Source organism: Methylobacterium sp. C1 (assembly GCF_001854385.1).
GTDB lineage: Bacteria > Pseudomonadota > Alphaproteobacteria > Rhizobiales > Beijerinckiaceae > Methylobacterium > Methylobacterium radiotolerans.
In genome coordinates this window covers 1,785,460-1,841,831 of sequence record NZ_CP017640.1, presented here as the reverse complement: position 1 = coordinate 1,841,831, position 56,372 = coordinate 1,785,460, and the positions used below count along the sequence as shown (strand labels likewise).

The 56,372-nt window shown below is 69.2% G+C and carries 51 protein-coding genes and 1 pseudogene (2 of these 52 only partly in view); 19 read left to right on the top strand and 33 right to left on the bottom strand.

What is annotated here, in order from left to right:
• Positions 1-683 carry the 5' portion of an efflux RND transporter periplasmic adaptor subunit gene (locus BKE41_RS08590; RefSeq protein WP_245295930.1) on the bottom strand. The gene continues 565 nt to the left of window position 1, outside the view, so 683 of the gene's 1,248 nt are visible here — the first part of the coding sequence; it begins with the start codon at positions 681-683; its stop codon lies off the left edge, out of view.
• Between the two features lie 518 nt (positions 684-1,201).
• Here BKE41_RS08590 and BKE41_RS08585 point away from each other — a divergent pair.
• The gene (locus BKE41_RS08585; RefSeq protein WP_070999124.1) at positions 1,202-1,621 is read left to right on the top strand and encodes a TerB family tellurite resistance protein; all 420 of its coding nucleotides are present in this window, start codon (positions 1,202-1,204) and stop codon (positions 1,619-1,621) included.
• A 390-nt stretch (positions 1,622-2,011) separates the two neighbouring features.
• Here BKE41_RS08585 and BKE41_RS08580 read toward each other — a convergent pair whose 3' ends face one another.
• Positions 2,012-2,752: a carbonic anhydrase gene (locus BKE41_RS08580; protein ID WP_070999123.1), complete on the bottom strand. Its 741-nt coding sequence runs from the start codon at positions 2,750-2,752 to the stop codon at positions 2,012-2,014.
• A 1,097-nt stretch (positions 2,753-3,849) separates the two neighbouring features.
• Between BKE41_RS08580 and BKE41_RS08575 the strand changes: the two genes are divergently transcribed.
• On the top strand, positions 3,850-5,187 hold the full coding sequence (locus tag BKE41_RS08575) for a DUF2157 domain-containing protein (RefSeq protein ID WP_070999121.1): 1,338 nt from the start codon (positions 3,850-3,852) through the stop codon (positions 5,185-5,187).
• Entirely contained in the window at positions 5,184-5,843 is a 660-nt protein-coding gene (locus tag BKE41_RS08570; RefSeq protein WP_070999119.1) for a GDYXXLXY domain-containing protein, read from the top strand. Before BKE41_RS08575 ends, BKE41_RS08570 begins: the two co-directional genes overlap by 4 nt.
• 718 nt (positions 5,844-6,561) lie before the next feature.
• Here the strand turns inward: BKE41_RS08570 and BKE41_RS08565 are convergent.
• From BKE41_RS08565 to BKE41_RS30220, 3 genes are all read right to left on the bottom strand, one after another.
• Positions 6,562-7,089, bottom strand: coding sequence for an AAA family ATPase (locus BKE41_RS08565; RefSeq protein ID WP_083374329.1), 528 nt, complete (start codon positions 7,087-7,089; stop codon positions 6,562-6,564).
• 216 nt (positions 7,090-7,305) lie between these two features.
• Complete coding sequence (locus BKE41_RS08560; RefSeq protein ID WP_070999117.1) at positions 7,306-7,857, bottom strand: PAS domain-containing protein; 552 nt, start codon at positions 7,855-7,857, stop codon at positions 7,306-7,308.
• 566 nt (positions 7,858-8,423) lie between these two features.
• Positions 8,424-8,615: a hypothetical protein gene (locus BKE41_RS30220; protein ID WP_245295929.1), complete on the bottom strand. Its 192-nt coding sequence runs from the start codon at positions 8,613-8,615 to the stop codon at positions 8,424-8,426.
• Positions 8,616-8,942: 327 nt separating this feature from the next.
• On the opposite strand from BKE41_RS30220, the gene BKE41_RS08555 reads away from it, so the two are divergent.
• Positions 8,943-9,209, top strand: coding sequence for a hypothetical protein (locus BKE41_RS08555; RefSeq protein WP_070999115.1), 267 nt, complete (start codon positions 8,943-8,945; stop codon positions 9,207-9,209).
• Between the two features lie 212 nt (positions 9,210-9,421).
• On the opposite strand, the gene BKE41_RS08550 is transcribed toward BKE41_RS08555, so the two are convergent.
• The 3 genes and pseudogenes from BKE41_RS08550 to BKE41_RS08545 form a co-directional block, all read right to left on the bottom strand.
• On the bottom strand, positions 9,422-9,721 hold the full coding sequence (locus BKE41_RS08550) for a hypothetical protein (protein ID WP_070999113.1): 300 nt from the start codon (positions 9,719-9,721) through the stop codon (positions 9,422-9,424).
• Between the two features lie 247 nt (positions 9,722-9,968).
• Positions 9,969-10,233 (bottom strand): annotated as a pseudogene (locus BKE41_RS32040) (hypothetical protein); the annotation flags it as partial.
• 154 nt (positions 10,234-10,387) lie between these two features.
• The gene (locus BKE41_RS08545; RefSeq protein WP_070999111.1) at positions 10,388-10,570 is read right to left on the bottom strand and encodes a hypothetical protein; all 183 of its coding nucleotides are present in this window, start codon (positions 10,568-10,570) and stop codon (positions 10,388-10,390) included.
• 153 nt (positions 10,571-10,723) lie between these two features.
• Here BKE41_RS08545 and BKE41_RS08540 point away from each other — a divergent pair, with 153 nt between their 5' ends.
• Positions 10,724-11,431, top strand: a complete 708-nt coding sequence (locus BKE41_RS08540; protein ID WP_312892386.1) for a thermonuclease family protein — start codon at positions 10,724-10,726, stop codon at positions 11,429-11,431.
• A gap of 302 nt (positions 11,432-11,733) precedes the next feature.
• Here BKE41_RS08540 and BKE41_RS30210 read toward each other — a convergent pair whose 3' ends face one another.
• On the bottom strand, positions 11,734-12,342 hold the full coding sequence (locus tag BKE41_RS30210) for a thermonuclease family protein (RefSeq protein ID WP_312892385.1): 609 nt from the start codon (positions 12,340-12,342) through the stop codon (positions 11,734-11,736).
• Between the two features lie 492 nt (positions 12,343-12,834).
• Between BKE41_RS30210 and BKE41_RS08530 the strand changes: the two genes are divergently transcribed.
• From BKE41_RS08530 to BKE41_RS30200, 3 genes are all read left to right on the top strand, one after another.
• Entirely contained in the window at positions 12,835-13,149 is a 315-nt protein-coding gene (locus tag BKE41_RS08530; protein ID WP_127991229.1) for a hypothetical protein, read from the top strand.
• A 373-nt stretch (positions 13,150-13,522) separates the two neighbouring features.
• Positions 13,523-13,762, top strand: coding sequence for a 3',5'-cyclic-nucleotide phosphodiesterase (locus BKE41_RS30205; RefSeq protein ID WP_083374326.1), 240 nt, complete (start codon positions 13,523-13,525; stop codon positions 13,760-13,762).
• A gap of 127 nt (positions 13,763-13,889) precedes the next feature.
• Positions 13,890-14,141 carry a 3',5'-cyclic-nucleotide phosphodiesterase gene (locus BKE41_RS30200; RefSeq protein WP_083374325.1) on the top strand — a complete coding sequence of 84 codons (252 nt, stop codon included), beginning with the start codon at positions 13,890-13,892 and terminating at the stop codon, positions 14,139-14,141.
• A gap of 762 nt (positions 14,142-14,903) precedes the next feature.
• Here BKE41_RS30200 and BKE41_RS08525 read toward each other — a convergent pair.
• On the bottom strand, positions 14,904-15,371 hold the full coding sequence (locus tag BKE41_RS08525) for a MucR family transcriptional regulator (RefSeq protein ID WP_070999105.1): 468 nt from the start codon (positions 15,369-15,371) through the stop codon (positions 14,904-14,906).
• A gap of 161 nt (positions 15,372-15,532) precedes the next feature.
• Positions 15,533-16,141 (bottom strand): PAS domain-containing protein, encoded by a 609-nt coding sequence (locus tag BKE41_RS30195; protein WP_083374324.1) that lies wholly within the window; start codon positions 16,139-16,141, stop codon positions 15,533-15,535.
• 620 nt (positions 16,142-16,761) lie between these two features.
• Here BKE41_RS30195 and BKE41_RS08520 point away from each other — a divergent pair.
• Entirely contained in the window at positions 16,762-17,010 is a 249-nt protein-coding gene (locus BKE41_RS08520) for a hypothetical protein (RefSeq protein ID WP_070999103.1), read from the top strand.
• Between the two features lie 27 nt (positions 17,011-17,037).
• Here the strand turns inward: BKE41_RS08520 and BKE41_RS08515 are convergent, their stop codons facing one another.
• Entirely contained in the window at positions 17,038-17,427 is a 390-nt protein-coding gene (locus BKE41_RS08515) for a heme utilization protein (protein WP_070999102.1), read from the bottom strand.
• A gap of 629 nt (positions 17,428-18,056) precedes the next feature.
• Positions 18,057-18,236, bottom strand: coding sequence for a hypothetical protein (locus tag BKE41_RS08510; RefSeq protein WP_127991230.1), 180 nt, complete (start codon positions 18,234-18,236; stop codon positions 18,057-18,059).
• A gap of 158 nt (positions 18,237-18,394) precedes the next feature.
• Between BKE41_RS08510 and BKE41_RS31135 the strand changes: the two genes are divergently transcribed.
• The 3 genes from BKE41_RS31135 (at position 18,395) to BKE41_RS32585 (ending at position 19,542) form a co-directional block, all read left to right on the top strand.
• The gene (locus BKE41_RS31135; RefSeq protein WP_127991231.1) at positions 18,395-18,727 is read left to right on the top strand and encodes a hypothetical protein; all 333 of its coding nucleotides are present in this window, start codon (positions 18,395-18,397) and stop codon (positions 18,725-18,727) included.
• A 122-nt stretch (positions 18,728-18,849) separates the two neighbouring features.
• Positions 18,850-19,080 carry a hypothetical protein gene (locus BKE41_RS08505; RefSeq protein ID WP_070999099.1) on the top strand — a complete coding sequence of 77 codons (231 nt, stop codon included), beginning with the start codon at positions 18,850-18,852 and terminating at the stop codon, positions 19,078-19,080.
• A gap of 213 nt (positions 19,081-19,293) precedes the next feature.
• Positions 19,294-19,542 (top strand): hypothetical protein, encoded by a 249-nt coding sequence (locus BKE41_RS32585; protein WP_312892383.1) that lies wholly within the window; start codon positions 19,294-19,296, stop codon positions 19,540-19,542.
• A gap of 56 nt (positions 19,543-19,598) precedes the next feature.
• Here the strand turns inward: BKE41_RS32585 and BKE41_RS08495 are convergent, their stop codons facing one another.
• Positions 19,599-19,838: a hypothetical protein gene (locus BKE41_RS08495; RefSeq protein ID WP_070999098.1), complete on the bottom strand. Its 240-nt coding sequence runs from the start codon at positions 19,836-19,838 to the stop codon at positions 19,599-19,601.
• A gap of 951 nt (positions 19,839-20,789) precedes the next feature.
• Here BKE41_RS08495 and BKE41_RS08490 point away from each other — a divergent pair.
• Entirely contained in the window at positions 20,790-20,978 is a 189-nt protein-coding gene (locus BKE41_RS08490) for a hypothetical protein (RefSeq protein WP_070999092.1), read from the top strand.
• Between the two features lie 784 nt (positions 20,979-21,762).
• Entirely contained in the window at positions 21,763-22,479 is a 717-nt protein-coding gene (locus BKE41_RS08485; protein WP_070999091.1) for a recombinase family protein, read from the top strand.
• Positions 22,480-22,481: 2 nt separating this feature from the next.
• Here BKE41_RS08485 and BKE41_RS30805 read toward each other — a convergent pair whose 3' ends face one another.
• From BKE41_RS30805 to BKE41_RS08465, 4 genes are all read right to left on the bottom strand, one after another.
• Positions 22,482-23,108 (bottom strand): HGGxSTG domain-containing protein, encoded by a 627-nt coding sequence (locus tag BKE41_RS30805; protein ID WP_107645297.1) that lies wholly within the window; start codon positions 23,106-23,108, stop codon positions 22,482-22,484.
• Positions 23,109-23,382: 274 nt separating this feature from the next.
• On the bottom strand, positions 23,383-26,208 hold the full coding sequence (locus BKE41_RS08475; protein ID WP_159392740.1) for an AAA family ATPase: 2,826 nt from the start codon (positions 26,206-26,208) through the stop codon (positions 23,383-23,385).
• A 400-nt stretch (positions 26,209-26,608) separates the two neighbouring features.
• Entirely contained in the window at positions 26,609-26,956 is a 348-nt protein-coding gene (locus BKE41_RS31130; RefSeq protein ID WP_127991233.1) for a hypothetical protein, read from the bottom strand.
• Entirely contained in the window at positions 26,953-28,107 is a 1,155-nt protein-coding gene (locus BKE41_RS08465; protein ID WP_245295928.1) for a tyrosine-type recombinase/integrase, read from the bottom strand. Before BKE41_RS08465 ends, BKE41_RS31130 begins: the two co-directional genes overlap by 4 nt.
• Before the next feature lie 585 nt (positions 28,108-28,692).
• On the opposite strand from BKE41_RS08465, the gene BKE41_RS08460 reads away from it, so the two are divergent.
• A complete protein-coding gene (locus BKE41_RS08460; RefSeq protein ID WP_070999083.1) occupies positions 28,693-30,147 on the top strand; it encodes an FAD-binding oxidoreductase in 1,455 nt (484 codons plus the stop codon).
• A gap of 205 nt (positions 30,148-30,352) precedes the next feature.
• Complete coding sequence (locus tag BKE41_RS32580; RefSeq protein ID WP_348628364.1) at positions 30,353-31,744, top strand: hypothetical protein; 1,392 nt, start codon at positions 30,353-30,355, stop codon at positions 31,742-31,744.
• A gap of 542 nt (positions 31,745-32,286) precedes the next feature.
• On the opposite strand, the gene BKE41_RS31125 is transcribed toward BKE41_RS32580, so the two are convergent.
• From BKE41_RS31125 to BKE41_RS08405, 10 genes are all read right to left on the bottom strand, one after another.
• Positions 32,287-32,430 (bottom strand): hypothetical protein, encoded by a 144-nt coding sequence (locus BKE41_RS31125; RefSeq protein WP_159392739.1) that lies wholly within the window; start codon positions 32,428-32,430, stop codon positions 32,287-32,289.
• Between the two features lie 596 nt (positions 32,431-33,026).
• A complete protein-coding gene (locus tag BKE41_RS31585) occupies positions 33,027-33,275 on the bottom strand; it encodes a hypothetical protein (protein ID WP_199825835.1) in 249 nt (82 codons plus the stop codon).
• Positions 33,276-38,180: 4,905 nt separating this feature from the next.
• Positions 38,181-38,411 carry a hypothetical protein gene (locus tag BKE41_RS31120; protein ID WP_070999079.1) on the bottom strand — a complete coding sequence of 77 codons (231 nt, stop codon included), beginning with the start codon at positions 38,409-38,411 and terminating at the stop codon, positions 38,181-38,183.
• Between the two features lie 2,184 nt (positions 38,412-40,595).
• Entirely contained in the window at positions 40,596-41,948 is a 1,353-nt protein-coding gene (locus tag BKE41_RS08435) for a hypothetical protein (protein WP_070999077.1), read from the bottom strand.
• A 9-nt stretch (positions 41,949-41,957) separates the two neighbouring features.
• Positions 41,958-43,385: a peptidoglycan-binding protein gene (locus BKE41_RS30795; protein ID WP_070999076.1), complete on the bottom strand. Its 1,428-nt coding sequence runs from the start codon at positions 43,383-43,385 to the stop codon at positions 41,958-41,960.
• Complete coding sequence (locus tag BKE41_RS08425) at positions 43,382-44,743, bottom strand: hypothetical protein (protein WP_012318441.1); 1,362 nt, start codon at positions 44,741-44,743, stop codon at positions 43,382-43,384. Before BKE41_RS08425 ends, BKE41_RS30795 begins: the two co-directional genes overlap by 4 nt.
• A complete protein-coding gene (locus tag BKE41_RS08420) occupies positions 44,740-45,342 on the bottom strand; it encodes a hypothetical protein (protein WP_159392738.1) in 603 nt (200 codons plus the stop codon). The genes BKE41_RS08425 and BKE41_RS08420 overlap by 4 nt, the downstream gene beginning before the upstream one ends.
• Positions 45,343-45,346: 4 nt before the next feature.
• Positions 45,347-47,308, bottom strand: coding sequence for an AAA family ATPase (locus BKE41_RS08415; RefSeq protein ID WP_070999073.1), 1,962 nt, complete (start codon positions 47,306-47,308; stop codon positions 45,347-45,349).
• Positions 47,309-47,393: 85 nt separating this feature from the next.
• On the bottom strand, positions 47,394-48,494 hold the full coding sequence (locus BKE41_RS08410; protein WP_070999071.1) for an AAA family ATPase: 1,101 nt from the start codon (positions 48,492-48,494) through the stop codon (positions 47,394-47,396).
• A gap of 3 nt (positions 48,495-48,497) precedes the next feature.
• Complete coding sequence (locus BKE41_RS08405; protein ID WP_070999067.1) at positions 48,498-49,091, bottom strand: hypothetical protein; 594 nt, start codon at positions 49,089-49,091, stop codon at positions 48,498-48,500.
• A 273-nt stretch (positions 49,092-49,364) separates the two neighbouring features.
• On the opposite strand from BKE41_RS08405, the gene BKE41_RS08400 reads away from it, so the two are divergent.
• The 3 genes from BKE41_RS08400 to BKE41_RS08390 all read left to right on the top strand — a co-directional run bounded on the left by BKE41_RS08400 (position 49,365) and on the right by BKE41_RS08390 (position 53,016).
• Positions 49,365-49,997, top strand: coding sequence for a response regulator transcription factor (locus BKE41_RS08400; protein ID WP_012318436.1), 633 nt, complete (start codon positions 49,365-49,367; stop codon positions 49,995-49,997).
• 78 nt (positions 49,998-50,075) lie between these two features.
• Positions 50,076-50,933: a hypothetical protein gene (locus tag BKE41_RS08395; RefSeq protein ID WP_070999066.1), complete on the top strand. Its 858-nt coding sequence runs from the start codon at positions 50,076-50,078 to the stop codon at positions 50,931-50,933.
• Between the two features lie 436 nt (positions 50,934-51,369).
• Complete coding sequence (locus BKE41_RS08390; protein WP_053621581.1) at positions 51,370-53,016, top strand: hybrid sensor histidine kinase/response regulator; 1,647 nt, start codon at positions 51,370-51,372, stop codon at positions 53,014-53,016.
• Between the two features lie 17 nt (positions 53,017-53,033).
• Here the strand turns inward: BKE41_RS08390 and BKE41_RS08385 are convergent, their stop codons facing one another.
• The 5 genes from BKE41_RS08385 to urtC form a co-directional block, all read right to left on the bottom strand.
• Complete coding sequence (locus BKE41_RS08385) at positions 53,034-53,306, bottom strand: hypothetical protein (protein WP_070999064.1); 273 nt, start codon at positions 53,304-53,306, stop codon at positions 53,034-53,036.
• 97 nt (positions 53,307-53,403) lie between these two features.
• On the bottom strand, positions 53,404-53,610 hold the full coding sequence (locus BKE41_RS08380; RefSeq protein WP_024830534.1) for a hypothetical protein: 207 nt from the start codon (positions 53,608-53,610) through the stop codon (positions 53,404-53,406).
• Between the two features lie 292 nt (positions 53,611-53,902).
• Positions 53,903-54,598, bottom strand: coding sequence for an urea ABC transporter ATP-binding subunit UrtE (gene urtE / locus BKE41_RS08375; protein ID WP_012318431.1), 696 nt, complete (start codon positions 54,596-54,598; stop codon positions 53,903-53,905).
• 2 nt (positions 54,599-54,600) lie between these two features.
• Positions 54,601-55,398, bottom strand: coding sequence for an urea ABC transporter ATP-binding protein UrtD (urtD, locus tag BKE41_RS08370; RefSeq protein ID WP_070999062.1), 798 nt, complete (start codon positions 55,396-55,398; stop codon positions 54,601-54,603).
• Positions 55,395-56,372: the 3' portion of an urea ABC transporter permease subunit UrtC gene (gene urtC / locus BKE41_RS08365; RefSeq protein WP_012318429.1), read on the bottom strand. It continues 177 nt past the right edge of the window; 978 of the gene's 1,155 nt are visible here — the last part of the coding sequence; its start codon lies beyond the right edge, outside the window; the stop codon is at positions 55,395-55,397. The genes urtD and urtC overlap by 4 nt, the downstream gene beginning before the upstream one ends.

Below are 56,372 nucleotides of genomic sequence, written 5' to 3'. Positions count from 1 at the left end.
GTCTCGGGGTTGATCGCCCCGTTCTGAAGGCGCGCCATTTCGTCGTCGCGCAGGCCGAGGATGCGCAGACGGTTGCGCACGGCCTCCAAGCCGACCTCGGCGGTTTTGAAGTCGCTGCTCGCCGTGTTGAGGTCGTTCTGGACGCCCTGCAGTTCGCGCAGCGTGGTGACGCGGTTCTCGTAGAGATCGCGCTGGCGCTTCTCGGCGGCCTGCGCGAAGGTGAGTTGCGAGCGCGCCTTGTTTAGGACGTTCAGCGCCGCGAGGTAGTCGTTCTGTGCCTGGACCATCTCATTGGCCTGGATCGAGAACAGGTGCTGACCTTTCACAACCTGCTCGCCGGTGCGCGCGAAGATGGACACTACTCGACCGGGATAGGGCGAGAAGATCGGCGTCGACTGATACTCGTCGACCCCGATTTTTCCTTCCGTGACGATCTCCTCGAAGAATTGTCGCTGCTCGACGGCCTCGCTCGTCACTGCCGCGAGCTGGGCATCCGTCAGGGGGAAACCGGATTGGGCCGGGGACGTGAGAGTCGTCGAAGCCGCCGTTGCCGGCTGAGGGAAGAAACGCCATGCCGCGACGCCGCAAGCGGCACAGAACACCACGATGGCGATCTGAGCCGTGCAACTTAGTCCTTTGAGCGGATGGGCCGAGTCCCATGATGCCGTCATAACGAGATACACCCACCCGCGTTGATTCCGCGCCGAGACTCACCGGCTCTGGATTTTCCGCGAACTAAAGAGTTGAGCGTCACTAAAGTTCTCGAGAGGCAGAAAATAATCGCTCTTGGCACTCTTGTGACACATTGAAGACGGTGAATCGTGACTATTCGACGCTGTGACGCAAGATTTAGCTGGCTAACTCACTGCGACATGCGATTTTGCTTCAAGTTAAATTTTCCATCCAAAGGGTTGATGAGGTCTTGACCGAGAGACGGCCGCCGACCGCAGCGCTTTGCCGGCTGGTCATTCTTCGTGAGAGCAAGGCGCTTTGAGACCCCCGTGCGAAGGAGCTCTCTGCTTAGCGACTCATCGAGCGCTATCGCCAGGATAGGACACGTGCGCCGCGCAAGATTAATCCGGCAGGCAACAATAAAGTTGCGAGCCTTAATCAAGCCTTAGTGATAGACACTGGTAGTTTCGTACTTTATGAAGCTCCGCCGGTGATCAAAGGGCGCCGTGCCGCACGGAGAGACCTGATTATGTTCAACATGTTCAAGTCCCAATCGTCGCTCGACCTTTCGCCGCGCAACTGCCTGGCTGTCTCCCTGCTCTACTGCATGGCATCCGATGGCGAGATCGATCCGGAGGAGGTTGGTCACCTGATGTCCGTTCTCGGTCGCAACGCGACACGGCAGCAGTTGGACGCAGTCCTCAAGTATATGCGCTCGACCCCGCCGGACCAGTTCCTCGGCGAAGTGGCCCCCAAGCTGCGGCCGGAGCAGAAACTTTGCATCGTGCTGAACATGATCGACAGCGCCATGTCGGATGGCGAGGCCGAGCCGGGCGAGGAGCGGTTAATTCTGCAGTTCGCTCAGGCTTTCGGGCTGACGGAGAGCGAGCTGACGCCGCATTTCCGCACGCTGGTCGTCAAGAATGACCGCGCCGTTCTAGATCGCTGAACGCGCGGGCCGCTACCCCAACAATCAGATGGTTGGTAGCTTCGTCCGCATGGCCGCTTGGCGTCGGTCCACCGTTTCCGGATCGGGCCAGTTTATAGCCGGCCGAGTACGGCGCTCTCTTTGTGCCGCAGGCCAATCGCGCCACGGAAGACGGTCTGCTTGCCTTCCGGAATGCTATAGCCCCAATTTTCTATCTGCTGGGGCGCCGAACTCACTAAGCAGAGCTTATGCGGCCCACGTGGATGTGTTGTCGAGCTTTAGGGACGGGTGTCACGAAGCGGTGAAGTAGTTCATATCAATTCTACCTGGATCAAGTCGTATTTGCTCGGACGGTCCACCAGGCGCTACTGGCGACCGGTGGACCGTCCGTTCCTCACCGACCCACAGCCCTCAGATATCCTCCATCCATTCGATGTGTCCGTCGGACAGCCCATAACGCGCGCCGACGACTTTGACCTTTCCTTGGTTGAGGGCGCCGGTGATCACCAGGCTCTGGGTTGTCAGCCGCTTGGCGACACGGCGCGCGTTGCTCCGCACGGAGGCTTCCAGGAGGTCGCCTCCCTGGGCCTTGGCCTCCAGCACGGCCGGCACAATCGGTTGCACCATCTCCCCAATGACGCCTGGGAACGTTGCGTTCTTCTCTACGACGTCGACCGCCGCCGCGACGGCACCACAGGATTGATGCCCGAGCACGACGACGAGGGGCACGCCCAAGACGCCAACCGCATACTCAATGCTCCCGAGCGCCGCTGTGTCGACGGTGTTGCCGGCGTTCCGGACAATGAATAGCTCTCCGAGACCACGACCGAACAGGATCTCGGGCGAGACGCGGCTGTCCGAACAGCCCACCAGCACGCAGAACGGTGCCTGACCTCGGGCAAGCTCGAGACGACGCTCACGTCCGTTGGCTGCCAGTGAGGGCGCCTCGTTCCGGAAGTTCTCGTTGCCCTCCTTCATCATTTTGAGCGCATCTGTGGGCGAGAGGGAGGTCTTCGCCATCTGTGATGCAGCCTGAACGGCACCGCTCGGCAGCGCGGACGCTGCCAGGACGCCTGCGGCCCCTACCAGAAGGCGTCTGCGGCCGAGCTGGAGGCGGCCGGCATCGGCGTAGCATTCACAGAGCGTGGACATGGTGGCAGATCCCTCTAGGTTCCGAGAGGTCAGCCGCCCCGCGGTGGAACCAAGCGCGCATCGGACGACAAGCGATTTAATATTACACTGCCGGATTTCTTCAATCGGCATAGAATTACAAACAGTGAATTATCCAAATAGCATAACGGCTGCTAGGGGTGGAAATCTTCCGTTCTGCTTCTGAGCGATCGGCGCAACTAAGCAGACGCTGTCGCCCACTCGCTGACGCTTCCATGCAGATCCACCGTCACCTGAGAGGATTGCCGCCGGTTCATTCCCCGCCTTTCGCAGCAGGCGCGATCCAAAACAGGATGATGAGCACCGATTTGGACGGCGTGGGGATGGCCCTACGCGGAGGTGTGGCCCAGATCCTTATTCCAATCTATCGAAAGCGAGCCAACCACGCAGCGCTCCTTCATCAAAGTCCTGGCATGCTCGCCGCATGCGAAGGAGTTGATCCATGCGGACGTGGCTTGCGGTTGGTGTGGCGGTTCTATCGCTTGTGGGGAGCATCGACGCTGCCGAGGCTCGCGCTCGAATCCGTTTGCCCTTCGGACGCACGGTAGCGCCCCAGCGACCTTCGATGCTTCCCCCCACGGCCGCTCTGCAGGTTCAGGCCGGCTCCGTCAGCCGGATCGGCTACCGGCCTGCAATCGTCATCACGCCGGGCCAGGCTGCCGTCGCGGCCGCTGCAACGGCAGCGCCGATCGCGGCCGCATCTGATGTCGCTGCCAACGCTGAGCCGACGCCGAAGCTTCAACGGGTTACAGCGCCCCCGACGCCTCCTTCGCCGCGTATCCAAGAAGTCCGCGCGGTCGCTCCGCCCTGCGAGGCCGGCAAGCGTGTCGGCGGCATCGATCGCGAGGATGCCGGGTTCTGTCTGATCAACTAATCCTTTGCTTCATTCGGCGGCAAGTTCCCTGACGCGTCCGAGAGAGGATTAGTCTGTTTCCCCTCGGATTGGAGGCACTGGAGCAAACCGATATATTCACGCTGTGGTCAGCATCATCCGAGGTATGGGGCATCACCTTCGATTGAAATAGCTCCGCTTTAAGACTCAACCTGTCACGGTGCTTGGAACCGCTCGAAAGCTACCGATGCCGCTCTCCTACTCCGCACGCCTGCGACGTGATCTGCGTGATTGGCAGGAGCGCGGCCTGCTCCAGCCGGAGCAGGCGGAACGCATCGCCGCCCATGCCCTCGCCCCACGCGGTTCCAAGCATCTACAGGCGGCGCTGAGCCTGTGCATCCTCCTGCTGATGGCTCCCTCGATCATCGCGTTCGTGGCGGCGAACTGGTCCGGGCTCTCGCCTGCGTCCCGGCTGGTCGTTCTGTTGCTCATCAACGCCGCGGCCGTGTTGGGCACCTACATCGCCGCGGCTCGCCAAGCCCGCGAGCGACCGGGGTGGGCTGGCAGGTTCGTCGATGGGCTCGCGACGCTGTCCCTGGCCATCGCGGCAGCTACCCTAGCCTTCGTCGGACAGACCTTTCACGTCGCTGCGGATCCCCGCGGCTTCGCCTGCACCGTCGCCGTCCTCGGATTGGCGACGGCGCTCGTCGCGCGCTCGGGCGGCGCGGCCGTCGTCGCCTGCCTCGCCCTCATCGCGGCCGATGTGGGCTTTGGCGGGCTCGACCTCGCGACGCTGCGCGGGGATACCGCCTCTGGTGCCGGGCTCTGGTTTTGGGTCGTCGGTCCGGCGCTGTTCCTCGCGAGCCTGTCCAGCTGGTTGCCGGCTCGGGAGTTCACGCTACTCCTGATCCTGGTTGTTCTGACCAACCATCTCGGCGGCGCACCGGCCGGCCTGACATTCCTCCTGCCGCCCGACCGCATTCTGATCGTGGCCGCGCTCGCTCTCGCCCTCGGCCACGGGCTGACGCGCTTCCAACCTCCAGGCGGAGCGGCATTGCGTCTGCGCGACGGGGCGCATGCTCTCATGCGCGCGGCTGTCGGCCTCTGCCTGCTCGGCATCATCATGGTCGCGGTGCGCACGCTCGGCTTCGGCGGAGCGCGCTCGACCTTCACGGTACCATTGGCGTTTGGCGCGATCGCACTCGCAGCAGCGGTCATAACGCGCTTTCGATGGCCCTCACGCGCGACCGCCCTCACGAGCGATCTCGTCGTTCTCGCCGCCGCCGCGACGGCGCTCTTGGTCTGGCTCATCGCCGGCACGGGCCGGGAACCCTCGACCTTCTGGACCGTGTGGGGCGGCATCGTCCCGGGCCTCATGCTCGTCGTGGCCGGCGATCTGGAAGGCAGGCGTGAACTCTACGGCTGGGGCATGGCGCTGACTGCAGGCATCACGATCGCGATGCTCGCCGCCTCCCGCAACCTGATCGCGTTCTCCGGCAATCTGCTGCTGTGCGCACTTATCCTCAGTCTCGCGTTGGTCGCCTGCCGCTGGGCCACCCGCCGTATCGCCGGGAGGACGGCATGAAAGGCCTTCTCGGGCTCGCTTTCGCTGGTCTGCTGGCGATCCAGGTCTCACCCTCGGTGATCCTGGCATGGCAACAGACACAGCGGCTGAATGACGGGCGTGCAGTTCGCTTGGCCGTTGAAACCCGGGACCCCCGCGACCTCCTGCGCGGCGAGTACAGCGTGCTCGCCTACGAGATCGGGCGGTTGCAGGGGGTCGGCGCGGGGACGACGCCGATGGCCTGCGATCTCGAGGCCCGCGAGAGTTGCCGGCTGGATGCGGGGCGCGACGTCTACGTCCGGCTGTCCGTCGACGCCGATGGCGTCCACAGGGCGGAGGAGGCTCGGTTCGCGGGACCGGCAGAGGACGGCTTGTTCATCAAAGGCCGTTTGGCATCCGGGACGCTTGTGCGTCAGGGGGCTCCACTCAGCGTTCGAGCCAGCACGAACGGCCAGCCGGCGGAGCCCACCACGTGCAACCGTCCAGTCTGTCTGACGGGCGTCGTGACCTATGGCATCGAGCGCTGGTACGGAGCGCAGGGTGTTCCGGGCAAGCTTGATCGGACGGCGCGCAAGGACGTCCTGGTTGACGTGCGCGTGGTGTCGGACGGAACGGCGGTGATCGACGGGATCACGGTGGCGGGCAAAACCTTCGCCAGGACGGCCCGCCTCTGGTGAAATGAGGCTGTGAGCGACGTCGCCCAGCGCGCCTACCTCGGTTTCTTACCTCGGCGCTTAGGGAACGGTGGACGTTCTACAGTGACGGAGGCGATATCACGGTACCCGTCGGATCTCGGTTCTTGGCCAGACACGGTCCTACGGGGTTATGTCTTTAAATGACCAAGGTGGGTGGTTTTGCGACGGTCCGCTTCAGGGTGGCAATGCTGGGAAGCGGACGTAGTCTCCACATCCGTTCACGAGCAATGTAAGGGCGTGGTGAGGCGGCAGTAACTCAGCTTCAGTGCACTGCGGTGGCTGGCTTCCTGCTCAACGCTTTATGAAGCTTGCGGAGATCGCGATCATTGCGTGTGCAGAGATCGTGGCTGAACGCTTCTTGAAGGTATGTGGCGTCGGAGCTTTCGCGTGAATTTGCAGATTTGGCTTGTGCTGCCACAATCAATGTGAGCAGTGCGACAAGGCTGGACGCGCCTGCTGCTCGCCGGAATCTGCACATCTTACAATCTCAGAGTCATAATCGTTGGCAATCGCATCGAGCAATAATCGCGGTTTTGGATTATGCACAAGGGCAGTTAACGGCCCGTGCCCGCATTCCACCTTAAACATAGGCCACTGCGTTGCCGACGAGTGGCAGCTTTCAGGATGAGCTGACAGCTGCCCTCACGGCTGGGTTGGGTCGGCAGCGGCCCGTCCGCATCGGGAGAAGGTGGACCTCCGCTCAGGAGGTTGGGGGCGCCTCTCCGGAAAATCCGTCGATCGCGGCCTCGATCGCGGCGACCGCCTCGTCCCGCGTGAGAAGAGCCGTATCCACCACGAGCCTGGGCGAGGTCCACGGCACGTAGTCGCGTTCCACGACTGACGACCAAGAGGGAAGCTCGAACCCGGCTATGTCCGCGGTTCTGGCCTCGACGCGGCGTCGATGCTCAACCCCATCGCTACAGATGACCTCGATCTCAAGGAGGCGCGCGGCCTCCTGGTGCGCTACGTCCCGCCAGCCCTTCCGGCTCTCCGGGACTGGATTGACGCTGTCGGCGATCACCAGGCTGCCGAGCCTGAGGTTCGATGCGGCAACGGCGAAGGCCACCACGTAACCTGCCGCACCGATCTCGGAGCCGAGCTTCGCATGGTGGGTCAGCGCATGCTCGATCTCGTCCACACGGACGTAAGCAGCGGAACGCCTGACCGCGAGGGCCTTCCCCAGGGTCGTCTTGCCTGTGCCGGGTAGTCCGCCGAGGACGACGAGCATGCGGGCCTCCAGGGCTCTGCTACGTCCGCTTATAGAGTTAGCCGGGCTGATCGTGAACGACTGCGTCGGGTCGCAACCTGCCGCCCGCCCATGTCGGGAAAACGGTCTTTCTATTGACAGGCCGAACGCCCCTGGCAAATCGCTGCGCGGGACGGAGTCCGCCTGCCCGCTTCGCGACTTAATGAGATGGTCGACGCCTTTGGCCGGCTCTAACGGTTAGCGGCGTGACGCTAGGGAACGCCCGATCCCAAACAGCAGCGTTTCGGACAAGCGGCGCAGATCGACGACACCGCCGCGCTTGAGCGCCGCATGCACCTCGATGCAATGATCCGCAGCCGCGATCAGCGGATCTTCAGGATCGTGACTAACGGCATCGGCAGGGATGAACGGGCTGCTGTGGCTGTCCGTGGTGTCGATATAGACGCCGCGCCCCTGCATGGCTCCGGCTTTATCGCGCACCAGAGTGCCCCGATTGAGGATCCAACGAACCTCATTCTTTTCGCCAAAGATTCGGAATTCGGCCGAGAAGGGGCCTCCGGTTTGGCGAACCCGTCTGATCCGCTCAAAGACCCAGTCGCGGTCATCCGGATGGGTTCGACCCAAGGCAACCTCAAGAGGAAGTGGCTCTCCGGCCAGGCTAGGATTGCCGGCGAGAATAGCCGCCGCACCTTCATCCAGAACGGAACGACCTGCTACAACATTCGTACTCCAGACGCCAATCAGACCTGCTGCTTGCAAAGCAGGCGCTATCGCGTCAGTGAACATCATGAAGCCTCCCCGCAGGTTTAGGTTCTGGCTTAGTTCAGATGTAGCTGCATGGTTGTCATACAAGTTGTCAATCCGTACTGGTATGGGACGTCTAATGCGGCGCAATGACGCAATGTTTGATTGAGATCCGTGCGCTTCTCCGACATAAGAAGAGTGCATTCGCCACGGTTGGAATGAGGTTTTAATCCAGCCGCAGCTGTAAGTGTGACCGGAATGAATGAGACCGCCAAAGCTGCCTTGCGGCGAATCGCGCAGACCCTTGGGGTTTCAGAAGAGATGTTCCTGGGCGAGCGCGACGCGTGGCCAAGCACGGCGGCTGGGCATTGGCCTTCAGAGGAGTTCGAACTCCTCCGGTTGTTTCGAGCCATCGAAGACCCGGAAACTCGCCGCGCCTGCCTGGCCTTCGTCCGCAATTCTGCTGGCTCGAACGCTGGCGCCTAAGCGGCCCTGACGCTCCTGGAAAGCATCAGATCAAGGCGTAGCCCTTGCGCACTTCGCCTGCTGCTTGACCTCGAGGCTTGCGCGACGAGTCGGGAGTTGCCTTCGGCACTCCCAATCCGCCTTCCCTACCAGTTCACCTGTCCAACGCGGAGTCGGTCAATCATGGCAAGCGCTTGCGTGCGCGCCTTACTCTCGGTCGGTAGCGCGGTGTCGGATCGCTGCACGAGCTTGCCGTGCTTGCGAATAGCCCAATGGTAGCCGCCCGCTTCGCGCTTTGACGGGAATAGATCGAAGGTGAAGGGGTGACGCTCTTCCACCTGATTTATCCCCCTGACTTCGCTGTCTGTCATTAAGCCGGGAGGATATGAAGCATCCCACCAATCGCACCGAGAGCTCCAAACCCAATCAGCGCGACAGCGATGTACATCCGCATCCGACTCGTGTCGGCCGCCCACGATGGCTGAGGATCCTCAGCGCTCTCAAACCAGTCTGCCACGGCGCCTTTCCGCACAAAAGGATGTTGGGGGGCGTCGTCTAGGTCCGTTCCACGACGGACGAATGACCTTGGCCATTCGTGTGCGGCGTAATCGCGTTGTCGCGCTACCTGACGTAAAAGGCGGCCGGCGGAGTGATGGAGAGCAGCCATGGTCAAGGACAAGAAGAGCACGTTTCCCGGCTCCCTGCGGGACCATAAGGACGCTGCGAATGCCGAGGCCGAGAAGGTCAGCGCCAAGATTGACGAGGCTTTTGGCAAGCTCGCTAAAAAGATGCGCGAGCGCGCTGACAAGACAAAGTCAAAGATGGATGAAACGCGCAAGCCCGAGAAGCGCGCTGTTCTGCTCCGGCGCTTTGAAATTTATGCAGATGCCGCCAATTATCTTGAAGAGCGTTTGCCGGAACGCGGCGAGTAGTGCCCGTGGCCTAAGAAAAGAGCTACTCCCGAAGGCGTGACCCGAAGTCTGGGAGCAAACGCCCACGAGGGGCTGAATGACTGCGACACCATCGCAACCAGTCCCTCATAGCCTTCCACGCTGCATCGCAACAATCAAGCCGACGACGCACCGCACTGCAATCTGGGCGTGCTCATCCACCTTGGTCTAAGCACACAGGCTCGACGCATCCGTCAGCGTGCGGCGTGCCCGTCCGCCTTTCTGCGATCCTTTTTCCTGCGCTTCTTGCTCGGCTTGACCTCACTCTCCGCGTCCTCGGTCCCGCGCTCGCTCAGGGCAAAGCTGTGTAAATCTGCCAGCGCCGCGTCACCGGCGGCGGGAGCGTCAGTCAGCGCGTAGAACGCCGCGCGCACGATTTCCTTCTTATGCGCATTAGGGTGCCGCTCACGTACGGCGTCCCGCAGCTCCTTAGGCTTCATGCCCGGCCTGACGATTGCCTGCAGCGTGGTCGCGATTTCTTCGATGGATGCCATGTTCAGCCCCGAATGATTTTGCCGCAGTGCGGCAGCTCGGGACCGTCCTACATGACAGTACCGTGACAATCAAACCAGCTGTTGGCGTTGCAAATCGGGTCTAGATCCCTGGCGGCACCAAGGCTAAGAGACGCCTGTTCTATCCTGAGACCGGAACGCACCTTGCAGGCGCCGCCGCGAAAGCGGGCGCCTGCTTCTTTATATGTAGCCGGCTTCATATCTCGGGGCTTTAAAGATTTGTAGGCCGTCACGATGCGCTACCGCAGCACCTCCTCTCTGCCTCTTGCGCTTCAAGCCAGCGGTCACGCGGCTTGCAACTCGCGATACGCGGAGCCAGAGCGACCCTCAGCACGTCGCCAGACCGGACCGGGGCGCCAGCGCAATGGAGATGCATCGACGCCACTCTGTCGCTGACCTCGAACGTCAACCGGGCCCAGATCGAGGCCGACGTGTTCGGACACCTTGCGGATGATCGCGGCGAACGTGCCGGCGGTCATGTGGGTGCGGTCGCCGCAGGTAGCCCGCCTCCGCCGCGCCGCCGCGAACACGATTGTGGCGACCCGCTGCGAGGTCGTTCGGTCGGTCGAGATGTGGGGGCTGCTGCGTGAGCGGCCGCCGGGCTTCCCGAACACTCTCGGTGCTACCCTAGGGCTGGCCTGGCTTCTCTCAGTGGGTCAGGTGGCCGAACGCGATCTCGGTGGCCGTGATCGCCCGGACCGGGCCGCTGATCGGCGGCACCAGCGCCCCCCAGGCGTCCAGCCGGATGATCCTGGCCTGCCGATGTACCCCGAAGAGACGGACGACCGTCCAGCCCGGCGTCTCGGCCTGCGTCCCGAAGACATCAAGCAATCCAAGCGCCCGGGCCGGAGTGTGAGGCCACCCGACGTCGCGATAGCCAAGGCAGCCGGCACATCCCACGCCAGGCGTCGATGGCGCTATCGTTGTGGTAATTCTTCGCCTGCATGAAACGAAGATGCCCGCGCGGGGTTCGGAGAAGCATCAGTGACCCGTCTTGGTGCCTGGGGTACGAGCCTGATCGTCGCCGCGCTTCTCACCACGTCTACCCTTGCCGCTGAGTCGATCGTCGGGCGTGCTTCTGTCACAGACGGCGACACGGTGGTGATCCGCAACACCCGCATCCGCCTACACGGCATCGATGCACCTGAAAGCGCTCAGGTTTGCGAGGACGCCAATAGCCAGGAGTACCGTTGCGGACAGACAGCAGCGCTCGCGCTATCCGATCATATCGGCGAGGCGAGCGTCTCCTGCGAGCCCCGAACTACTGATCGCTACGGCCGCACCGTGGCCGTTTGTCGGAAAGGGACCGAAGACCTGAACGCCTGGATGGTCACGCAGGGCTACGCCATCGCCTTCCGCCGCAACTCCACGGAGTACGTCAGGCAGGAAAACGAGGCTCGTATCCGAAAGCGCGGGATCTGGGCCGGTACCTTTGAGGATCCTGCCGACTGGCGCAGACGGCGGCGAGGTGGCCATGGCGAAACACTGCCCGGGGCCGAGATGCCGCGCGCCACGCAGGAGGCCATGACCTGTACGATCAAGGGCAATATCTCTGGCTCCGGCGATCGCATCTACCACCTGCCCGAGAGCCGGGACTACACGCGGGTGGTGATCGACGAACGGGCCGGTGAGCGCATGTTCTGCTCTGAAGCCGAGGCGCAGGCTGCGGGTTGGCGAGCGTCACGCCGGTAGGTACGGCCACCTCATAAGGCTACAGCCCACTCAAGTCCGACAAGCTCGACGCTTTCGTCGAACGCCTCAAGGCGCACCAGCGCACCCTCATCCTGGGGCTGGCTGAGCACGATAGGCTGCCGGCCGGGAGCGTGCTGCGTCAGGTCGCCGAGCTGAAGAAGGTCATTGCTGCGGTCGAGGCTGGCGCAGACGAAATGATTAAGCTTGTGTTGCTCGGCGGGCTCTCAGGGGTGATGCGGCCGGAATGTCACTTTGGGCCGCATAGTACGGGTCCAGTCACAGGCCGCCCTGCACGGACGCTCTCAGCCAGAGGCCGCTCGCCACCCAGCTGCTCTCGCCTCGCGTTCGGAACAGAACATTCGCTCGCCCAGGTCCTCGTCTATGCGAGTCTGCCCGTAGCTGGGCGAACTAGGTAGGTAGTAGATCCGCTCGCCGCTGCCCGAGATGCTGCCCTTGATCTCGCAGGCCGCTGCATCCACAGGAGCCGCCGCTTTCGGCTTTGCAGTCTCTGGCCGGATGATTTCGGGCCGTAGATCGACGTCCGATATTTGCTTCCTGCGACGCCAGTCTGCAGGCATTTCGAACACGCCAGCCCAGAGCCCGCGTTTAGCGGCTAACGCCGCCTTCTCCTGCGGGAGGTACTCCTCCGAGTAGCGACGGAGGGCGACCGCATGCCCTTGCGCCACCATCCAGGCGTTCAGGTCCTCGGCATCCTTGCGGCAGACGGCGAAGAGGCGTCCGTGCTGATCTGTCTCACGTGGTACGCAAGTGAGCAGTCCTTCACCGATGTGCTCGGCCAACACGCGGGCGGCCTTCTGCCCACAGCGGTACGCTTTACCAGCAGCATCATCACAGCTCTGCGCACTCTCGGGCGCGTCGATGCCATGCAGCCGAACGCGAGTATCCCGCATGAGCAACGTGTCACCGTCGACGACACTGGCGCGTCCCGTGATGGGCTCCGCCGCCAGAGCCGGTCCGGCCCACACTAGAACAGCAGCTGTGAAGAGTCGCATTGGCCAGCCGTCTATTCGATATCGACGACAAGAACGTGTCGGCGGGCAGGCTGGTTCGCATAAAAGGTCATGCCACCGCGCCCAACCGGCTTCAGTCTGCCGAAGGGCCGCAAGAATGATCCATCTCGTTGCGACGACGACACGGCTAGTCATGGGCTCGGCGACCTACGCCGGCCGGCATCGCATCGGTAGAGCGACACCACCGACATGCAGGACCACTCTGACCCGCACTCCGGGTCCACGTCTGACTCAGGATCGAATTGCGATCCTGGGTCGAGCGACAGCGGCTCCTGCTCGAACTGATCGGACGCGACCGCCGGCGAATCTGGCGCCCATTGGCACTGAAGCAGCGAGCCGGCGTTGTCGTGAGGAGCGCGGAGAACACCCGCTATGCGAGACCCGAACAACGATCGCCGAGCCCGTCAACGGGCACTCTGGTACCTGCTCGTGATCCTGCTCGGCGTCTGCGTCGCCATCTACTACGGGTGGCGTCTTCTCGAACCGGATATGGTGTGGGCCACCGGCGGCAGTGACGGCCGCTGGCTGGGTCTGTTCGTCTGCATCCTGCTCGTCAGCTTGGGCGGTGTGGCGCTCTGGAATGGCCTGCTCGCCCGACCACTGACATCCGAGGAAGAGCGCCTGCGTGATCAGATGCGCGAATGGGAGCGAGAGCGCTCTCGCTTCATGAATGGCAGCGGCCAATAGCGTCGTGGCGACCGCAGGCATCAGGCGCGTTCCAGCAGATCGACAAGGAACGATCCGGCCGCGGCGATAACGTTCCCGCAGCCGCGCCAAGCAGAATGTTGGCCACCGGCTGCGGATCGGCCGACACCTCCGCCAGTAGGGTCTCGGGCGCCTCCTGCCCACGGTCCTGGAGTATGCGTTCGAGGACTGCGCCCATCGCGGCTTTCCCGGCCGCCATCGTGATGGTGGCTGCCGATCTTCGATCATGATCGGTGGCTTGGCGCTCAATTCCGCAAACGGCTGCAGAGCAGGGATCTGGTTCAGAGAGCGGAAGGGATAAAACTGGCGCTAGGTTCGTTATGGCGTCGACGAACCGCTCGCTTAGGGACCAAACGTGCGCAGCCTCATCCTCGCCGTCAGCTTCATCGCTATCGCCGCCCCCGCCTCAGCCCAAGCGCCCCAGCGCGGCAACGCAGACCTACAAACCAACTGTGCGGGTGACGCCCTCGCATTCTGCGCCGGCATTGATCCGAACAGCCCGCAGATGGACGCCTGCTTTAAGAAAAACCTGAGCCGGATGTCCCCGAATTGCCGTCGTGCCATCGACGCCTACGAGAAGGCCGGCGGTAAGTAGCAACTCGACGATCGGTCACAACCCGACTGCCGCGAAGGGAGCGAACCTCAATTCCATCGGCAGAAGGGATAGATCACCGAGCCAAGCCGTTAGCGCATCAACGAATTCCTCCGACCGGGCATCCAATATGCGAAGCGTCATCCTGGCACTCGGCCTCATCGCCGTCGCGGCTCCCGTGCTTGGGGCTCCAGATGCGTCGGCCTCAAAGCGTGGGAATAAAGATCTGAAGACCTACTGCTCCGGCGATGCGGTCACGTTTTGCAGCGGCAATGATCCGGACAGCCCGGAGATGGACGCATGTTTTAAGAAGAACATGGACAAGATTTCGGAGAACTGCCGGCGTGCGATCACGGCCTACAAGGGTGGTGGGGGCAAGTAGCGCCTCCACCTTGCTTGTGAGACAGACACCCACGCCGAAACCGCTCGGCCATAGGAGTAGACGAGGGTGATTACGGGCCCGCAGCTTCTCGCGGCATGGTTCTCCGTCGGCTTAGCACCAGCGGAACTGGCCAAGCGTGCCAAGGTGCCTCTGAGTGTCCTTGCGCGAGCAGAGGGCAGCCCAGGCGAGCCGGCGATCACGATCGCGCAGCTAAATGCCCTGATGCATGCGCTGCGCGCGGCTGGCGCCAGCTTCACGCCAGCTGACCCTTCGTCGGATCGGGTTGCGGATCAGCTGTAAACTCGATCCATCCCTGCCTCCGTGATCGCAGCGAAGGCCCGCTCTGTGCCTCCGCGGATGGGCTTTACTCGTTTGGAGGATTTGACCCGCAGTTCGCTGCCTTGCACCATAGGTTGTCCTCCCAAGGGACACCCATCGGCCTGGCCTGGATGGCCCCCCAATTACGGGTCGGGCCGGTGGGGCTCAAGCATTCAGCAGCGCAGCTAGACGGAACCACGCAGCGCAACATTTGTTGGCGCAGCGCAGCAAGGTGATAGCGCCAGCATCACTGCGCTGTAGCCCTTCTTGGGCGTTTCCTCCCTAGACTCGGGCCACTCCTTCGGGGGTGGCCCCTTTTGTACTGAGGTCTCGGCGGCCTTTTTGCCTCGGGCCGCGTCGCGTACTGGCCCTGCCGTGAGGAACGGCACCGAGCCCCGTCAGCCCGTGATCAGATCGGGCGACGAGGCCGAACGTTCTGCGGCTTCAGGATCTGGCAGCCTTGCGCCTCTTCGGAGCAGTCTCAGCCATGGCTCCTGGGCGCCCGAGACCGATCGCCTTAGCGAGGGCCGAGCGCTGCTCGGCGTAGCTCGGCGCGACCATCGGATAGTCGGCCGGCAGGCTGTAGCGGTCGCGGTAGCTGCGCGGATCCAGGCCGTGGCTGGTCAGGTGGCGCTTCAGCGTCTTGTAGGTCTTGCCGTCGATGAAGCTGACGATCCCGTCGTGCCGGACCGACTTGCGGATCTGGGCCGCGGTCGGCCTTTCAACCTCCTCCGCAGAGGCGGATGCATCGGGAGCGCTGCCGGAGGCTAAAGCGGCTATCGCACCGTGCACACTCTCGATCAGCTTCGAAAGCTCGGAGGCAGGGATCGGGTTGTTCGCGACATACGCGGCAACAAGTTCGGCTGCCAAGTCGGTGGTGCTTGGAGCCCGCTCAAAGCTTTCTTCCGCCACTTGAATTCCTGTCTACGTCCTATCGCTCAGGCCAACGCGCTGAGAACCGCACGCACAACAGGAAATCCAGAGCAAAATCAAGGTCCAGACCAATGTCATTCGCACGCTATGTGCACAATCATGCAAAATTTTTTAGGTGAACCCCGATGTACGTTGTGCGCTCAATTCATCCGTCTTAGACGGTCCTTAAGTTCCTGCTGGGCAAGTCGCCGACCGACTGCCATCAGCAGCGCGTCTGCTCGCTCTTTCAACCCCGGATCTTGTAGCCGGTTGATAACTCGCTGTGCAGCTAGGGCATGGTCTGCTGCCTCCTCCAAGGGCGTCACGGAGGATGCAGGATCATCGGCTGTGGGGGTGAGCTTTCCCGTCCGCGACCACGTGATATCGACGATGATACCGCGTCCGTGCGTGGGTCGCCCTGCTGCATCCCGCAAGATGTGGCCGCGATCCAGCACCCACCGGGTCACGCCGTCAGCTGACAGGACGCGGTACTCAGCGACGAATGGCGTGTCTTCGTCGATGCAGCGACGGATCAAGGCGTGGACGTGTTCCCGATCCTCCGGATGGATGCCCTCGATGTAGGCCGACAGGGGAAGCCCTAAAGCGGCCTCCTCCGGATCAACGTTGAACAGCAAGGCCACGAAGGTGTCGGCACGTACCAAGTCTGAGAGAATATCCCAATCCCAGCTACCAGCTATTTCAACGGTATCGAGCGCATGTTGGAGCGCTGCTGGGCAGGTTCTACCGTCTCGCGGCGTGAGTTTCGGCATCACATCTCCCGACAAAATCTTCGAACTCGCCGGTCTGCGACAGGCGCGCTCCTGCTACGTACAAGTTGCGCACAGCGCAATCTCAACAATTCAAAAGTGTAACCATTAACGGTCCGGTTGCAACCTGTGTTAGAGCACACTCAGGAGACGATCTGTGCCCCGATGGGGAGGTACCGATGGGACAGCGAACGCGGCCCCCGTTCAACTCCGCGAGCGAGCGAGGGAACACGTTGAGGACTACGGATCTCCGCTGTCGCGGCCCTCTGGAGCGAAGCGGCTCGTGATGCACATCGCCGACGCGCTGCATGTAGCCCGGCAGAGTTCTACAAGCCGCCTGCTGCCGTCGCGCTAGGACGCGAAACTGACAGCGCCGTCTTGGAACAGGAGTGCGAAGCACTTCTGGGCGCCTACAGGCGCATTCGTGACCCAGGGAAGCGGCAGCGGCTGCTAGCCCTCGTGCAAGACGTAGCCGAGCGAGGCTGACCTGCGGACGCATACCGCTCGCAACCGGATCGGGCGACGGTGCTGAGACGCAGGGCGCCCATGCGACCGAGCGCCGGATCTCGCCCATGATGTGATGTGTTCAAGCTCCGCCGCGAACCGGCGGCCAGGAGCGTGCCGTGTACAATCCCTTCTTCTCGTCGCTGATGCTGGCCATTGAGGGGCAGCGCGTCATCGAACTGCGGTTGGTTCGCCTAGCCTGGGGCGGCAGCGAGGGACTGGCCGAGGCGCAGTCCATGGTGATTGAGAAGGTTCACGCCGCCGGCGAGGCGATGACGACACTGATGTTTGGCGGCTCGCCCGAAACGGTCATCGCCCGCTACCGTGAGCACGTGGCTGCGAACACGAAGCGCCTCTCCGCTCCGTGAGGGTCGTGCTGCTCCATCATAGAAAGCCTAGCTGGAACGCTTCGCGCTCCAACTACCGCTGCACTCGACCAAGCCCCCAGACGTGCGCCAAGTGCCGCTACCGCTGCCCTTCGCGGTCAGACTGCCGGCGATCGGCACCTTGTTCGAGCCTTGGGTGATGGTGGCCTGCACGGCGCCGGCCGCCGAGACACCGCCATCGATGTCGACCTCCTCCCCGGGGATCGACGCGTCGCTGTCCTTAATCTGTACCTTATAGCTCGTGCTGGCCGAGCAGGGTCCCTCCGCAGTGGTGGCGACGATGGTCCAGGAGCCGTCGAACTGGTTCGGTACCTGCACCTTCTTCGTCGCGGCATCCGCTGGGAGGAAAGCGCCTGCCGTCAGGCCAGCCGCGAGGATAAGGATCGGGGTACGTGCCACAGACTGCTCCGGAGATCGCGCCGCCGGAGACGGCTACGCCATCGCAGAACGGATGTGTCGGCTCGATAGTTTCAGCGGCTACCTAGATCCCGCTGCGGCCGAAATACGAGGTGCTCCGGCGGCTCTTCGGAGGGCGCCACTTCCGCGAGCGTTTCGACCTTCGGCAACCTTCTGTTAACCATAACGGCCGAGGTAGCTCCCGGCGACCGGCTGGGGGGCTGAGCGCCGGCAGAGCAGCACCGAGACCCGGATGTACGGTCTCGCGGTGCGGCCTCGTCGGCGCAGTCGCATCAAGCCCGCACCTGGAACACCAGGGCGGGCTTCTATCGTCATATCAGGGGACGGACACCGCCCGCCTTAGGTGAGCGCCTGCGGATGCAGCGACGGCGTGCCGGTGTACGTGTCCGGCTTCAGCGGACAGCCCCCATGCGATTTCCGATGGGACATTGATCGGCGAACATCGGGCCTGCTGTAGGTACCAAGGATCATCACCCGGCCGTGACAGGCGGGGCAGCGTTTAAGCGAGGCAGAGTGGGCGACCGCGGCTTCGTTCAAGCTGACGGCACGCCATAACCCGTCGACCTTCACCTCGCAGGTGAGCGGCTCATCCACCGGCATGCTCTACGCCGTCAGACGCGGACTTCTTCCGCGGATAGGCCACCGACCCGCAGGTGATCGGGGATGTCGCCGTGGTCGTAGTACCCGGCCTCGTGCGCCATAGCGTCGAGCGCGGCGATCGGGTCGGATGCCGAGCCGGTCCAGAGGATTGCGCCCGTCGTGGCCTGACGGATCTGGAACACCTTCATCATCGGACCCTCAAGCTTCGGCGTATGGTTAAGCGCCATTGCCGCCGCTCGTTCCGAGGTCGCTTGCCGAACGAGAGTCAGCGACGGTGCACACGATCCTCACGATCGCGTGGGCTGACGCCAAAGTCGCGCGCCATTGATCTAGATTGCACACAATCGATATGGATCATGATGCGGGCCAGCGAGACATTAAAGGGTTGCACGTGGATCGGCGCGTTTCCTCAACGGAAGATGGTGATGGTGAGCGTCTTCCAGTTCCGACGCCTGACGCTGTAACCGAGCTGATCGTCGCCTTGTCGATCTGCGCAAAGTCACTCGACCAGCTGGCCGATGAGGTGGTCCAGTGTGCCTCGCATGCGAACGATCCCAACGCGCGACAGGACCTTTTGGCGGCCGCACGGGGTCAACGCATCCGGGTCCTTGAGGTGCAAGGCACGCTCGCCGCTTTAAGCGGCGCTTTGGTCGAACGAGATGTTGCGGACAAGCGGCTTTGAGGGCTGCGTTCATCAGATAGGTCTGACCGCGCCGAGATAGGCCGATGATAGGACGGCAGCGACGAACCGTTAGAATTTTGTATGCGGTTGGGACTGCCGCGATAATCCATGCGTTACTAAGCATGGCCATTACCGATCGCTCCGCCCGCACCATCGCGACGCTGAAACAGCTCGCCCGTGAGCTCAACGTTCCGGTTGAGGCGTTCCTCCGAGCGCCCGCGGAGGGCGAGGCAGGAGACCTACTGACCCTCGTGCGCCTTTGGTCCTCGATACCGGACACAGAGGGGCGTCGCCGGGTCCTCAGCGTAGCGCGCCAGGAAGCGGAGCAATCCGAGGGCAAGGAGCGCGCCTGATCCGTCCCGATCCATGATGGGCAACCCCGCTTCTGGCCGCATGGCTTGACGGTCACGCTTGCCGTAGCCAGCGGGATGGCTTCCAGTTTCGCACCCACCATGCTCCCAAACGCCGCCGCTCTGTGGCGCAGCTCGCTTGAGGATCTGTCCGAGCACGCCTCGCCGTGCCGGTATCTCCTCCCGGCTCGATGGGTGGCCCTCCGGACGAACGCGATGGCCTTCTGCGAGAAGTTCGGCGCCGAGGCCCACCGGCACGGCTGGACGGCGCCGGAGCTGTTCGCGGTGCATCCGGAGCACGGCACCCTGCGCGTGGACTACTGCGGGGTGCTCATGGTGGTGAGCGAACCTGCCCGCGGTGTCGAGGCGCAGCGGATCCTGTTCGAGCGGCTGACCGGCTACCGGAACAAGGTCGGCCAGCAGTGGGGCACTCCGATCTGGGAGTTCGCCAGGAAGGCTCACTGACGCGAGAGGTGGGGAGCCCCGGCAGCCTCGACACAAGCGATTAGGCCCAGGTCCCCTCAAGCCTCGCTGTCGGACAAGCCGGACGACGATAAACCGTGCCGCTCCTCAAGCTCGGCTCGGCCGGCTTCGGTGATGCGGTACTCGACGTTCTTCGTGTCCGGATCCGTCCGACCGGTAGCGACAACCAAGCCCAGCACCTCCAAGCGTCGCATGTAGCCGCTCACCTGATAGAAGCGAGCGCCGGTCTGAGCGAGCGTGCGGAGCCGGTAGAGGCTGCCAGGCGGGAGCTTGTACATCGCCCACCAGTATAGCCGTTGACAGCTCGGACGTCAGGGCGACCGGCGCCGGTGCGCGACCTGCGCTCGCCGCCGAGCTTTACCAGAACCAGATGATGCGGCCGGACATCGCGTAGATAACGAACCAGAGCCCGACGGCCAGGACGATCGACGCCACGACGACGGCTAGATGAGGCTTCCCGCGGCGGCTATCGGGGCGAACAGTAATAATCTAGTCCTTTAATGACGAATCATGAGTCTTGAGTGCCCAAACTTCTGAATGTTATTATAAAATTTCTGCAGATAAAAAATAATCTATGTTGTTTTTCGATAATTATATCGCTGCTCATCATTTGATCATTTGTTTGATGCGCAGTTATATTACAGAGATAGCAGGCGATCTCGAAGCACTCGCCTACAGCGATGCACTCAGCCCGCCCGGTCCAGCACCGTGGCGGGCTCTTTCACGAGAGCACGACGGTCAGTTCATCGCCTTGGGCCGATCCCCAACGAAAGGGCCGATCCCGGCGGCCTCGACCGTTGTGAGGAAGGCCGCGCGTGTGCACCCACATCCGTAGCGAATGTGTCCTGCCACCGCGTACAGCCGGAGAAGTGGATCACCTCCATCCGCCACCGATCCTGCGTACCGGCAAGGCGGTAGATCTCGACCTCAACCTCATGCCCGTCGCAGGTGAAGAGACCTGATAGGGGCGAACTCTCAAACTCGTAGTCCTCGTCGTCCACCCTGCCCGCTCCGTGCCGCCGAGCAGGCCGCCCGCCCGGTCTCAACCTGGGACATGTGCGTAGAGGATGCTCACACGATCCGGCAACTGACGCTGGCCATCTAGGCATGCGAGCTGCGCTGGGTATCGGCTCCTACAGGTGAGGCAATCGAGACCCATGCCGTCGCAGAGCGCATCCCTACCTCCCACCGCTCGAGGCGAAAAAGCTGGTCGGCTTGCAGCGAGCGAGATGATCAAGACGCTGAGCCCGGAGACAGGCAGCGTTCAGGGCCTTGTGCGCCGGATCGAGGAGGTCGGGATAATCGTGGCCCAAGAGCATCTGCGAGTCGGCGCGCTACCGGCTGAGGTTCAGGCGTGGCACATCGGCTTCCAAGCGGGGATGAGCCTCGAACTCGGAGTTTACATGCGCCGCTTTTGATCGGGCAACGGCTCCCCCGCCTCATGAGTAGATCGGGCCGCCAAGGTGTGTGGCTGGGCCGCTCTGGCAATCGACCAGCCGCCGGGCGATGGTTGCGCATGTCGGCGCCCCCGGATCAGGCATGCGAAGTGAAGGTGGATGGCGCTTGGCGCACCGTCAGCCTCGACGAGGCGCATCTCCGGCACCGCGACGACCTCAAGCGTTGCCCGGCCTGCCATGGGCGTGTGCTCATCATGGGCACTTACGGGTCGCTCCGGCGCTTGGCCATGGCGCACCGCCGCGGACATGATGGCTGCCCTTTGAGGCCGCTGCACTACCAAGGGGTGGCAACGCGGCATCCTGAAGCGGTCGAGTAGGCGCTCGGCGACGGCACGGCTCGATATGAAGGCGCACCTCGTTCCGTAGCGGGCCGTGGTGCGGACGATTCGCGCAGCCAGCGTCCGCTTATGGGGCATCAGCACAGTCAGCTGAATGACGGAATCTGCTTGATAGGAGGCGGTCCGCTCTTCTGGCGGATCGGCTCCTGAGCGGACCAGCCGACGGCGGCCCAAAGGACGCAGGCGACGGCTCGGACAATTTGTCCGAAACGCTTCAACGAGCGCAATTTTGTCCGGGCGTCTGGCAAGCGCTGACAGATCGCTGCGAGGGTGTACCCGGGGGGCCGGGGGCGCCTGCGTGGTGCGACGATCAATGACGCCGCGACGCTCACCCAAGCATCGTTGACATCGAGTCGTACCGTATCATCATGAGCAATCACCGTTGCATAGAATGATATGGTCATTCGATGACCCATGGCCGCTTCATCTCGTACCTGCGCGTCAGCACTGATCGTCAGGGCCGATCCGGGCTCGGGCTGGAGGCGCAACGTGCAGCCGTCACCGACTATCTGAACGGCGGCGCCTGGACGCTGATCGCCGAGGTCGTCGAGATCGAGAGCGGTGCTAAAAGTGATCGACCGGAACTGACTCGGGCGCTGGCGCTGTGCCGGGCTCACCGCGCCGTCCTGCTGGTCGCCAAGCTCGACCGTCTCGCTCGCGACGCGCACTTTCTGCTGGGCCTGCACAAGGCCGGCGTCGACTTCGTCGCCTGCGACATGCCCGCGGCCAACCGGATGACTGTGGGAATTATGGCCGTGGTCGCCGAGGAGGAGCGCCGGATGATCTCGGCACGAACCAAGGCGGCGCTCGCAGCCGCCAAAGCGCGCGGCCGCGTGCTCGGCGGCTTCCGCGGGCGGGCCGGCACGGCCGAGGACGCCGCAACTGCCCGCGCCGTTGCCAGGAGCAAGGCCGACATGCGAGCTGCAGCGCTGGCGCCGATCCTGGCGCAGCTCGACCCCGACGGCACCGCTCCGCTAAACGCCCTAGCGCGAGCGCTAAGGGCCGCGAACGTGCCGACCCCGCGAGGGAGCGGCACCTGGACGCCGACGGCCGTGGCGCGCCTGCGGGCGCGTTTGACGCCGCCCTCCCCCACTACACTGTCCCCTGAGCCTGTCCGTTCATAAGCTCAGTCGAACAGCCCGCCGACCAGCGGTGCATCCGGGACCGGTTCGACGACGGCTGCGGCATCCTCGGCGTCGAGGCGTGCGAGGTGGGTACGGAGTTGCGCCCGCAGCGCGTCGAGCTCGGCCTTCTCCGGCGTTGGCGCGGTGGGCGTCTCCGCCATGATCGAGTCCAGCCACCGACGTGCTTCGAGGGCGACGCGCCCATGCGCCCGCTCGCGCGCTCCACCCGGCTTGTGGGTACGCCGCCACGCCTCCAGCCGCGCCAGCTCGTCTGCGGTCATCGCCGCGATCGCGGCGCGGCGCTGCCGGCGTTTGCGCGCTTTTAGTGCGTCGCTGCGGGGCTTGCCCGTGGGCAAGCCGTCAGGGAAGCCCGGCGTGTGCCAGCCAGCTGCCCCGTCTCCGCGCGGGGTGGCGCCGCCGTGCAACTTGCAGCGCGTCCGGCCTTTTGCAGGCATCTGCCGGCAGGGCTCACCGGTCGACTTCGCCTTGGCGCCACAGATCGGATGCAGGTGGCGTTGGCTGTTGAACCGCCGCAGCGCCGCGTCGGCGATTGCGCGGAACTCGGCCGAGTATGACCAGACGTTCGCTTTCCTCGGGTTGCCGGTTCCGGCTGGCGATCGTCGCTTCATGGCACGGTCTCATGAGCTATGAGTGCCGGGGCGGGCTTTTCTTCGTGCCCGGACATTCTGTCCGCCGCTCGGGCATTCCGATCCCAAGGACCCTGGAGGGGTGGGGGCGTCGTCAGCGCCCCACCCTCCCCTTTAGGGTCGACGACGCTGACGACACTGATAACGTTGAAATCATTGAGCTTTTTCCGCCGTCGTCGGCCTCGTTCAATTGACGACGCTGACGACGGCGCCTGCGAGTGCCAAAAACGCAATGATATCAACATCGTCAACGTCGTTAGGTCGAGGTTTTCGACAAGGCTGACGAGGGCGGTTCTCGACCCCCTTCCACCTCGTCGGACGACGCTTCGACGACTGCGAACAGCGGGTCGTTGGCGCGCGCTCCGGCCCGTTCCACCCGCACCCGGACTTTCTGTCCAGCGTGATTCGCGAGTTGGCCGCGGCCGCCGAGGCGGGTGACCAAGAAAAGCCGTACCGTGTTCGGCGCCGTACCGCGGATCAAACCACGTTCGCGCAGCCGTTCGGTGAGGTCGGGCAGGATGGGAGCCAACGGCCCGCGCCCGATGCCGCCGAGCACGTCGAGCACCGCCGCGGCTGCACCATCACAGGCTGCGACCTCCCGTTGCTCGCGTGCCGCCTCTCGCAAAGGCGTCGACCCGATCCGTACGGGCCGCAGAATCGGCGCCTCGTCCCCCTGCGCCTGGAGGAGTTCGGAGGGGCCCATCTCGAAGGCGTCGCGAGGGTCGAGCACCAAACCGCTGCCATTGCCCACCCGCACGCTCTCGCGGCGAAAGATGATCGGCCCGTCGGGTTTGCGACCGTGGCTGAGCTTGGCGTAGGTCATCGCAACATGGTCGCGCGCGGACACGCCGTAGAACTCCGCCTCCTTGGCGGTCAGAGTGTTCAGCGTGACCATCGACCGGACCTTGGCGGCGATGGCGGACGACCCGCGCGCCGCGTTCATGCTCCCGGCCTCGGTGCCGCCGCTCTTCGAGGTGTGGTGGATGACGTTGATACACACGTCCGTAGCCGCGGCGATGCGCACCAGGATCTGCGTGACGGTATCGCAATCGCCGGCGTCGTTCTCGTTCAGGCCCTCGGCCAAGCCAGCGAAGGGCCCGAGCGCCACGTAGACCGCTCCGGTCTCGCGGATTCGCTGCATCAAGAGAGTGGCACCGTCGGCTGGCACCAGGACGCCTGTCTCCCGGTCGCGCCGGGCGATCCGCAAGAAGCCGTCGCCGACCCCTGACCACAGCGCGATGGCGTGGCGCATCCCGGTCAGGCCGTAGGCGCGCTGGCCGGCCACGAGCCGGCGTCGCATCTCATCGAGGGGATCCTCGGCGTCGTACACGATCACCGGGCCGGATCGATGCAGCCGCTCGGGCGAGACGAGGTCCTCGCCGCGCAGGATGCGCTCCTCACCGCTGGCGATCGCAAGAGCATCGAACAGCGCCAGGGTCGACTTGGACGTGCCCGGCTCGGCGACGACCAATAGCAGATCCCCGCACGGGCAGCGCGGGTAGATCACATGTCGACGGGTCGGAATGGCCCGGGCATCAATCACTCCAGTGATCAGCTCGTAGCCGCGTGGCTCGGCGACTGCGGCTAGCGCCGCGTCGAGCGCCGGAGGCGCCGGGACCTCCGCCGGCGGCGAGTAGGCGCGAGCCCGCGCCGCCTCGGCGGCGAGGCTGTCATCCAGTGCGCCGTCGTCATTGGCTGCCCCCGAGATCTCCCACGCGAACCGCCAGGCGTCGAAATCCTTCGGTGCGAGCGCTCGACGTGCAGCGATGCGCGATGCGTTCGCGACGAGGTCGGCACGGCTCCAGTCTTCGGCGGGCGTCGATCTCAGGGGCTCCCCATCCTCATCAAGCTGATCGAACCTAATCCGTGCGTGCTCTGCTTGAAGCGAAGCCCAGTCGAGGCCGACGGCCGCTGCCAAGCAGGCAATCTGGGTCTCGCGGGAAGCACCCGCTGGCACGGCCGGCCCGTCGAGATATCGGCACAGCCAAGCGATCGCTTCGGCCTCGGTGGGCCGTCGCACATCCGGATCTCCTTCGCCGATCACCGCGTACGGGCGATCACTTATCGGCCCATACTCTGGCGCGCCGCCGAAGCCGATCTCGCCGTCCCCCTCGACGGCCCCGAACTCCTGGATGAGCGAGAGTGGATCGTGCCCGCGCTCGGTACCGAAGTCGTAGATCCCGTCTGGGTAGACACACAGGTCCTCCTGGAGGACGTCCTCGCGCCAGAGTTCGCCGCTAGTGATCCGCCAAGGACCCGTTGTGGGATCGGGCGTCCAATTGAATAGATTTGGCACCCACGCCTCGCGGCGGGCTACGACGGCGCGCATCACCGCACGCTCGGGATCGATGCACCCACCGACCTGATCCCTCCCACTCGACCGCTGGGTGTTCGTGGGTCTGCCGCCAGCTTTAACGAGAAAAACCGCAATACTGCCGAGCAGATTGTCGAGGTCTTCTTTAGTGAGAGCGGGGATGTCCGCGAGTGTGCGACCGGCGAGTCCCGGCGCCTCTAGGCCGTACAGTGTCCCGCTGGGATGGCGCCCGGCGATGACGAGGTGCTGACCGGCCCCAAGTAGCTCGACGGCGTGAGACCCGCGGTTCTCCGGCAGCGTGAATGCAATGCGCCGCTTGCGGGAGGGGGTGTCGGTGCGGAACAGGATCGCCACGCGCGGCGAGCCGTCACGGGTGCGCACCAGCGCACCAGGTCCAATTCTCTCCCGCGCGAGCTCGGCGACTTGCGCGGCCAGCTCTAGATCATCGATGTCGATGTCGAGGGCGCGCAGGACAGCGGTGCGGATGCACAGCCCTGCGTTCGGCCAAGTCCGCCACAACGCAATGTTGTCGGGTGTGGTGACGTGCTGGGTCCAACGCTCGAACCCGAACCACGAGCCATCGCTGAAGCAGCCAGGGATCTTTCCGCGACTCCCCTCAAGATGCTTTGATACGGCGGCGCCCGGCGGAATCACCGGTAAGATCGCCTCCGTCAGGCCGGCTTGCACGAAGTCATCGACGACGCGAGCGAACGGCGATAGCGGCTCTGATGAGATCAGACATGGCGGAGCGGAGATCACGTTCGCCATCATCGCAGCGCGGCGCGGGCCGCCTCGGATCGCTTCGCCCGAGCTGCAGCGCCACGATTCCCAGGCCGCCAAGGCTCGGCGTTTTCGACCAGCGTGAGCACACCCGAGGTCTCGACGACGACCCGACCGGCGAGGCGCCGGAGCGTGAGCCGGCCATCTGAAGCGAGGCGGTAGATCGTGCTCCGCGAAAGCCCGGTCACCTCGGCCGCCACGTCCATCCGTAGATGAGGGCGCTTCTGCCACGGGATGGCGTCTGGACGCTCGCGATGCTTAGGGGTTGGACGTGACATGCTACAGCCTGCCTCTGTCTGATCTGTCTGACGACAAAGAGACACGGCCCCGCTGACACGTCACGACGGGGCTAAAAACAATCTGTTATCTTATTCCAAACTCAGCATAATCATTCGAAAGTCCATCTGCTATCTTTCCGACGCTCCTGCCGCTTGCGTGCCTCGCTGCGGTCCCGGCGGAGCCGCCGCTTCACAGTCTCTTCCTTGATCGCATTCCCTGCTGCCGCTTCGGCCAGCTGCTTCGCGAAATTGGCTTGGCGGAAGCCAATCTCCATCTGGATGATGCGCAAGATCATCGGCTTCAGCGCCACAGGTGGGCGCCCGCGTCTCTCGGGTTTTCGAACTGGGGGATCGCCAGAGCGGCTCGTTTCCGGATCGTAGGACCGGCTTCCGGGCGGCCGACCGCGGAGCTTGCCGGATTTCGTCCATTTCTTCTTGGCGCGCTGCCGCTCCGTCACGCTGCGGCTCCGTCGACAGGCTGCAGCGTAGCGACTGCGCTCGGCGCCAGGGGCGTGACGGCTCGACGGGCGATCTCCTCCGTCGCCTCGACGATGTAGGCGGAGTAGTGCTCCTCAATCATCTGCACGCTGGTGTCGTGCAACGCCGCGACGAGCCTCACCGGCACGCCGGCACTCAGCGCCCGTACGATCGAGCTATGGCGCAGGCATAGCATGACTGTCCCAGGAGGCGCCTCTGCGCGGGTCCGGGCTCTGTCCCATAGGCGCAGCGCTGCCGAGGCCGTGGCCCAAGGCCCCCTGTCAACCCGCTCCCAGGTAACGGGTCCGACCTGTCGATGGCGCCAGTGCAGCAAAAGCGGCTCGTGTCCGCGCCGGCCGGCAAGGGCAACCTGGAGCCGCTCGATCACGTCGGCTCCGACCGGCACGGCAATCGGCGTCGGGCGCTTACCGGCGCGGCCCTTGTTCGAGGGTGGTACCATGATCCGACCACGCGCGACCTGCACGTCGCCCACAGTGATCCTGGCGACCTGAGAGTGGCGAGCCCCCGTGGCTGCCATGACCAGAACGAGCCGCCCGAAATCGCCGGTCTCGTCGACAGCAAAGGCCGCGTCGACAAGGCGGCGGATCTCAGCATCGGGCAGGACCTGCTTGCGCGCGCTCGACCCTGCCGAGTTCGCCTTCGTACCGGCACGGATCTCGGCGGCAAGCGTGGCTGGAAGCACGCGACGATGGTGTTCTGCGGCTGCGTTGAGCGCAGCGCGCAGGTCGTTCAGCAGCCGGTTGACGGTCGTGGGTTGCAACTCGCTCGATAGACGCTGTCGCCAAGTCCGGATGGTGCTCGCGTTGAGCTTCGCCAACTGCGTCTCGGCGAAGGCTTGATCGGAGAGGACGTGCTTTCCGAGGCGCTTCTCGGCGTCCTTCCCCGCTGTGGGGGCACGCTCTGAGCGAGTGGCGACATAGGCTTCGACGGCCGTACGCACGGTCGGGACCTCGGCATCGGCCCCCTCCCCTTCACCGTCGAGACGACGTACCTGAGCGCGCGCCCAGTCGATGGCTGCCGTCACGGCAGCTGGGTACGAGAGCGCATCCGGATCCGAGCCAGGATCGTCAGCTTGGGCGAGGCGTTGCTCGACGCGGTTCCCATCAATCACCAGCTTGACGATCCAGGTACCCGGTCCTCGCGCTGGCTTGCGGTAGCCCAGGCTGACGCCGCCTCGGCCTCCCGAAACACCCTGCCAGCGTGGGTTCTTGGCTGACGGAAGCCGGACCCGCTTGGCGACACTATCGAAGCTGCTAGGCTTTGACATCGATCGGTCTCACAGAGCGTCTCACACAGACAGTGAGGCCAACTATGATAGCGGGAGACGAAAAAAGCGAGCGCACAGAGGGAAGTGTGGAGTTCACTTCTGTCCGCTTTGTCTCGTGGCGGCCCTTTCACGGCGAAAACACGGGTTCGATTCCCGTAGGGCGCGCCAGAGTTTTCAAGAACAGCGTCCAGACCGGTTCGAGCGCCGTCCGGGTTGCCTCCGTCCTGGAGATCCGCCGACGGCCGGAACGGTCCGCCACCGGGCTGTTGACCGCGCCCTGCCCTTGCTGCTGATTGCCCCGCGTCGCACCGGCGGGCGGCGCACCGTGCGCGATCTCACGCCGCCGGATCCGGACCCGTCGCAGAGTTCTCCGGCGGGCGATCCGGTCGCCCCATCGGCGCGGATCGAGGGCGGGCATCGAGGGCGGGCATGGCCGGAACGGGACCGAGCAGGCGCGGGATCCTCGCGGGCGGCGGCGCCGCGGCGGCCGCCGCGCTGCTGCCGCGGGCGGCCCGGGCCGCCCCGCGCACCATCCTGAACGACGCGAGCGGCCTCAACCCGACCCCGGTGACGCGGCACGCCGTCCTCCCGACGGGCTCGACCGACGTCCTGATCGAGGCCATGCGCGCCGAGATCCGGGACGCCGCCGCCGCCGGGCGGCCGGTCGCCGTCGGCGTCGCCCGCCACTCCATGGGCGGACAGAGCCTCGCCCGCGACGGGACCGCCGTGACCCTGGAGGGCGGCCCGATCGAGCCCGACACCGCCGCCGGCCTCTACCGGGTCGGGGCCGGCGCGCGCTGGGCGCAGGTCATCCGGCAGCTCGACCGGATCGGGTTCTCGCCCGCGGTGATGCAGTCGAACAGCGATTTCGGGGTCGGCTCGACCTTCAGCGTCAACGCCCACGGCTGGCCCGCGCCGTACGGCCCGTTCGGCTCCACGGTCCGCGCCCTCCGCCTCATCCTGGCCGACGGCAGCCTCGTGACCTGCTCCCGCACCGAGAACGCCGAGCTGTTCGGGCTGGCGATGGGCGGCTACGGCCTGTTCGGCGTCCTGGTCGACCTCGTGGTCGAGATGGTGCCGAACCGCCTCCTGACGCCGACCTTCGCGGTGATGCCGGCCGCCGCCTTCGCCCCGGCCCTCGCGGCGGCGGTGGCGCGCGACGCGCGGCTGCGCATGGCCTACGGCCGCCTCTCGGTGGCGCGGGCCGGGTTCTTCGACGAGGCGATCCTCGTCACCTACGCGGAGGCCGAGCACCCGCCGCAGGTCCTGCCCGCGGCGGCCGCGCAGGGAGCGTTCTCGGCCGTCTCGCGGGAGATCTACCGCGCCCAGGTCGGCAGCGAGCTCGGCAAGCGCGCCCGCTGGATCGCCGAGACCCGGCTCAACCCGGCCCTGGATCCCGGCCTCGCCACCCGCAACAGCCTGATGAACGAGCCGGTGGCCAACCTCGCCTCGCGCGACCCTGGCCGCACCGACATCCTGCACGAGTACTTCGTCCCGCCCGAGCGCTTCGACGCGTTCCTCGCCGCCTGCCGCGAGACCATCCCGCGCTCGGGCTGCGACTGCCTCAACGTCACCCTGCGCTACGTCGCGGCGGACCCGGATTCGAGGCTGGCCTACGCGCCGGCCCCGCGCATCGGCGCGGTGATGTCGTTCTCGCAGGGGCTCACCCCCGGCGACGAGGCCGCGATGATGCGCATGACCGAGGCCCTGATCGAGCGCGTCGTGGCGATCGGCGGGGCCTATTACCTGCCCTACCGCCTGCACGCCCGGCGCGACCAGATGGCCCGGGCCTATCCCGATCTCGACACCTTCGTGGCGGCCAAGCGCCGCTACGATCCGGGGCTGCTGTTCCGGAACGCCCTGTGGTCGACCTACATGGCCTGAGCGCGAGGATCCGCATGACAGTCTCGCTTCCCCGGGCGGCCGCCCTCGCCTTCGCGGCCATCCTGCTGTTCGCCGCCGCCACCGACTACGTCCCGGCCTTCCGGGACGCGGCTGAGCGTCTCAGAGCGTTCGGTCGAACGTCTTCAAAGACCGCCCGTCCTCGTCCGATCTGTGGGGCGCCGCGCTGTGGTCGCGGTCGGCCGCCGTGACCTTCCTGCGCGCCTTCGGGGCGATCTACCTCCTCGACGGCGTCGTCGGCGTGCTCACCGGGTCGAGCTTCCTCGACCTGTCGCTGTTCCTGAAGGGTTTTCAGGACGGCCCGTTCCTCTCGAACGGCCCGCACCTGTGCTTGGGGCTCGCCGGCGTGGTGCTCGGCTGGTGGCCGTGGCGGGCGCGCCACGGTCGAGCGGAGCCGCGCGGCCCACCAGCCCTCAGCCGGGCGGCGCGGCCCGCTGGGCGGACCGCCGCCTGGCGCTCTGCTGCCTGCGCCCTGCCGGTCGCGGCGATCGAGGGGGGCTGCGCGGCCGCGCCCGACCCCGCCCTGCAGGGCCGTGCGGGGAGCGGCTCGCGCTTCGGGATCGCCCCCGACGGCTACAAGCGCGCGGCCGGCGACAGCTACCTGACCTTCCCCGAATGGGCCATCGTCCACGCCTACGCGGACCTCGCCGGGGTGACGCGATCCGCCTCGGAATCGGCCTTCGACTACGGGGCGGCCACCGCCGGCTCCTGGACGAGCCTGTGCGGGGCGACCCGGGCGGCCGGGCGCACCGGCGACGTCACCGCGGGCCAGGAGGTCACCAACTACGTGATCGGCCTCAGCTTCACGGCCGAGATGCTGATCCAGGGCGCCTACGAGCGCACCGTCGGGGCGCTGACCGCGCGGTGGCGGGGGCCCGAGCCCGCGGACGAGGACCGGTTCAACGCGCGGCTGCTCGCGGACTACGCCGCGTTCCTGCGCCAGACCCCCTGGTACCGCTACCCGTTCGACGCGGAGCTGGCCCGGCTCTGGCACGAGGTCCCGTTCACGCCGTCCCTGCGGGCGGTCGAGCGGCGCGGCGCCCTCACCCTGCAGTACGGGGTGAATTGGGCCTACGCGCGGGGGATCGCGTGGCTCGCCGGGATGCACCCGGCCGGCCTGACGATCCGCAGCGTCGTGGCGGGGCTCGACGCGGGCGATGCGACCGCCGACCCGCGCATCGCCTTCCTCGGGGCCGTCGGCCGACGGCGCCGGCCGCTGTGGAGGCGCGCGCTACGGGCCTTCACGGAGCTCGTCCGCCTGGACGCCCGGGCGGACCCTGCCGGAGCAGCCGGCCGGCGATCCTCACCACGTCCTCGCTCGGGGGCCCGGGCGGTCACCCTCGCGGGGGCCGAGCCGCTGTTCGCGATGCCGATCCAGTCCGAGCCGGGCTGGCAGCGCGTCGGCTACGACACCGCGGTGGAGCAGCTCGTCGCGCAGATCCGCGCCGTGGAGGCCGCGGGGGGCCGGTTCGAGCATGCAGACCGATCGCGTCGCGGCGCGGCTGCCGGTCGGCGCACGCGGCGCGCTCGCCGGTGCTGGCGTGACCCGGCCGACCGCCCTCTGCGGTCCAGCCTGTGATGGCGTGAGCGCTCGGCAACCCCGCCGCCCTGGCGGCCGCCGACGACGGCGCCCTGGTCTCGGCCGGCCGCGCGTATCTGGTGCTCCGGCCCGCGGCGCCGGGGGCGGTCCGGCGCCTCTACGCGGGCGGCGCCTGGCTGGTCCTGCCGGCGCCCGGGACCGGCTGCCTCGGCGCGCGCTGAGGACGAGGCCCGCGGCCCGTGCGCCGGGCGGCGTGCGGTGCTCAGGAGGGATCGGAGCGCTCGAGATCCTGCGCCTCGGCCCGGGCCCCGCGTCATCGGCGGCGATCAGCCGGATCCGACTACGCGCCCTTGTCGTGCTCGCGCCACTGATCCCCGAGCGCGGTCCGACGGGGACGGCGGCGGTGCCGACGGACCGGACGGAAGCGGGATCGACCGTCGCCCGCGCGTCGCCGTCGCCGCGGAAGCGCAGCAGCGCGAGGGCCTGCCGCTCGGCGTCGGCCGCGCAGGGCGGTGCGGGCGCCGCGACGGCGGCGGTCGGGCCCGTCGCGGCGATCAGCGTCAGCGCCCGCAGGATCCGCCTCATCGGCACGTGATCCCGTATTCGTGGACCTCGGGCAGATCGCCCTCGCCCGTCGTCGTCACCGAGAGCGTGCCGGCGGCCCCGGCATACCGGAAGCTGCAATAGGCGAGGCCGGTCCCGGAACAGCCGTCGACCTCGATCACGCCGCGCCGGGCGCATCCGCTCCCCGCGCTCGCGCTCGCGCAGCCCTACCGGCGTCCGCCGCGCGATCAGCGCCTCCGGGCTCGTCGATCGGGGCCCCGCGGATGCGGGATCGACCCGGGCCGCCGAACGATGACCTTGCCGGCGGCTCCAGCGACAGGGTGCCGTCCGCGCGCAGCGTCAGGTCGCCTACCGGGGCGGGCGACAGCTCGCCGTCCCAGAGGCGCACGCCGCCGGCCCGCGCCGCGATGCGGCCGACCGCGCCGGTCCGGCCGCACGTCCGAGGGGAACGAGCGCGCCGTCGAGAGGCCGACATTGCGTCGCGAGAAGAGGTTGCGCTCGGCCCTGTGAGGCGTGCGAAGCTGAGGCCGGTAGCTGGCGCAGGCCGCCTCGCCGAGGACGAACCAGTCCCGGGCGGCAACGGCTCGCGCCGCCTCGGACTGCGCCGGGGCGACCTCGCCCGGGCAGCCGGCGCGGCGGCCGCCCGCCCGGGGCCGCGGCAGCTCGCGAGGGGCATGAGCGAGGCCCTTCACGCGGAGGCGACCGCGGCCCGGGCCCTCCTGCGCGGCGGCCGGTCCGGCGAGCATCAGGCCGAGCGTCAGCGCCGCGACCCGAACGCCACGCCTGCGGGACGGCCCAGAGGCTGGATCAGGGACAGGATCAGGGACGGGAGCGGGGGCCGGATCGGGGCTGGGCGCGGTTCATCGTCACCAGCTGTCGGGGTGCCGCAGGCGGGCGGGCTGCCGGTCCGTCGGGCCGCCGGCGGGTCGGGCGCGTAGGGGGTCGTCAGGCAGGTCGAGAGCCAGGTCTCGGCCTCGGCGTCCGGGGCCAGTTCGACGTCGAGCACGGCCCGGGGGCCGGCGGGTGCGCCTGCCGCGCCGGCGGCCGGGGCGCGGGGCCGGTCACGGCCGCGCGGTTGCCGGACCCGGCACTCCGCGTCGTCGCTCCCGCCGATGTGCCGGCGCGACCGTGCTCGGCCTCGTCGACGACTCGCGCGACCGTGCGCGCCTCGGTGGTGTGGCCGCTCGCCCAGTCGCGACGCGGCAGCCGTCGCCGTTCTGGTAGCGGGCGGCTGCCGAGCAGCCGTAGCCCGTCTGCCGCGACGCAGGAAGGCACCGCGTCGAACCCCGCGAAGGGGCCGCCGGTGAACCGCGCCGCGAAGGCCCGCTGCCGCAGCGCCGCCGCGATCCAGTGCGGCCGGGCGAATGCTCGCGAGACGGCGGACAGGTCCCTGGTCCGTTGCCGGATCGCGCCAGCCGATCGGTGCGGCTCGGGGTCGGACGGAGCGCCGGCCGCGTCCAGGTCGCCGAGCCGCGTGTCCCGGGCCGCCACCCAGCGCTTCTGGCTGGCGACCAGCATCGGGCGATCCGGCGTCGTGCTCGTGCCGGCAAGCAGTCGCGGCCATTAGTCGAACCCAGGCGGCGTCGGCTTCCGAGGCCGCGTCGGCGCAGATCATGCGCTCGAGCGGGCTGGCCGCCTTGCGGCAGTCGATCGCCGGCCGAAGACGGGCGCAGGGGGACGCGCCACGGGGCGCCAGGAGGCGTCACGGCCGCCCCGTCATGACTGTGCATCTAACTCGCATCTGACTCGCATCGGGCCCGCGCCGGAGCAAGCGGAGCCGCCGCTCGCGACAGCACGAGGGATCCGGTGCCCGATCGGCATCGCGCGGCGCCCGGAGCGGTCGCCATCCGGGGCCGACTGCCGCGTCCGGCGCCGCCGCGTGACGGGCGGCCGATAGGCGGACGCGTCGCATCGATCCATGTGGGCGGCCCTCACTCGTTCTCCGTGCCTTGGCGGACTGCGGCGGCCGGTCCGGTCGGCGTCGGTCCGTACGGAGTGCGGAGGCCGCCGCGCGCGGGCCCGGCAGGGTCTCAGAGCTGCGGCGCGGCCTGGCCGGGGGCGCGGCGGCGGCGCCACGCGCGCGTGCCGGGGCTGCCGCGGGGCCGCGCCGGACGGCGGCGCCCGAGTCGGTGGCTCCGCGACCGCGCCGCGACGTGTCGCGCAGGAAGTCGCCGGTGCTGGTGCCGGCCTCCGGGCGTGGCCGGGGCGGACTCGCCCGGGGCGCGGGCGCCCGCCCGGCCGCCGCGCGCGGACGGGGCTGCGACAACCCGCAGGGGCCGGCGGGGCTTCCCGGCGCATCGGTGATCCGGACGTGTACGGCACCGTCTGACGTCCGAAGGTGACGCGATCGACGGGTGTCGATCCGGAGAGCTCGGGCCGCGCCGTGTAATATGCGACATCGCATCCTTCTTGGGCTCGCAGCCGTCAGCGCCCGGAGTCGCTTCTGCCCCCGGTCTCGTCGACCTTGGCCGCTGAGGTTCGGACTCGCGCCGCTGCTCGATGCGGCCGCCGGCGCGGCCGACAGTTCGATCTGGCGGCCCGCGACGCACCTCGCGTGGGAAGTAGTAGTGAACCTGGAGGAAGGTGTCCGCTGGCCGGGGCGCGCGGTCTTGCTCTCCACCTCCGCGCGGGCGAGGCGAGCGAACGTGAGGCAGACGGCAGGCAGAGCGGCAGCAGAGCGCGGCGGAGCGCCGAACCGAGCGCCGCACCGGGGCGCGACGCGGCGCGCCGCGCGGCAGGGTCGGTGCGCAAGCGGGGGTCGTTGGACGCTGATCAGACTACGTCTGCTTGGCGATGGAGGGCGCCGATCCGCCGTCGGCACGGTCAAGTTGCGGCGCGGCGGCGGGCGCTGCAGGCAGCTCTGCGGCGGGCGAGGCGTCAGATACGGTGCCGCGCATCGGCGGCTTTCGGGCCCGGGCGGCGCCGCGGGTGCCGGGACCGCGCCCCGGACGCGTGCGCAGGAAGTCGCGGTGCTGGCACCGGGTGGCATCGAGCGGACCGGGGCCGCCGCTCGGCGGAGGGCCCGCGCCGTCGGGCCGCCGCGCGAGCCGCGTCGCGGGCGCGGCGCTGGACACGCGTGCGCCCGCCTGCCCTCGCGCGGGCACGTGATCCGATAGTGATAGGTGGCCTTCGCCGGTGACGAAGGTGACGATACCGACAGGGCCGTTCGTCCATGCGGAGAAGTCCGGCCGGCCGTGTAGTAGAGCGTCGCGCGTCCCGTCGCGTCCTGGAGCGTCCCGCGCCGGTCTCGATGTTCTGTGCGAGGCCAGGAACTTCGCGCGCTGTCGATGTCGCCGCCGGCGGCCTGACCAGCTGATTGCGGGCCGGCCGGAACGCGGGCAGCCGCCGGGTCTCGTGGGTGGCGTAGCGTTCGAGGCGGACGCTGCCGGCCGCGGTCAGCTCGTGGACCCCGTAGGCCGGTCGGCGAGCAGAGCCCAGGAAGCCGGCTGAGCATCCGGCGCGCGGCCGTCCGTCGTCGCGACGCGTCGTGCCATGATCCTCCTCGATTGGACGGGTGGTCCGCCGCGCGGGCTCATTTCGGGCTCGCGGGGTCAGGACGGCTTTGCCGGCCGTCGTGCGGAATCGGACCCGCTAGGTGCTGTTCGCCGACCGGCGCTCGCAGGTGATGACCACGGGCCCATCGGATTGGGCATCTCGCAGGTGCCCTCACCTTGAAGGTGGACTGGTCGCGCTCGGCTACATCCCTCGTCGACGGCTGGTGCAGGGTGCCGCCCTCGACTCGAAGCGCTGTGGCCGAGAGCAGGAACGCAATGGCTTGCCGTGGTTGCCGAGATGAACCGGCCTCGGCTGCCGACCGACGGAGGTTCCCGCCGTCCGGGGCGCAGGTCGCGGTGAGGCCGTCCCGTCCATCATCAGGACTCGCAGCGCCCGAAGGACAGCTTCAGGGAACGTGCCGATGGCGGATCGCGCGCCTCGCGCTGTCGCAGGCGGAGTGCGAGCGACGCGGCGTCGCGGGACGGAGCCCGGGCCTCGGCGGCGGTTCGGGGCGGCGCGGTCCCGGCCGTCCCGCCGGTCGCCGCCGTGGCTGCCGGGCTGCCAGACGCAGAGCGACGCCGTATTGGCCCGCAGGGCGCCCTCGGGACAATTTCCCCTTCTTTCCTCCCTGCATCGGGAAAAGGAGAGGAGCAAAGGGATTGGCCCGAGCGGCCGCCTGTGGGACAATGACGGCGTCGCTCTGCCGTTGGCAGCCCGGCAGCCGCGCGGCTGGGACCGGCGGGACGGCGGGACCGCGCCGCCCGCGGACCGCCGGCCGAGGCCGGGCTCGCCCGCGACCGCCGCCGTCGGCGTCGCACCTCGCCTGCGACAGCGCGAGGCGCGCGATCCGCCATCGGCACGTTCCTGAAGCTTCCTTAGGGCGTGCGAGTCCTGATGATGGACGGGACGGACCTCACCGCGACCTGGCCCCGGAGGCGGTGAACCTCCGTCGTCGGCAGCCGAAGGCGGGTTCATCTCGGCAACCACGGCAAGCCATGGCGTTCCTGCTCGGCCACAGGGCTTCGTCGAGGGCGGCACCTCTGCACCAGCCGTGACGAGGGATGTCGCCGAGCGCGACCAGTCCACATTCAAGGTGAAGGCACCTGCGAGATGCCAATCCGATGCGGCCGTGGTCATACCTGCGACGCCGGGTCGGCGAACAGCACCTAGCGGTCGATTCCGCCCGCACGGCGGCAGCCGGTCTGACCTCGCGACCCGAGTGAGCCCGCGCGGCGGGACCAACCGTCCAATCGAGGAGGATCATGGCACGAGCGCGTCGGACGAGGGAGCGGCCGGGCGCCGGATGCTCGCCGGCTTCCTGGGTCTGCTCGCGGACCGGCCTCGCGGTCCACGAGCTGACCGCGGCCGGGCAGCGTCCGCCTCGACGCTACGCCACCCACGAGACCCGGCGGCTGCCCGCGTTCGCGGCGGCGCATCAGCTGGTCAGCCGCGCGGCGACGATCGACAGCGCGCGAGTTCCTGGTCCTCGCCAGACCATCGAGGCATCCGTCGGCGGGACGCTGCAAGACGTGAGCGGGACGCGCGACGCTCTACTACACGGCCGGCCGGACTTCTCCAGGACAACGCGTCGGTGATCGTCACCTTCGTCCCGGCGAAGGCCACCTATCACTATGGATCACGTGGCCGCTCGAGGGCAGGCGGGCGCCGCGGTGTCCAGCGCCGCGCCCGTGACGCGGCTCAGCGCGGCGCCCGACGGCGCGGGCCGCTCGCGAGCGGCGGCCCCGGCTCGGCTCGATGCCCCCGGAGCGGCCAGCACCGCGACTTCCTGCGCGAACGCGGTCCGCGGCGCGGTCCCGGCCACCCGCGGCGCGCGCCCGGCGCCCGAAGGCCGCCGAAGCCGCGGCACCGGTATCTGGCACGCCCGCACCGCCGCAGCAGCTGGCACCGCCGCGCCCGCCCGCCGCGCCGCAACTCTGACGCGTCGCCGACGGCCGGATCGGCCGCCCGCGCCCATCGCCAAGCCGAGGACGAGTCCCGTGCATCAGCGCCTCCCGAACGACCCCCGCTTTGCAGCACCGACCCGGCCGCGGCGGCGCGCCGGCGTCCGCGCCCTCGGTGCGGCGCTCGGTTCGGCGCTCCGCCCGCCGCTCTGCCTGCCGCTCTGCCTGCCGCTCTGCCTCACGTTCTGCCTCGCCCTGCCGGCCCGCGCGGAGGTGGAGAGCAAGACCGCGCGCCCCGGCCAGCGGACCTTCCTCCAGGGCTTCACCTACTACTTCGCCACGCAGGGGTGCCGGTCGCGGGCGGCCACGATCGAACTGGTCCGGCCGCCGCGCGGCGGCCGCATCGAGCAGCGGCGCGAGTTCCGAATCCTCAGCGGCAAGGTCGACGAGACCGGGGCGCAGATCCGGCAGCTGGACGGCTGCGAGGACGCCAAGAAGGATGCGATGTCGCTCTATTACACGGCGCGGCCCGACTTCTCCGGACTCGACACCCTGTCGATCGACGTCACCTTCGGGGACGGGTCGACGGTGCCGTACACGTTCCGGATCACCGTGCCGCCGGGCGAGCCCCGCCGGGCCCCGGCGGTGTCGCAGGCGCCCGTCCCGCGCGCGGGCGGCGCCGGGCAGGGGGCGCCCGCGCCCCGGGCGAGTCCGGCCCCGGCCCCCCGGGAGACCGGCACCAGCACCCGGCGACTTCCTGCGCAGACACGGTCCGCGGCGCGGTCGGGAGGCCACCGCGTCGGAGGCGGCGCCTCCGGCGCGGCCACCGCGGGCCGAGCCCCCGCAGCCGCGCGCGATGGCGCCGGGACCGCCGCGCCCCGGCCACCGGCCGCGCCGCAGCGTCTGAGACCCTGCGGGGCGGCGCGGGCGGGCCTCCTCGCACCGTACGGACCGACGCCCGACCGGGGACCCGGCGGCCGCGCGGTCGCCAAAGGCCCACGGCTAGAACGATGTGGGGCCGACGCCACATGGGATCGACTGCGGACCGCGTCCCGACAGGCCACGAGGGATCCGGCTCGCCCGATCCGGCATCGCGCGCGCCCGGAGCCGGTCGCCATCCGGGCCCGACTGCGCTGCGGCCGCCGGCCGCGTCGACGGGCGGCCGATACGGCGACGCGGTCCGCATCGATCCCATGTGGGTCGGCCCTCACATCGTTCTGCCGTGGCCTTGGCGGACCTGCGCGGCCGGGTCCCGGTCGGGCGTCGGTCCGTACGGGTGCGGGAGGCCCGCCCGCGCCGGCCCCGCAGGTCTCAGAGCTGCGGCGCGGCCGTGGCCGGGGCGCGGCGGCGGCGCCATCGCGCGCCGTGCGGGGCTCGGCCCGCGGGCCGCGCCGGAGCGCGCCCCTCCGACGTCGGTGGCTCGCGACCGCGCCGCGGACCGTGGTCGCGCAGGAAGTCGCCGGTGCTGGTGCCGGCCTCCCGGGGGCCGGGGCGGACTCGCCCGGGGCGGGCGCCCCTGCCCGGCGCCGCCCGCGCGCGGACGGGCGCCTGCGACACCGCCGGGGCGGCGGGCTCGCCCGCGGCACGGATCCGAACGTGTACGGCACCGTCGACCCGTCCCGAAGGTGACGTCGATCGACAGGGTGTCGAGTCCGGAGAAGTCGGGCCGCGCCGTGTAATAGAGCGACATCGCATCCTTCTTGGCGTCCTCGCAGCCGTCCAGCTGCCGATCTGCGCCCCGTCTCGTCGACCTTGCGCTGAGGATTCGGAACTCGCGCCGCTGCTCGATGCGGCCGCCGCGCGGCGGCCGACCGTTCGATCGTGGCCGCCCGCGACCGGCACCCCTGCGTGGCGAAGTAGTAGGTGAAGCCCTGGAGGAAGGTCCGCTGGCCGGGGCGCGCGGTCTTGCTCTCCACCTCCGCGCGGGCCGGCAGGGCGAGGCAGAACGTGAGGCAGAGCGGCAGGCAGAGCGGCAGCAGAGCGCGGGCGGAGCGCCGAACCGAGCGCCGCACGAGGGCGCGGCGCCGGCGCGCCGCCGCGGCCGGGTCGTGCTGCAAAGCGGGTCGTTCGGAGGCGCTGATGCACGGGACTCGTCCTCGGCTTGGCGATGGGCGCGGGCGGCCGATCCGGCCGTCGGCGACGCGTCAGAGTTGCGGCGCGGCGGCGGGCGCGCGGTGCCAGCTGCTGCGGCGGTGCGGGCGTGCCAGTACCGTGCCGCGGCTTCGGCGGCCTTCGGGGCGCGCGGCCGGCGCCGCCGGGTGGCCGGACCGCGCCGCGGACCGCGTCGCGCAGGAAGTCGCCGGTGCTGGCCTCCCGGGCATCGGGCCGGAGCCGGGGCCGCCCGCTCGGCCGGAGGCGGCCCCGCGCCGTCGGGGCCGGCCGCGCGAGGCCGGCGTCGCGGGGCGCGGGCGCTTGGGACACCGCCGGCGCCCGCCTGCCCTCGCCCGCGGGCACCGTGATCCGATAGGTGTAGGTGGCCTCCTCGCCGGTGACGAAGGTGACGATCACCGACACCGTGTCCTGGCCGGAGAAGTCCGGCCGGGCCGTGTAGTAGAGCGTCCGCGCGTCCCGCTCGACGTCCTGGCAGCCGTCCCGCGACGGGGTGCCGTCGATGTTCTGGCCGAGGACCAGGAACTCGCGCCGCTGCTCGATCCGTCCGCCGCGCGGGGGCGTGACCAGCTCGATCGCGGCCGCCGGAACCGACGGGCAGCCCGGCCGGGTCTCGTGGGTGGCGTAGCCGTCGAGGCGGACCCGCTGCCCGGGCCGCGCGGTCACGCTCGTGGACCCCGCGAGCGCCGGTCCGGCGAGGCAGAGCCCCAGGAAGCCGGCGAGCATCCCGGCGGCGCCGGCCGCTCCCGTCGTCGCGACGCGTCGTGCCATGGATCCTCCTCGAATTGCGGGACGGGTGGTCCCGGTCCGCGGCGGGGCCCTCACTTCGGGTCGCCGCGGGTCAGGACCGGCTTGCCGCCGTCGGTGCGGAATCGGACCGCGTAGGTGCTGTTCGCCGACCGGGCGTCGCAGGTGATGACCACCGGGCCGCCCATCGGATTGGGCATCTCGCAGGTGCCCTTCACCTTGAAGGTGGACTGGTCGCGCTCGGCGTACATCACCTCGTCGACGGGCTGGTGCAGGGTGCCGCCCTCGACGAAGCCCTTGGCCGAGGCCAGGAACGCCATGGCCTTGCCGTCGGTGGTGCCGAAGATGAACCCGGCCTTCGGGCTGCCGACGACGGAGGTGTTCACCGCCTCCGGGGCGCAGGTCGCGGTGAGGTCCTCCCCGTCCATCATCAGGGACTCGCAGCGGCCCCTGAAGGACAGCTTCAGGAACGTGCCCGATGGCGGATCGCGCGCCTCCGCGCTGTCGCCAGGCGGAGGCTGCGACGGCGACGGCGGCGTGTCGGGCGGGGCCGGAGCCCGGGCCTCGGCCGGCCGGTCGCGGGCCGGCGCGGTCCCGCCGTCCCGCCGGTCCCAGCCGCCGCGGGGCTGGCCGGGCTGCCAGACGCAGAGACGGACGCCGTCATTGTCCCAGCAGGGGCCGCTCGGCGACAGGGCACCGAGGGCCTCGGCGGCGCGCAGGCCTCCCGACGACCCGTTCCAGAAGGCCGTGGCCCTCAGCGGGTTCTGCGGGTCGCGGACGAGCTGCGCCACGACGTCGAGCTTGCCCGCGGCGTAGGAGCGGATCTCGAAGCCGCGGGCGCCGGTCTGGCCGGTCTCCGACCGGAACTGGCAGGCCCCGTCGAGGCGGACATCGCCGGCGACCTCGAGGTAGCAGTCGGCGGCCCGCGGGGCGCCGGCCTCGGGCGCCGCCGCGGAGGCGCCGCCGAAGCCGGGGCGGCCCTCGCCGACCTTCCAGGCGCAGATCCGGCTCCGGGACCCGGTCCAGCAGGCGCCCTCCCCGGTGACGCCGTCGGCGGGACCGTCCTCGGGCTTGCCGCCGGGCTCCCGGTTCCAGGTCGCCGTGCCCTGGCCCGGCGCCGTCACCGACACGACCACGCCGTCGCGCAGGTAGCCGTCGGTGTAGGTGGCGAGGCGGAACCCGCCCACGCCGTAGCTGCGCGCGTCGGTCAGGAACTCGCAGACCCCGTCGATGACGGTCCTGCCGTCGGCCGCGAAGAAGCAGTCGGCCTTGCGGACCTTGATCTGCGCCTGCGCGGCGGCGGGCAGGAGTAGGCCCGACAGCAGGCCCGTCAGCAGGGCCGCCAGCGGCGCGGCGGCGCGGCGGCCGATGCGGTTCCCGGCCCGAGGGGCCGGGAACCGCGCGGGATTTTTGCGGCGGGGGCCCATGGCCGTCTCCTATGGATTGCCGAGGAGGCGGCGCGCCGCCTGGACGGTCCGGTCGTTGCGCTGGTCGACGACGCGGCCCTGGTAGAGATTCCGGTCGGCGAGGCGCTGCTGGAGGGCGGCCCAGAAGCCGGCGCCCCACTGGTCCTGCTCGAGATTCTGCAGGATCTCGGTGGACTTGAGCTCGAGGGCGCGGATCGTCAGGTCGGCCGCCTTCGCGGGGTCCCGCTGCAGGCCGGCGCCGCCGAGATCGTACAGGAAGGCCGCCGAGGTCGCCGCGGGGGCGAAGGAGCGCTCGACCGCGAGGCGCTCGAGATACCGGGCCGCCAGGGGACCGTCCGGCGCGGTGACCCGCTGCTCCTTGTTGGCCGGGGACAGGTGCATCGCGGCGTAGAGGTACTGGGCCACCGGGACGCCGCTCTCCGCCAGGCCCCGGAGCTTCGCCGCGTCGGCGGCGTTGGAGACCGCGCCCTTCGACAGCGCGATCAGGTCCTCGACGCTCGGCGTCGCCGCGGGCGGCGCCGGAGGCGGCGCGCCGGCGGGCTTTGCGGCCCTGGGGTTGCCGGCTCCGGGGTTGCCGGCTCCGGGGTTGCCCGCCCCCGGATTGCCCTGCGGGCCGGCACCCCGGCCGGCCAGGGCCTGCACGGCCGCGCGCGTCTGCGGCGTCGCCGTCCCGTCGGCCGGCCCCGTGTAGAAGCCGCGCTTGGCGAGGTTGCGCTGGATCGCCGCCACGAGGTCGGGGGGCTGGCGGCCGAGCTCGTCCGTGAACGTGTTGATGGCGAGCGGCAGCTTGGCCGCCACCGTGTCCATGTAGAGGTCGGCGGCCTTCTGCGGATCCCGCGGGACGCCGCTCCCGGCATCGGTGTAGCAGCCGGCGATCCAGTAGAGCGTCGACCAGGAATCGAAGTAGTTGTTCCGGGCCGCGACCGGGTTCGCCTGGAAGGCCAGCCCGTAGCGGCAGCCCCGCTCGAGATCGTGCTGGCCGCGGGCCGGGTTGAGCAGGAGCTCGGTCATGCCGCGCTGGGCCCCGGGGAAGCCGAGGTCGGCGGGCTTCCGGTAGTAGGTCAGCGCCTTGGCGGCGTCGGGCTTCACCGGGTTCTTGGCGTAGACCGCGGCCCATTCGGGATTGTAGAGGGCGCCCATGAACGACCGGGCGCTGACGTCGCCGGCCTCGGCGGCCGTCCGCAGCTTCTCGAAGGCGGCCCGGTCGCCGTCCTTGCCGGCCTTGTCGAGCAGGTCGAGATAGAGCTTCTCGTTCTCCTTGCTGTCGGCGGGCTTGCCCCACTCGCCCGCGGGCCTCAGCAGCGCCAGGGCGAGGCCGGCCAGGAGGGCGACCGCGGCCTGGGGCAGGATCAGCCAGGCGAGGCGGTAGCGCGCGTCCGCGTACCAGAGCGTCGCGTGCGCCCGGATCCGGTCGGTCCCGATCGTGACGCCGCTCATGACTTGGCTTTCATGTAGGCGCGCAGGGCCGTGATGACCGCGGCATTGCGCTTGTTCTCGACCGGGAGCGTGTAGAAGCCGCGGGCGGTCAGCGCGGCCTGGATCGCGCCCCAGAACCCGTCGCTCCAGTTGCCCGCCTCCGGGAACAGCAGCCAGAAGGTGATCTGGTCGTCCTTGAGGTCGACGCCCCGCAGGGCGAGGGCGGCGGCCTTCCGGGGATCCTTGGCGACGTTGCCGTAGCCGGAATCGTACAGCACCGCGGCCTCGCCCGCCGCCATGCCGTTGCCGGCGGCCGCGGCGCGCTCGTAGGCGGCGACGGCGACCTGCGCGTCCGGCGCGAAGACGTCGCCCTTGTTCATCACCGGGTTGAACAGGCGCGCGTAGGCGGTGAGCGCATCCGCGTCCCCGGCATCGGCCCGGCTCTTCAGCTCGGCCAGCTTCCGCCGGTCGCCGTCCCGGGCGGCGGCCTGGAGGGCCATCACCTCCGGGTCCGGGCCCTTGGGCGCCATCCGCCGCGGCTCGGGCCGCGGGGTCGCGACCGTGGCGGTGATCCCCGCCTCCACCTGAAGGGCCGTGATGATCCCGGGATTGGGGCGCCCGTCCACCGGACCGATGTAGCGGCGCTGCTCGGCCAGATGCCGCTGGATGCCCGACACCAGGGCGGGGTTCTGCCGACCGAGATCGTTGATGAAGGCGTCCATCGTCGGCCGGTGCCGGCGCCACAGCACCGCGGTCACCAGCCCCCCGGCCCGCACCGGGTCCTGCGGCAGGCCGCTCTCGGGCTCGACGTAGCAGGTGGCGAGCTTGACGGTCAGCCGCTCCTCGCCGGTGATCGTGCGCTCGAGGGTCTCGGGGGCGTCGATCCAGGTCTGGGCGAGGCGGCAGCCGCGCCGGAGGTCGCGGTTCGGGTTGGCCGGATCGAGCAGCACGTCCGCGAGGCGCGCGACCGCCAGGAGGTCGCCGATCGCGGCGCCCGGTCCGTAGAGGGCGGTCGCCCGGGCGAAATCGTTCGGCGCGGGCTTGTTGGGGAAGTAGGCGGCGGTCAGCGGGTCGTAGAGCGTCCCGAGCTTGGTCGCGGCGTCGATCTGGCCCCGGGTGGCCGCGGCGGTCAGCGCGTCGAACGCCGCGCGGTCGCCGTCCTTGCCGGCCCGGTCGCGCAGGGCGCTCAGCTCGGCGAGCCGCGCCTTCGAGGCGGTGGCCGGCTGCCCCCAGACGCCCTGCGCGGCCAGCGCCATGCACAGGCCCGCGACCGCGCAGGTCACGGCCTGCGGCAGGGCGAGCCAGGCCAGCCGGTAGCGGCGATCGTCGTACCAGAGGGCCGCGTGCGCGCGCAGCCAGTCCCCGCGCGCGACGCTCATGGCCGCGACGGCTCCCGGGCCGTCCCCGCGGTGTCCACCAAGTGCCGGACCGCCGCGCGGGTCGCGTCGTTGCTGCGCGGCTCGATCGGACCCGTGTAGAGACCGCGCGCGGCCAGCGCGGTCTGAAGTGCCGCCCAGAAATCCGGGCTCCAGACCGCGCCGATCCCGGGATCCGTGACGAGGCAGCCGCTGTCCGGGTCCGTCTCCAACTGGCGCATCACCAGCGCCGCGGCCCGGGCCGGGTCCCGCTCCAGATTGCCCGGGCCGCGGTCGTGGAGTTCGGCCGCCATCCCGGCGGCCATCCAGTTGCCGGCGGCCCCCGCGCGCTCGAAATACACGGCGGCGAGCCGGGCATTGCGCGCGGGTTCACCGGATCCCGCGGTGAAGGGGCTGTAGAGGTGGCCGAGGGTCACGAGCGCCGCGCTCTCGCCCCGATCGGCCGCGGCCACGAGCGCCGCCACCGCGGTGGTGCGGCGCACGACCTCCGCGGCGAGGCCGCGGAGCACCGCCAGCGACGCGGGCCCCGCGGGGCGCGCGCCGTCGCCTTCGGGAGAGCTTCCCTCCGGTCCGGGCGGCGGGGGCGTGTCGGGCCGCGCCATGCCGCTACGCCCCCGCCGCCGGACGCGCCGCGTCCCCGGCGGGCCGGAGCGCCCGCTCGACATCCACGAGCTCGAACTGGCCGTAATCGCCCAGGGGATCGCTGGCGAGGCGCATCGCCTGGGCCTCGCGCAGGCGCTCCAGGAGCGTGCGCATCTCGCGGGCGTTCGCCCAGTCGTGCCGCTGCGCGCGCTGCTCGACCCACGGGATCAGCAGGGTCTCGAAGCGCGGCGGCAGCCGGAACGATTGCCGCGACGCCATCAGGCGCAGGATCTCGACGAGGTCGTACGGGTCGTAGGCCGGGAATTCCACGGTCTTGGTGAACCGGCCGGCGAGGCCGGGATTCGTGTCGATGAACCGGGCCATGTCGCCGGTGTAGCCGGCGACGATCACGATGATCCGGTCGCGGTTGTCCTCCATGAACTTCAGGAGGGTGTCGATCGCCTCCTTGCCGAAGTCGCTGCCGCCCCCGCCGCCCTCGGCCAGCGTGTAGGCCTCGTCGATGAACAGGATGCCGTCGAGGGCCTCGCGGCACTTCTCGAGGGTCTTGGCCGCGGTCTGGCCGACATAGCCCGCCACCAGCCCGGCCCGGTCGACCTCGACCACGTGCCCCTTCCGCAGGACGCCGAGCGTCCGGAAGATGTCGCCCATGATGCGCGCCACCTCGGTCTTGCCGACGCCGGGGGGCCCGGTGAACACCATGTGCTGGCTCACCGCGCCGACCTCGATGCCCTCGGCGCGGCGCCGGGCATCGACCAGCACCCGCGCCGCCACGGTCTTCACCTGCTCCTTGACCGGCGCGAGCCCGATCATCGCGTCGAGGCGGGCCATGACCTTCCGGGCCGCGTCCATGTCGACCGCGCCGCCGGCCTGGCGGCCCAGGGCCGCGGCGATGTCGGCGGGTTCGAGCCGGTTGATGTCGCCGCCGGGGCTGGCGGCGAGGCGCAGCGCCTGCGCCTGGCGGGCCTTCTCCAGGACGGTGCGCATCTCGCGGGCGTTGGCCCAGTCTTCGGCCTTCGACCGGGCCCCGACATAGGCGGCGAGGTCCTTCTCGAACCCCTCCGGCATGACGAAGCCCTGGCCCGCGGCCATGCGCTTCAGGATCTCGGCGAGCTCCGGCGGGCTGTAGGGCGGGAACTCGACGGTCTTGGTGAAGCGGCTGGCGAGGCCGGGATTCGCGTCGATGAACCGGCGCATGTCGTTGGTGTAACCGGCGACGATCACGATGATCCGGTCGCGGTTGTCCTCCATGAACTTGAGGAGGGTGTCGATCGCCTCCTTGCCGAACTCGCCGCCGCCCCCGCCGCCGGGCGCCAGCGCGTAGGCCTCGTCGATGAACAGGATGCCGTCGAGGGCCTCCCTGCAGCGCTCCAGGGTCTTGATCGCGGTCTGGCCGGCGTAGCCCGCCACCAGCCCGGCCCGGTCGACCTCCACGAGGTGGCCCTTGCGCAGCACCTTGAGCGCCTTGAAGACGCTGCCGAGCACCCGCGCCACCTCGGTCTTGCCGACGCCGGGCGGGCCGGTGAACACCATGTGCTGGCTCATGGCCGCCACCGGCAGGTTCTGGGCGCGGCGCTGCTGCTCCACCTGCATCCGGGCGATGACGCCCTTCACCTCCAGCTTCACGGGGTCGAGCCCGACCATGCCGTCGAGGGTCGCGAGCGCGGTGGCCAGGAGGTCCTTCTTCTCCGCGGCCGCGCCGTCGTCGACGAAGCGGATCGGGCGGATCCTGCGGCTCGCCCGGGCCCGGTCCAGGGCGCGCCGCGTCGCCTCGATCCGCGCCGGGATGTAGCTCGCTGCGAGCAGGCCGACGACGAGGCCGCCGAGGATCAGGCCGTTGCGCAGCAGCGCCGCCGGCGTCGCCGCGAGCGACCCGAGCACGTCCGGCCGCAGGGCGACCAGCAGGCCGGTGGCACCCAGCACGATGACCGCGAAGAGCGCGACCGGATGCTTGTCGAGGCGTTCCATGGACGTGGCGAACCTTGGTGCTGGCCCTGGTGATGGCCCTGGTGATGGCCTGGGTGCTGGGCGCGCGTGGCCCCTCGGGCCGCCCTCAGGCGTCCTCGCCGGTGGCGCGGAGCAGGTCGACGATCTCCAGGCGGCGCAGGTCGCCGCCCTGCAGGGCGACCCGGGCGGCCTGGGCCTCGCGGGCCTTCTCCAGGAGGGTCCGCATCTCGCGGGCGTTCGACCAGTCGTCGGCGCGGGACCGCTGCGCGAGCCAGGGGGTCAGCGCCGCCTCGAACCCCTCGGGGAGCGCGAATTGCTGCCGGGCCGCCATGCGCCTCAGGATCTCGCAGAGATCCTTCGGGCTGTAGGGCGGGAACGCGACTGTCTTGGTGAAGCGGCCGGCGAGGCCGGGGTTCGTGTCGATGAACCGGCGCATGTCGTTGGTGTAGCCGGCGACGATCACGATGATCCGGTCGCGGTTGTCCTCCATGAACTTGAGGAGGGTGTCGATCGCCTCCTTGCCGAAGTCGCCGCCGCCCCCGCCGCCGGCGGCCAGGGTGTAGGCCTCGTCGATGAACAGGATGCCGTCGAGGGCCTCGTGGCACTTCTCGAGGGTCCTGGCCGCGGTCTGGCCGACATAGCCCGCCACCAGGGCCGCGCGGTCGACCTCCACGAGATGCCCGCGGCGCAGCACCTCGAGGGACCGGTAGATCTCACCGATCGCCCGCGCCACCTCGGTCTTGCCGACGCCGGGCGGCCCGGTGAACACCATGTGCTGGCTGATCGCCGCCACCGGCAGGCCCTCGGCGCGCCGCCGCTGCTCCAGCTCCAGCCGCGCGATCAGGGCGTTGACCTCGCGCTTGACCGGCGCGAGCCCGACCATGGCCTCGAGATTCGCGATCACGGCCTCCGGGGACCGGGCCTCCACGACCCGGCGCGGCGCCACGATCAGGCGCGGCAGGGCCAGCAGGCCGCCGGCCGGCTGCCCGAGGCCGGCCTCCGCCTTCCGCGCGGCCGTCGCGGTCGCGGCGAGGCCCAGGGCCGCCAGCAGGGCGACGGCGATGCCGATCGCCGCCTTCCAGCGCAGCTCCGGCCCGGCGGCGTTCCACCAGGCGACCGGGCCGTAATCGGTGCTCAGCAGGAGCGGGGTGAGGACCGCGACCACCAGCCCGGAGACGACGAAGGGGAGGATGGCGGATTTCGACATCCGTCAGCCTCCGCAGGGCTTGCTGGTATTCCAGATCACGGGGATCCGCTGGACGCCGCCGGTCGTGTCGACCTTCAGGCCCGGCGTCAGCTCGACGAAGACGTCCTTGGCGGCGCCCTCGACGGTGATCTCGCCCTTGCCGGTCTCGTAGGGGGCCGGGAACGGGACCGCGATGTTGATCGGCCCGTCGGCGACGTTGAAGGCCGGGGACAGGTAGTTCCCGGCCCGGATGCGCACCACGCCGCCGGCATCGGCCGTCATCTTCGACAGGCGCATCTGGCCCAGGGGGGCCCGGCAGGCCTTGGCCTCCGCGACGATCTTGTCCTTCTCGTCGGAGGGCAGGGTCTCGGCGGCCTTGTCGATCTCGGCCGCCTTGACCAGCGTCAGGGCCGGGCGCGCGGCCGTCCCGGCCGTCTCCCCGCTGCCCGAGAGCAGCACGCCCGCGACGGCGCCCGCCGCCACCAGGCCGCCCACGATCGCGATGAGGCTCGGCGACAGGCCCGGCTTGGCGGAGGCCGCGGCGCTCGGGGCCGCGCGGGGCTCGGAAAGCCTATCCTGAGCCTGCCGCTCAGCATTCTGATGTTCGACTTCCGACATCCAGCGGGCCCCCGACCATGGAGCGACGTAATTCGTGCGTCGCGTCGGCGCGCACGACATGGCAAGCAGCCTGGCTATCTTTGGAAAGATTCGAAAAAATTCGCGGGCCGTTGCCTGTCACCATGACGGGTCGACTTCTAGGCAGGCGGAAAAAACCGGTCTACTAGTGTATATGACCTATCGTCGCAGGCTTGACACGGCCTGGATTTCTCTCGGCATGGCTCAGCGCCGCGACGTCATGGAAAAGATTCCGGTGCTGCGATCGGGAGTGGCATGAACGGCTCCGCGCCAGAGACCCTCATCGTCGCCGACGATCACCCGCTGTTCCGCGAGGGCATGCGGCGCGTCGCGGAACGGCTCTACCCGCAGGCCCTGGTCCGGGAGGCCGCCACGATGGAGCAGGTCCTGGCGATGGCCCGTGCCGGGGCGCCCCCGCGGGCGTTCTTCCTGGACCTCCTGTTCCCCGGCCTCGATCCCCACCACTCCATTCGCGCGCTGCGCGTCGAGTTCGAGCGGGCCTCGATCATCGTCGTGTCGATGATCGAGGACGAGGGCCTGATCCGGACCGTCATGGCCGAGGGCGCCGACGGCTTCATCGGCAAGGCGCTGCCCGCGGCGGAGATCGCTCAGGCGATCGCGGCGATCCGCGACGGCGCGTTCGTGATCCGGCGCAGCCCAGTCTCGGGTCTCGCTGCGCCCCGCGGCCCGCTCCCGCCCCTGACGCAGCGCCAGCGCGACGTGCTGCGCCTCGTCGCCCTGGGGCGCACCAACAAGGAGATCGCCCGGGAGCTGGAGATCTCCCCCTTCACCGTCCGCATCCACGTCTCGGCGCTCCTGCGCGCCCTCGACGTCACCTCCCGGTCCGCGGCGGCCGCGAAGGCCGCCACGGCCGGCGTCGGGGATTGAGGGGGACACCGTGCGGCGGGGCCGATCGTACACCTGTCCGAATGGCCCGGTGCCGGGCTCCGTGGCAGAGCCCGGCGCATGCGACGGGCGGGACGGGGACACGGGCGCGCGGCCCGCGGGCGGTTTCTGACGGGTCCGGCCCTGGCGGTGCTGCCCGGCCTCGCTGCCGGCCTCGCTGCCGGGCTGGCGGCCGGGCTGGCTGCCGTGCCCGCCGCGGCCGATCCCGACCTCGCCATGCTGCCGCGCGGAGCGGTGCTGGCGGCGATCTGCGGGCGGCCCGCCGACAGGGAGGCCGGGACCTGCCGGATGAGGGACGGCCGCACGGCGGAATTCTGGACCGCCGCGATGTTCTCCACCGAGACCGGGAGCTGGTTCACCGGCTTCGTCACGATGCCGGCCCCGGGCGAGGATGCCGCCGCACCGGACCGGCGGAGCGTCGCGGCCGCCACCTACGTCCTCAAGGACATGCGCTGGCGCCTCGAAGGCGTGCAGGTCCTGTCCGGCCGGATCGGGACCGGGAACCGCAACGGCGGCGCCCCGGAGGTCGACGAGCGGCTCGGCGCGGTGTTCAGGCCGCTGAGCCGGGGCCGCCTCCTGATGGGCCTGCGCCTCACCGTCTACGGGACGGCCGGATCGCAGGGCTTCTCGTTCCTCCTTCTGCAGTTCCGCGACGCGCCGGCGCGCTGGGCCCTGGCCGGCGAGGTCGCGGCGGGCGCCGACGAGACGGCCGGCTGCGCGGAGGATCCCTGCCGGCTCGGGTCGAGCACGGGGCGGCTGGAGATCCTGCCGGAGGATCCGCGCGATCCCGCCGCGTGGCCCCCGGTCCGGGTCACGCTGAGCGGCACCGTGCTGGGCGCGGACGGGACGCTCCGACCGGCCACGGACCGGGATGCCCGGGTCCATCGCTTCGATCCAGCTGCCGGTGCCTACCGCTGACGGCGCCCGCGCGCGCACGGCCGGTCGACGAGATCAGTCCTGCGGTGCAGTAAAAAATATCGGGCCGCATATTTTCCTCTTGCGTGTCCCGTGGCAGCACAGCGAGGATTGTGGCGAAGACTGAATAAGGGTCGCACGCACGGAAGACTCGTCATCGCCGCCGTATCGCGCGCTCTCGTCGTGTCTGGTAGTATCGATTACCGTCAGGTAGACTTGTGAGATCTGTCCACGGCCGGCGACGGCGGCGCGCCGTCGCCCGGATCCCGGGCGGCGACGCGGCAGGGCAACTGCACGATGAAGCGACAGCAGGAGACCGGGAGCGGCACGGCGGGATCCGGGGCGGGATCCGGGGCGGACGCCGCGGGGACCGTCCCGGCGAGGCGGGCGATCGGCGGCACCGCCGGGCGGCGCGCCGCCGGCCGGGCCTGAGCCGCCGATGTTCGGGTCGCGGCGCCGGCGGGACGAGGCGTACGACAACGAGAAGGCGCAGGCGCTCATCCGGGCCGTCGTCATCGGCCTCGCCTGCCTGTACCTCCTGCCCCAGATCTACGGCGGGATCGCCCCGCCGGAGGCCCGGTTCGTCGCCTACCTCGTGACGTGCCACTGGGCCTTCGCCGTGGCGCTGTACGGCTGGATCACCCGGAATCCCGGCAGCAACACGCCGCGCCGCGTCGTCACCTTCGTCCTCGACCTCGGCGGGATGACCTACACGATGGCGGTGGGCGGCGCGCCGTTCCTGCCGCTCTACGCCATCGTGATCCGGCTGATCGTCGGCAACGGCCTGCGCTACGGGGTGACCGCCCTGAAGGCGTCCACGGCCGCGGCCCTGGTCTCGATCGCGATCACCACGTACTGCAACGCGTACTGGCGCGCGAACCCGTTCCTCGTCCTGACGCTGACGGCCATCACCGTCCTCGTGCCGACCTACATCTACAGCCTGCTGGAGCGCCTGCGCGGCGCCTACGAGCGCGAGCAGGAGGCGAGCCTGTCCAAATCGCGCTTCCTGGCACAGGCGAGCCACGATCTGCGCCAGCCGATCCACGCCATCAGCCTGTTCACCGCCTGCCTGCGCGGCGCCAGGCTGGGGCCGGAGGAGCTGCAGATGGTCGAGAACATCGACCGGTCGCTGCAGAGCGTCTCGCGCCTGTTCAAGTCGCTCCTGGACATCTCGACCCTCGACAGCGGCCGGGTGGAGCCCCGGCCCGAGCCCGTCGCGATCGACGACGTCATCGAGGATGTGCGGCGCCAGAACTCGGAGGCCGCCCAGATCGCCGGGACGGCTCTGCGCAGCCGCGCCTGCGCGGTCGTGGTGCGCACCGACCGGGCACTGCTCACGACGATGCTCCAGAACATCGTCAACAACGCGATCAAGTACGCCCCCGGTCGGCCGATCCTGATCGCCTGCCGCCGGCGGGGCGACCGGCTCGCCGTCCAGGTCTACGATCGCGGCCCCGGAATCCCGGTCGCGCATCAGGAGCGGGTCTTCGACGAGTTCTACCAGGTCCGCCGCCGCGGCGACCGGGATGTCGAGGGCGTGGGCCTCGGCCTGCCGATCGTCCGGCGGCTCGGCGAGCTCCTGGACCTCGCGGTGACGCTGCGGTCGGTGCCGGGTCGCGGGACCTGCGTGACGATCGGCAACCTGCCCCTCGCCCGGGCTCCGGAGCCCGCGGCCCTCCCCGCCGGGCTCGACCCGCCGGCGACGATCGGCGGCCTGCGCGTGCTGCTGGTGGAGGATGACGGGGCGGTGCTGCGGGCCACGGCCAGCCTGCTGGAGACGTGGGGCTGCCGCGTTCAGCCCGAGACCGGGATCCCCGACGCCGTTCCCGAGATCGACCTCCTCGTCACCGATTTCGAGCTCGGGAACGGCGTCACCGGGACGGACTGCATCGCGGCGGTCCGGCGGCTCGCCGGCCGCGCGCTCCCGGCGGTGGTGATGAGCGGCCACGACGAGGCGCGCGTGCGCGAGGATCTGGGGGCTCCGGACATCCCGATCCTCTCGAAGCCGGTCCGGCCCGCCGAGCTGCGCTCCGTGCTCACCGCCGCGAGCCTCCGGCTGCGCCCTCGGCCCGCGCCGGCCGCCTGAGACGCGCGGCCGACGCCTCACCGGGCCGGTTCGGCCGGATCCGTGCCGGGACGCGCGGTCCCCGCTCCGCCGCTCTGCTGGTCGAGCATCGCCTTGAGCAGGGCGTCCCGCGCGAGGCCGTGCTCGGTCGCGACGCGGTCCACCATCCGGAGCGCCTGCGCGGCGGCGGAGCGGTCCGTCACCGGCGCCTGCGCGAAGGCCTGGCTGAGCCGCGTCCCCGCGACGTAACCGATGACGATCCCGACGAGGACGCCGCAGGCGCCGACCAGGATCAGGACGCCGATCTTCATGACTCACCCGTCGGCTGCCGCGAGACTGCCGGCCTTCCGAGCATGCCGCGCGGGTGATCTCAAGGGGCGGCCGGCTCGGCGGCCTCGGGTCGCCGCGTCAGCCCTGCTCCGCGCGGTCCGCGCCGTCGCGGGCTTCGGCCTCCCGCCGGGCCGCGCGGGCCTGGGCGATCAGGTCGACGGCCGCCAGCGGAGCGTTCGCCCCCACGCCGCCGGCCAGCAGCAGGCCCGGCGGCACCGTCCGGATCTGGGCACGGCCGCCGCGGACGCCGCGGCGCCCGGCCCTTCGATCGGTCGCGTTCGTCATGACAGCGCGTCGCCCGTCAGCGCGGGCCGGCCTGCGGCCGCGGCCGCGGTACGGCGATGGTGACCAGCTCGCCGGTGATCGGATCCAGGATCGTCATGGGCGCCTCCGTGGTTGAGCCCCATGGCGGACCTGAATTGTGTTTTAACATTGGCCGATCGAGGCCATATGCACAGTTTTGGCGGTCGATGTCGCCCCTGGCCACGCCGCGATTGTTGAATATACGCCCCGATATTCGGCTCGAAGGGCTGTATTCCCAGGCGCGCCGGCGGCGGGGGCGGGGGCGCGGCGCGCCCTAGACGGACATCCACCGGAGGACGTCGGCCTCGACCATCCCGGCCCGGGGGCCGGCCAGCACCACCTGCCCGCGATCCATCACCGCGTAGGAATCGCAGAGGTCGCGGGCCCACTCGAAATACTGCTCCACCAGCACGATCGCCATCTCGCCCTTGCCGCGCAGGTAGGTGATCGCCCGGCCGATATCCTTGATGATCGAGGGCTGGATGCCCTCGGTGGGCTCGTCGAGCACGAGGAGCTGCGGCCGGGTCACCAGCGCCCGGGCGATGGCGAGCTGCTGCTGCTGCCCGCCCGAGAGGTCGCCGCCGCGCCGGTGCAGCATGTCCTTGAGCACCGGGAACAGGTCGTAGATCTCCCCGGGGACGTGGCGGTCGCGGCGCTTCAGCGGCGCGAAGCCGGTCTCGAGGTTCTCCTTCACGGTCAGCAGCGGGAAGATCTCGCGGCCCTGGGGCACGAAGGCGATCCCGGCCCGGGCCCGGTCGTAGGGGGCGAGATCCTGGATCGGGCGGCCGGCGAGGCGGATCGCGCCGGAGCGCACCGGCTGCTGGCCGACGATCGCCCGCATCAGCGAGGTCTTGCCGACGCCGTTGCGGCCGAGCACCGTCGTGACCTGCCCGGCCTCGGCCGTGAGGGAGACGCCGCGGAGCGCCTGCGCGGCGCCGTAGTAGAGGTCGATGCCGTCGACGGAGAGCATGGTCATCGCCCCAGATACACCTCGACGACCCGCGGGTCGGCCGAGACCGCGTCGATCGAGCCCTCGGTCAGCACGGCGCCCTCGTGCAGGCAGGTGACCCGGCACCCCAGATCGCGGACGAAGTGCATGTCGTGCTCGACCACGAGGACGGCGTGCTCGCCGGCGATGCGCCGGAGCAGGCGGGCGGTCTCGGCGGTCTCGGCGTCGGTCATGCCGGCCACGGGCTCGTCGACCAGCAGCAGCTTCGGGTCCTGCGCGAGCAGCATGCCGATCTCCAGCCACTGCTTCTGGCCGTGGCTGAGATCGGCCGCCGGCCGGCCCCGGTGGGCGAGCAGGCCGACGGTCTCCAGAAGGGCGTCGATCCGCTCCCGCGCCACCCGGTTGCGCCAGCCGAACAGGGACGCGAAGGCCGCGCGCGGCCCTTTGAGGGCGAGCAGGATGTTGTCGGCGACCGTGTGGCTCTCGAACACCGTGGGCTTCTGGAACTTGCGGCCGATGCCGAGGTCGGCGATCGCCGGCTCGTCGCTCCTGAGCAGGTCGTGGCTGCCGTCGAACAGGGCGATGCCGCTGTCCGGCCGGGTCTTGCCGGTGATGCAGTCCATCATGGTGGTCTTGCCGGCGCCGTTCGGGCCGATGATCGCCCGCAGCTCGCCGCGGGCCAGCGTCAGCGACAGGCCGCGCAGGGCCTTGTAGCCGTCGAAGGTCACCCGCAGGTCGTCGAGGTAGAGGAGCGCGTCCGTCTCTCGCTTCCGGTTGGCGGGGCCGCGGGTGTCCGGGCGTTCGAGGAGGTCGGTGCTCATGCGCCCTGCCCTTGTTCGACGCGGTCCGGGGCGATGTCGGGCTCCGGCGGCAGCTTGGCGGCCGCACGCCGGGAGCCGAGGCGCTCGATCGCGGTGCCGACGAGGCCGCGCGGCAGGAACAGCGTCACGACCACGAACAGGGCGCCCAGCGCGAACAGCCACGCGTCGGGCATCGCCCCGGTGAGCACGGTCTTGGCGTAGTTGACCAGCACGGCGCCGAGCGCCGCGCCGACCAGCGTGCCGCGGCCGCCCACCGCCACCCAGATCACCGTCTCGATGGAGTTGGTGGGCGCGAACTCCCCCGGGTTGATGATGCCGACCTGCGGCACGTAGAGGGCGCCGGCGACGCCGGCCATCATGGCCGAGACCGTGAAGGCCAGCGTCTTGAAGTGCTCCGGCCGGTAGCCGAGGAAGCGGGTGCGGCTCTCGGCATCGCGCACGGCGATCAGGATCTTTCCGTACGCCGAGACCGTCATGACCCGGGCGATCAGGTAGCCCAGCGCCAGCGCGATCCCGGTGGCGACGAAGATGCCGACGCGAAAAGTCTGGGACTGAACCGGGAGTCCCAGAAAATCCTTGAAGTCGGTCAGCCCGTTGTTGCCGCCGAGGCCCATGTCGTTGCGGAAGAAGGCGAGCATCAGCGCGTAGGTCAGCGCCTGCGTGATGATCGACAGGTAGACGCCCGTGACCCGCGACCGGAAGGCGAGCCAGCCGAACAGGAAGGCGAGCAGGCCCGGCACCAGCAGGACCATCAGCGCCGCGAAGGCGAAGTGGTCGAAGCCGTACCAGTACCAGGGCAGCGCCTTGTAGTTCAGGAACACCATGAAGTCGGGCAGGACCGGGTTGCCGTAGACGCCCCGGGCGCCGATCTGGCGCATCAGGTACATGCCCATCGCGTAGCCGCCGAGCGCGAAGAACGCCCCGTGGCCGAGCGAGAGGATGCCGCAATAGCCCCAGACGAGGTCGAGGCTGAC

Excerpts from the sequence above, each read along its gene's own strand:
- BKE41_RS08585 (WP_070999124.1), top strand. The coding sequence starts at position 1,202 with ATGTTCAACATGTTCAAGTCCCAATCGTCGCTCGACCTTTCGCCGCGC.
- BKE41_RS08580 (WP_070999123.1), bottom strand. The coding sequence starts at position 2,752 with ATGTCCACGCTCTGTGAATGCTACGCCGATGCCGGCCGCCTCCAGCTC.
- BKE41_RS08575 (WP_070999121.1), top strand. The coding sequence starts at position 3,850 with ATGCCGCTCTCCTACTCCGCACGCCTGCGACGTGATCTGCGTGATTGG.
- BKE41_RS08570 (WP_070999119.1), top strand. The coding sequence starts at position 5,184 with ATGAAAGGCCTTCTCGGGCTCGCTTTCGCTGGTCTGCTGGCGATCCAG.
- BKE41_RS08565 (WP_083374329.1), bottom strand. The coding sequence starts at position 7,089 with ATGCTCGTCGTCCTCGGCGGACTACCCGGCACAGGCAAGACGACCCTG.
- BKE41_RS08560 (WP_070999117.1), bottom strand. The coding sequence starts at position 7,857 with ATGATGTTCACTGACGCGATAGCGCCTGCTTTGCAAGCAGCAGGTCTG.
- BKE41_RS08555 (WP_070999115.1), top strand. The coding sequence starts at position 8,943 with ATGGTCAAGGACAAGAAGAGCACGTTTCCCGGCTCCCTGCGGGACCAT.
- BKE41_RS08550 (WP_070999113.1), bottom strand. The coding sequence starts at position 9,721 with ATGGCATCCATCGAAGAAATCGCGACCACGCTGCAGGCAATCGTCAGG.
- BKE41_RS30210 (WP_312892385.1), bottom strand. The coding sequence starts at position 12,342 with ATGCGGGATACTCGCGTTCGGCTGCATGGCATCGACGCGCCCGAGAGT.
- BKE41_RS08530 (WP_127991229.1), top strand. The coding sequence starts at position 12,835 with ATGCGAGACCCGAACAACGATCGCCGAGCCCGTCAACGGGCACTCTGG.
- BKE41_RS30200 (WP_083374325.1), top strand. The coding sequence starts at position 13,890 with ATGCGAAGCGTCATCCTGGCACTCGGCCTCATCGCCGTCGCGGCTCCC.
- BKE41_RS30195 (WP_083374324.1), bottom strand. The coding sequence starts at position 16,141 with ATGCCGAAACTCACGCCGCGAGACGGTAGAACCTGCCCAGCAGCGCTC.
- BKE41_RS08510 (WP_127991230.1), bottom strand. The coding sequence starts at position 18,236 with ATGATGAAGGTGTTCCAGATCCGTCAGGCCACGACGGGCGCAATCCTC.
- BKE41_RS31135 (WP_127991231.1), top strand. The coding sequence starts at position 18,395 with ATGGATCATGATGCGGGCCAGCGAGACATTAAAGGGTTGCACGTGGAT.
- BKE41_RS08505 (WP_070999099.1), top strand. The coding sequence starts at position 18,850 with ATGGCCATTACCGATCGCTCCGCCCGCACCATCGCGACGCTGAAACAG.
- BKE41_RS32585 (WP_312892383.1), top strand. The coding sequence starts at position 19,294 with ATGGCCTTCTGCGAGAAGTTCGGCGCCGAGGCCCACCGGCACGGCTGG.
- BKE41_RS08495 (WP_070999098.1), bottom strand. The coding sequence starts at position 19,838 with ATGTACAAGCTCCCGCCTGGCAGCCTCTACCGGCTCCGCACGCTCGCT.
- BKE41_RS08490 (WP_070999092.1), top strand. The coding sequence starts at position 20,790 with ATGATCAAGACGCTGAGCCCGGAGACAGGCAGCGTTCAGGGCCTTGTG.
- BKE41_RS08485 (WP_070999091.1), top strand. The coding sequence starts at position 21,763 with ATGACCCATGGCCGCTTCATCTCGTACCTGCGCGTCAGCACTGATCGT.
- BKE41_RS30805 (WP_107645297.1), bottom strand. The coding sequence starts at position 23,108 with ATGAAGCGACGATCGCCAGCCGGAACCGGCAACCCGAGGAAAGCGAAC.
- BKE41_RS08475 (WP_159392740.1), bottom strand. The coding sequence starts at position 26,208 with ATGGCGAACGTGATCTCCGCTCCGCCATGTCTGATCTCATCAGAGCCG.
- BKE41_RS08460 (WP_070999083.1), top strand. The coding sequence starts at position 28,693 with ATGGCCGGAACGGGACCGAGCAGGCGCGGGATCCTCGCGGGCGGCGGC.
- BKE41_RS08435 (WP_070999077.1), bottom strand. The coding sequence starts at position 41,948 with ATGGGCCCCCGCCGCAAAAATCCCGCGCGGTTCCCGGCCCCTCGGGCC.
- BKE41_RS30795 (WP_070999076.1), bottom strand. The coding sequence starts at position 43,385 with ATGAGCGGCGTCACGATCGGGACCGACCGGATCCGGGCGCACGCGACG.
- BKE41_RS08425 (WP_012318441.1), bottom strand. The coding sequence starts at position 44,743 with ATGAGCGTCGCGCGCGGGGACTGGCTGCGCGCGCACGCGGCCCTCTGG.
- BKE41_RS08420 (WP_159392738.1), bottom strand. The coding sequence starts at position 45,342 with ATGGCGCGGCCCGACACGCCCCCGCCGCCCGGACCGGAGGGAAGCTCT.
- BKE41_RS08415 (WP_070999073.1), bottom strand. The coding sequence starts at position 47,308 with ATGGAACGCCTCGACAAGCATCCGGTCGCGCTCTTCGCGGTCATCGTG.
- BKE41_RS08410 (WP_070999071.1), bottom strand. The coding sequence starts at position 48,494 with ATGTCGAAATCCGCCATCCTCCCCTTCGTCGTCTCCGGGCTGGTGGTC.
- BKE41_RS08405 (WP_070999067.1), bottom strand. The coding sequence starts at position 49,091 with ATGTCGGAAGTCGAACATCAGAATGCTGAGCGGCAGGCTCAGGATAGG.
- BKE41_RS08400 (WP_012318436.1), top strand. The coding sequence starts at position 49,365 with ATGAACGGCTCCGCGCCAGAGACCCTCATCGTCGCCGACGATCACCCG.
- BKE41_RS08395 (WP_070999066.1), top strand. The coding sequence starts at position 50,076 with ATGCGACGGGCGGGACGGGGACACGGGCGCGCGGCCCGCGGGCGGTTT.
- BKE41_RS08390 (WP_053621581.1), top strand. The coding sequence starts at position 51,370 with ATGTTCGGGTCGCGGCGCCGGCGGGACGAGGCGTACGACAACGAGAAG.
- BKE41_RS08385 (WP_070999064.1), bottom strand. The coding sequence starts at position 53,306 with ATGAAGATCGGCGTCCTGATCCTGGTCGGCGCCTGCGGCGTCCTCGTC.
- BKE41_RS08380 (WP_024830534.1), bottom strand. The coding sequence starts at position 53,610 with ATGACGAACGCGACCGATCGAAGGGCCGGGCGCCGCGGCGTCCGCGGC.
- urtE (WP_012318431.1), bottom strand. The coding sequence starts at position 54,598 with ATGCTCTCCGTCGACGGCATCGACCTCTACTACGGCGCCGCGCAGGCG.
- urtD (WP_070999062.1), bottom strand. The coding sequence starts at position 55,398 with ATGAGCACCGACCTCCTCGAACGCCCGGACACCCGCGGCCCCGCCAAC.